The 55,368-nt window shown below is 66.5% G+C and carries 56 protein-coding genes and 1 riboswitch (1 of these 57 only partly in view); of the genes, 32 read left to right on the forward strand and 24 right to left on the reverse strand.

Annotated elements, in window-relative coordinates; translation table 11 throughout:
* Positions 1-460: SDR family NAD(P)-dependent oxidoreductase (locus tag AC1DRE_RS03365; RefSeq protein WP_476983339.1), on the reverse strand; the 460-nt coding region annotated here is incomplete at its 3' end.
* Between the two features lie 81 nt (positions 461-541).
* Here AC1DRE_RS03365 and AC1DRE_RS03370 point away from each other — a divergent pair.
* On the forward strand, positions 542-1,177 hold the full coding sequence (locus tag AC1DRE_RS03370; protein WP_476983340.1) for a TetR/AcrR family transcriptional regulator: 636 nt from the start codon (positions 542-544) through the stop codon (positions 1,175-1,177).
* Between the two features lie 58 nt (positions 1,178-1,235).
* A complete protein-coding gene (locus tag AC1DRE_RS03375) occupies positions 1,236-1,847 on the forward strand; it encodes a hypothetical protein (RefSeq protein ID WP_476983341.1) in 612 nt (203 codons plus the stop codon).
* A 40-nt stretch (positions 1,848-1,887) separates the two neighbouring features.
* Here AC1DRE_RS03375 and AC1DRE_RS03380 read toward each other — a convergent pair whose 3' ends face one another.
* Positions 1,888-2,739 carry a hypothetical protein gene (locus AC1DRE_RS03380; protein ID WP_476983342.1) on the reverse strand — a complete coding sequence of 284 codons (852 nt, stop codon included), beginning with the start codon at positions 2,737-2,739 and terminating at the stop codon, positions 1,888-1,890.
* Between the two features lie 56 nt (positions 2,740-2,795).
* On the reverse strand, positions 2,796-3,827 hold the full coding sequence (gene dapD, locus AC1DRE_RS03385) for a 2,3,4,5-tetrahydropyridine-2,6-dicarboxylate N-succinyltransferase (protein ID WP_364119451.1): 1,032 nt from the start codon (positions 3,825-3,827) through the stop codon (positions 2,796-2,798).
* A 50-nt stretch (positions 3,828-3,877) separates the two neighbouring features.
* On the opposite strand from dapD, the gene dapE reads away from it, so the two are divergent.
* The gene (gene dapE, locus AC1DRE_RS03390) at positions 3,878-5,002 is read left to right on the forward strand and encodes a succinyl-diaminopimelate desuccinylase (RefSeq protein ID WP_476983343.1); all 1,125 of its coding nucleotides are present in this window, start codon (positions 3,878-3,880) and stop codon (positions 5,000-5,002) included.
* A gap of 63 nt (positions 5,003-5,065) precedes the next feature.
* On the opposite strand, the gene AC1DRE_RS03395 is transcribed toward dapE, so the two are convergent.
* From AC1DRE_RS03395 to AC1DRE_RS03410, 4 genes are all read right to left on the reverse strand, one after another.
* A complete protein-coding gene (locus AC1DRE_RS03395) occupies positions 5,066-5,923 on the reverse strand; it encodes an amino acid ABC transporter permease (RefSeq protein WP_476983344.1) in 858 nt (285 codons plus the stop codon).
* Positions 5,920-6,570: an amino acid ABC transporter permease gene (locus tag AC1DRE_RS03400; protein WP_056343998.1), complete on the reverse strand. Its 651-nt coding sequence runs from the start codon at positions 6,568-6,570 to the stop codon at positions 5,920-5,922. The genes AC1DRE_RS03395 and AC1DRE_RS03400 overlap by 4 nt, the downstream gene beginning before the upstream one ends.
* 97 nt (positions 6,571-6,667) lie before the next feature.
* Positions 6,668-7,555: a glutamate ABC transporter substrate-binding protein gene (locus AC1DRE_RS03405; protein WP_476983345.1), complete on the reverse strand. Its 888-nt coding sequence runs from the start codon at positions 7,553-7,555 to the stop codon at positions 6,668-6,670.
* Between the two features lie 70 nt (positions 7,556-7,625).
* Positions 7,626-8,381, reverse strand: a complete 756-nt coding sequence (locus AC1DRE_RS03410; protein ID WP_043429919.1) for an amino acid ABC transporter ATP-binding protein — start codon at positions 8,379-8,381, stop codon at positions 7,626-7,628.
* Between the two features lie 164 nt (positions 8,382-8,545).
* Here AC1DRE_RS03410 and AC1DRE_RS03415 point away from each other — a divergent pair, with 164 nt between their 5' ends.
* From AC1DRE_RS03415 to AC1DRE_RS03430, 4 genes are all read left to right on the forward strand, one after another.
* Positions 8,546-9,367 (forward strand): LOG family protein, encoded by an 822-nt coding sequence (locus AC1DRE_RS03415; RefSeq protein ID WP_476983346.1) that lies wholly within the window; start codon positions 8,546-8,548, stop codon positions 9,365-9,367.
* Between the two features lie 23 nt (positions 9,368-9,390).
* Positions 9,391-9,750: a DivIVA domain-containing protein gene (locus AC1DRE_RS03420; protein ID WP_364119468.1), complete on the forward strand. Its 360-nt coding sequence runs from the start codon at positions 9,391-9,393 to the stop codon at positions 9,748-9,750.
* A 50-nt stretch (positions 9,751-9,800) separates the two neighbouring features.
* On the forward strand, positions 9,801-11,030 hold the full coding sequence (locus AC1DRE_RS03425) for a hypothetical protein (RefSeq protein ID WP_476983609.1): 1,230 nt from the start codon (positions 9,801-9,803) through the stop codon (positions 11,028-11,030).
* Positions 11,031-11,287: 257 nt separating this feature from the next.
* Positions 11,288-11,455, forward strand: a complete 168-nt coding sequence (locus tag AC1DRE_RS03430; protein ID WP_009357720.1) for a DUF3117 domain-containing protein — start codon at positions 11,288-11,290, stop codon at positions 11,453-11,455.
* A gap of 45 nt (positions 11,456-11,500) precedes the next feature.
* Here the strand turns inward: AC1DRE_RS03430 and AC1DRE_RS03435 are convergent, their stop codons facing one another.
* Complete coding sequence (locus AC1DRE_RS03435; RefSeq protein WP_476983347.1) at positions 11,501-12,133, reverse strand: O-methyltransferase; 633 nt, start codon at positions 12,131-12,133, stop codon at positions 11,501-11,503.
* A gap of 312 nt (positions 12,134-12,445) precedes the next feature.
* Here AC1DRE_RS03435 and sigE point away from each other — a divergent pair, with 312 nt between their 5' ends.
* From sigE to AC1DRE_RS03450, 3 genes are all read left to right on the forward strand, one after another.
* Positions 12,446-13,075, forward strand: coding sequence for an RNA polymerase sigma factor SigE (gene sigE / locus AC1DRE_RS03440; protein WP_309975721.1), 630 nt, complete (start codon positions 12,446-12,448; stop codon positions 13,073-13,075).
* A 161-nt stretch (positions 13,076-13,236) separates the two neighbouring features.
* A complete protein-coding gene (locus tag AC1DRE_RS03445; RefSeq protein ID WP_476983348.1) occupies positions 13,237-14,217 on the forward strand; it encodes a hypothetical protein in 981 nt (326 codons plus the stop codon).
* A gap of 81 nt (positions 14,218-14,298) precedes the next feature.
* Positions 14,299-14,700, forward strand: a complete 402-nt coding sequence (locus AC1DRE_RS03450; protein WP_104172173.1) for a twin-arginine translocase TatA/TatE family subunit — start codon at positions 14,299-14,301, stop codon at positions 14,698-14,700.
* A 37-nt stretch (positions 14,701-14,737) separates the two neighbouring features.
* Here AC1DRE_RS03450 and AC1DRE_RS03455 read toward each other — a convergent pair whose 3' ends face one another.
* From AC1DRE_RS03455 to AC1DRE_RS03465, 3 genes are read right to left on the reverse strand one after another with little or no spacing between them, the layout of a single operon-like run.
* Positions 14,738-15,865, reverse strand: coding sequence for an Mrp/NBP35 family ATP-binding protein (locus AC1DRE_RS03455; RefSeq protein WP_476983349.1), 1,128 nt, complete (start codon positions 15,863-15,865; stop codon positions 14,738-14,740).
* An 11-nt stretch (positions 15,866-15,876) separates the two neighbouring features.
* On the reverse strand, positions 15,877-16,599 hold the full coding sequence (locus AC1DRE_RS03460; protein ID WP_104172175.1) for a DUF1003 domain-containing protein: 723 nt from the start codon (positions 16,597-16,599) through the stop codon (positions 15,877-15,879).
* Positions 16,580-17,863, reverse strand: a complete 1,284-nt coding sequence (locus AC1DRE_RS03465) for a magnesium transporter MgtE N-terminal domain-containing protein (RefSeq protein WP_476983350.1) — start codon at positions 17,861-17,863, stop codon at positions 16,580-16,582. Before AC1DRE_RS03465 ends, AC1DRE_RS03460 begins: the two co-directional genes overlap by 20 nt.
* A 76-nt stretch (positions 17,864-17,939) precedes the next feature.
* Between AC1DRE_RS03465 and AC1DRE_RS03470 the strand changes: the two genes are divergently transcribed.
* Positions 17,940-18,824, forward strand: coding sequence for a YflT domain-containing protein (locus tag AC1DRE_RS03470; protein ID WP_476983351.1), 885 nt, complete (start codon positions 17,940-17,942; stop codon positions 18,822-18,824).
* A 59-nt stretch (positions 18,825-18,883) separates the two neighbouring features.
* On the opposite strand, the gene AC1DRE_RS03475 is transcribed toward AC1DRE_RS03470, so the two are convergent.
* The gene (locus AC1DRE_RS03475; protein ID WP_476983352.1) at positions 18,884-20,476 is read right to left on the reverse strand and encodes an aminopeptidase P family protein; all 1,593 of its coding nucleotides are present in this window, start codon (positions 20,474-20,476) and stop codon (positions 18,884-18,886) included.
* Between the two features lie 178 nt (positions 20,477-20,654).
* Between AC1DRE_RS03475 and AC1DRE_RS03480 the strand changes: the two genes are divergently transcribed.
* Together AC1DRE_RS03480 and AC1DRE_RS03485 are read left to right on the forward strand one after the other, a co-directional pair.
* Positions 20,655-21,080, forward strand: a complete 426-nt coding sequence (locus AC1DRE_RS03480; RefSeq protein ID WP_476983353.1) for an ester cyclase — start codon at positions 20,655-20,657, stop codon at positions 21,078-21,080.
* A gap of 28 nt (positions 21,081-21,108) precedes the next feature.
* Positions 21,109-21,957 (forward strand): PHP domain-containing protein, encoded by an 849-nt coding sequence (locus tag AC1DRE_RS03485; RefSeq protein ID WP_476983354.1) that lies wholly within the window; start codon positions 21,109-21,111, stop codon positions 21,955-21,957.
* 74 nt (positions 21,958-22,031) lie between these two features.
* Here the strand turns inward: AC1DRE_RS03485 and AC1DRE_RS03490 are convergent, their stop codons facing one another.
* The 3 genes from AC1DRE_RS03490 to AC1DRE_RS03500 form a co-directional block, all read right to left on the reverse strand.
* On the reverse strand, positions 22,032-22,904 hold the full coding sequence (locus AC1DRE_RS03490) for a DNA-methyltransferase (protein ID WP_476983355.1): 873 nt from the start codon (positions 22,902-22,904) through the stop codon (positions 22,032-22,034).
* Between the two features lie 8 nt (positions 22,905-22,912).
* Positions 22,913-24,643: a DEAD/DEAH box helicase gene (locus AC1DRE_RS03495; protein WP_476983356.1), complete on the reverse strand. Its 1,731-nt coding sequence runs from the start codon at positions 24,641-24,643 to the stop codon at positions 22,913-22,915.
* Between the two features lie 290 nt (positions 24,644-24,933).
* A complete protein-coding gene (locus AC1DRE_RS03500; RefSeq protein WP_476983357.1) occupies positions 24,934-26,406 on the reverse strand; it encodes an RNB domain-containing ribonuclease in 1,473 nt (490 codons plus the stop codon).
* A 41-nt stretch (positions 26,407-26,447) separates the two neighbouring features.
* Here AC1DRE_RS03500 and AC1DRE_RS03505 point away from each other — a divergent pair, with 41 nt between their 5' ends.
* On the forward strand, positions 26,448-27,122 hold the full coding sequence (locus AC1DRE_RS03505) for a ferritin-like domain-containing protein (RefSeq protein ID WP_476983358.1): 675 nt from the start codon (positions 26,448-26,450) through the stop codon (positions 27,120-27,122).
* Here AC1DRE_RS03505 and thiE read toward each other — a convergent pair.
* On the reverse strand, positions 27,119-27,838 hold the full coding sequence (gene thiE / locus AC1DRE_RS03510) for a thiamine phosphate synthase (protein ID WP_476983359.1): 720 nt from the start codon (positions 27,836-27,838) through the stop codon (positions 27,119-27,121). The genes AC1DRE_RS03505 and thiE overlap by 4 nt on opposite strands.
* A 26-nt stretch (positions 27,839-27,864) precedes the next feature.
* A riboswitch (TPP riboswitch) is annotated at positions 27,865-27,984 on the forward strand.
* On the opposite strand from thiE, the gene thiO reads away from it, so the two are divergent.
* From thiO to AC1DRE_RS03530, 4 genes are all read left to right on the forward strand, one after another.
* Complete coding sequence (gene thiO / locus AC1DRE_RS03515) at positions 27,971-29,278, forward strand: glycine oxidase ThiO (RefSeq protein ID WP_476983360.1); 1,308 nt, start codon at positions 27,971-27,973, stop codon at positions 29,276-29,278. Its footprint overlaps the riboswitch before it by 14 nt.
* On the forward strand, positions 29,275-29,511 hold the full coding sequence (thiS, locus tag AC1DRE_RS03520; RefSeq protein WP_104172186.1) for a sulfur carrier protein ThiS: 237 nt from the start codon (positions 29,275-29,277) through the stop codon (positions 29,509-29,511). Before thiO ends, thiS begins: the two co-directional genes overlap by 4 nt.
* 5 nt (positions 29,512-29,516) lie before the next feature.
* Positions 29,517-30,332 carry a thiazole synthase gene (locus AC1DRE_RS03525; RefSeq protein WP_476983361.1) on the forward strand — a complete coding sequence of 272 codons (816 nt, stop codon included), beginning with the start codon at positions 29,517-29,519 and terminating at the stop codon, positions 30,330-30,332.
* Between the two features lie 30 nt (positions 30,333-30,362).
* Positions 30,363-31,028 carry a 4a-hydroxytetrahydrobiopterin dehydratase gene (locus tag AC1DRE_RS03530; RefSeq protein ID WP_104172188.1) on the forward strand — a complete coding sequence of 222 codons (666 nt, stop codon included), beginning with the start codon at positions 30,363-30,365 and terminating at the stop codon, positions 31,026-31,028.
* 31 nt (positions 31,029-31,059) lie between these two features.
* Here AC1DRE_RS03530 and AC1DRE_RS03535 read toward each other — a convergent pair whose 3' ends face one another.
* Genes AC1DRE_RS03535 through AC1DRE_RS03545 form a run of 3 tightly spaced genes read right to left on the reverse strand, consistent with a single transcriptional unit; the run spans position 31,060 to position 32,373 of the window.
* Positions 31,060-31,362 carry a hypothetical protein gene (locus AC1DRE_RS03535; protein WP_104172189.1) on the reverse strand — a complete coding sequence of 101 codons (303 nt, stop codon included), beginning with the start codon at positions 31,360-31,362 and terminating at the stop codon, positions 31,060-31,062.
* 48 nt (positions 31,363-31,410) lie between these two features.
* Positions 31,411-31,635 (reverse strand): DUF3107 domain-containing protein, encoded by a 225-nt coding sequence (locus AC1DRE_RS03540; RefSeq protein WP_476983362.1) that lies wholly within the window; start codon positions 31,633-31,635, stop codon positions 31,411-31,413.
* Between the two features lie 51 nt (positions 31,636-31,686).
* Positions 31,687-32,373, reverse strand: a complete 687-nt coding sequence (locus AC1DRE_RS03545) for a TetR/AcrR family transcriptional regulator (protein WP_476983363.1) — start codon at positions 32,371-32,373, stop codon at positions 31,687-31,689.
* Positions 32,374-32,439: 66 nt separating this feature from the next.
* Between AC1DRE_RS03545 and moeB the strand changes: the two genes are divergently transcribed.
* The gene (gene moeB, locus AC1DRE_RS03550; RefSeq protein ID WP_476983364.1) at positions 32,440-33,639 is read left to right on the forward strand and encodes a molybdopterin-synthase adenylyltransferase MoeB; all 1,200 of its coding nucleotides are present in this window, start codon (positions 32,440-32,442) and stop codon (positions 33,637-33,639) included.
* Between the two features lie 129 nt (positions 33,640-33,768).
* Here the strand turns inward: moeB and AC1DRE_RS03555 are convergent, their stop codons facing one another.
* Positions 33,769-35,109, reverse strand: a complete 1,341-nt coding sequence (locus AC1DRE_RS03555; protein ID WP_476983365.1) for a glutamyl-tRNA reductase — start codon at positions 35,107-35,109, stop codon at positions 33,769-33,771.
* Positions 35,110-35,267: 158 nt separating this feature from the next.
* Between AC1DRE_RS03555 and hemE the strand changes: the two genes are divergently transcribed.
* From hemE to hemL, 10 genes are all read left to right on the forward strand, one after another.
* A complete protein-coding gene (gene hemE, locus AC1DRE_RS03560) occupies positions 35,268-36,389 on the forward strand; it encodes a uroporphyrinogen decarboxylase (protein ID WP_476983366.1) in 1,122 nt (373 codons plus the stop codon).
* Between the two features lie 4 nt (positions 36,390-36,393).
* Entirely contained in the window at positions 36,394-37,923 is a 1,530-nt protein-coding gene (gene hemG, locus AC1DRE_RS03565; protein WP_476983367.1) for a protoporphyrinogen oxidase, read from the forward strand.
* A gap of 54 nt (positions 37,924-37,977) precedes the next feature.
* Positions 37,978-38,880: a hypothetical protein gene (locus tag AC1DRE_RS03570; RefSeq protein WP_476983368.1), complete on the forward strand. Its 903-nt coding sequence runs from the start codon at positions 37,978-37,980 to the stop codon at positions 38,878-38,880.
* A 128-nt stretch (positions 38,881-39,008) separates the two neighbouring features.
* A complete protein-coding gene (gene hemQ, locus AC1DRE_RS03575) occupies positions 39,009-39,710 on the forward strand; it encodes a hydrogen peroxide-dependent heme synthase (RefSeq protein ID WP_104172197.1) in 702 nt (233 codons plus the stop codon).
* Positions 39,707-40,978 (forward strand): ferrochelatase, encoded by a 1,272-nt coding sequence (locus tag AC1DRE_RS03580; protein WP_476983369.1) that lies wholly within the window; start codon positions 39,707-39,709, stop codon positions 40,976-40,978. Before hemQ ends, AC1DRE_RS03580 begins: the two co-directional genes overlap by 4 nt.
* Positions 40,975-41,973: a hydroxymethylbilane synthase gene (hemC, locus tag AC1DRE_RS03585; RefSeq protein WP_364119540.1), complete on the forward strand. Its 999-nt coding sequence runs from the start codon at positions 40,975-40,977 to the stop codon at positions 41,971-41,973. Before AC1DRE_RS03580 ends, hemC begins: the two co-directional genes overlap by 4 nt.
* An 18-nt stretch (positions 41,974-41,991) precedes the next feature.
* On the forward strand, positions 41,992-42,921 hold the full coding sequence (locus AC1DRE_RS03590; RefSeq protein WP_476983370.1) for a uroporphyrinogen-III synthase: 930 nt from the start codon (positions 41,992-41,994) through the stop codon (positions 42,919-42,921).
* Complete coding sequence (hemB, locus tag AC1DRE_RS03595) at positions 42,918-43,898, forward strand: porphobilinogen synthase (RefSeq protein ID WP_476983371.1); 981 nt, start codon at positions 42,918-42,920, stop codon at positions 43,896-43,898. The genes AC1DRE_RS03590 and hemB overlap by 4 nt, the downstream gene beginning before the upstream one ends.
* On the forward strand, positions 43,898-45,055 hold the full coding sequence (locus AC1DRE_RS03600; RefSeq protein ID WP_476983372.1) for an LLM class flavin-dependent oxidoreductase: 1,158 nt from the start codon (positions 43,898-43,900) through the stop codon (positions 45,053-45,055). The genes hemB and AC1DRE_RS03600 overlap by 1 nt, the downstream gene beginning before the upstream one ends.
* 13 nt (positions 45,056-45,068) lie before the next feature.
* Positions 45,069-46,412: a glutamate-1-semialdehyde 2,1-aminomutase gene (hemL, locus tag AC1DRE_RS03605; RefSeq protein ID WP_476983373.1), complete on the forward strand. Its 1,344-nt coding sequence runs from the start codon at positions 45,069-45,071 to the stop codon at positions 46,410-46,412.
* A 105-nt stretch (positions 46,413-46,517) separates the two neighbouring features.
* Here hemL and AC1DRE_RS03610 read toward each other — a convergent pair whose 3' ends face one another.
* From AC1DRE_RS03610 to AC1DRE_RS03625, 4 genes are all read right to left on the reverse strand, one after another.
* Positions 46,518-47,360, reverse strand: a complete 843-nt coding sequence (locus AC1DRE_RS03610) for a MetQ/NlpA family ABC transporter substrate-binding protein (protein WP_476983374.1) — start codon at positions 47,358-47,360, stop codon at positions 46,518-46,520.
* A gap of 144 nt (positions 47,361-47,504) precedes the next feature.
* Positions 47,505-48,176: a methionine ABC transporter permease gene (locus AC1DRE_RS03615; protein WP_104172205.1), complete on the reverse strand. Its 672-nt coding sequence runs from the start codon at positions 48,174-48,176 to the stop codon at positions 47,505-47,507.
* Positions 48,173-49,222: a methionine ABC transporter ATP-binding protein gene (locus AC1DRE_RS03620; RefSeq protein WP_476983375.1), complete on the reverse strand. Its 1,050-nt coding sequence runs from the start codon at positions 49,220-49,222 to the stop codon at positions 48,173-48,175. The genes AC1DRE_RS03615 and AC1DRE_RS03620 overlap by 4 nt, the downstream gene beginning before the upstream one ends.
* 297 nt (positions 49,223-49,519) lie before the next feature.
* Complete coding sequence (locus tag AC1DRE_RS03625) at positions 49,520-50,281, reverse strand: exonuclease domain-containing protein (protein ID WP_476983376.1); 762 nt, start codon at positions 50,279-50,281, stop codon at positions 49,520-49,522.
* A gap of 143 nt (positions 50,282-50,424) precedes the next feature.
* On the opposite strand from AC1DRE_RS03625, the gene AC1DRE_RS03630 reads away from it, so the two are divergent.
* The 3 genes from AC1DRE_RS03630 to AC1DRE_RS03640 all read left to right on the forward strand — a co-directional run.
* On the forward strand, positions 50,425-50,841 hold the full coding sequence (locus AC1DRE_RS03630; protein WP_476983377.1) for an MGMT family protein: 417 nt from the start codon (positions 50,425-50,427) through the stop codon (positions 50,839-50,841).
* A 74-nt stretch (positions 50,842-50,915) separates the two neighbouring features.
* Positions 50,916-54,266 (forward strand): ATP-dependent helicase, encoded by a 3,351-nt coding sequence (locus AC1DRE_RS03635; RefSeq protein ID WP_476983610.1) that lies wholly within the window; start codon positions 50,916-50,918, stop codon positions 54,264-54,266.
* Positions 54,263-55,368 carry the 5' end (the start) of an ATP-dependent helicase gene (locus tag AC1DRE_RS03640; RefSeq protein WP_476983378.1) on the forward strand. It continues 2,566 nt past the right edge of the window, so only the first 1,106 of its 3,672 coding nucleotides appear in the window; it begins with the start codon at positions 54,263-54,265; its stop codon lies off the right edge, out of view. Before AC1DRE_RS03635 ends, AC1DRE_RS03640 begins: the two co-directional genes overlap by 4 nt.

A 55,368-nucleotide genomic window follows, 5' to 3' on the forward strand; every position in this document is an offset into this window, starting at 1 on the left:
GTTCCTTGGTCCGGCCGTAGGGGTTGTTGGCGCCGATCTCCATCTTTTCCACATAGGGGATGGGGTTGTGCTCGCCGTACACGGTAGCCGAGGAGCTGAACACGAGGGAGCGGACGTCATGCTTGTCCATGACGCGGATCAGGTTCAGCGTGCCGACGAGGTTGTTGTAGTAGTACTTCAGCGGCTCCCGGACCGATTCACCCACAGCCTTCAGGCCTGCGAAGTGGATCACTGCGTCGATCCGGTCCTGCGCGAAAACGGCGTCGACGGCCGGCTCGTCCACGAGGTCAACGTTGTGGAACACCGCTTCCTTGCCGCTGAGCTCGGCCACGCGGCGCAACGACTCCTCGCTCGAGTTGACCAGGTTGTCGATGACTACCACGTCATGGCCGGCTTCCTGCAGGGACAGTACTGTGTGCGACCCGATATACCCGGTGCCGCCCGTGACCAGAATTCTCATGGGCCCAACGCTATCCCAATTGGCCAGCCTGCTGCCCGTGTTGCCCACGCCTTGGCGGCACAACTGTGCTAAATAATAGGGGTGCCTAAAATCGTTGATGCCGCAGTCCGGCGACAGGAAGTTGTTGAAGCAGTCTTCAGGATCATCGCCGCGGACGGGCTGGAACGGGCCTCCCTGCGTGAGGTCGCTGATGAGGCCGGACTTGCGGTGGGTTCCGTCCGCCACTATTTCGCCAGCAGCGACGAACTCCTTGCCCACTCCTTCGGTGTTGTGGTGGACCGGATCACCGCCCGGCTCGACGCAGCCCGGGAGGACCTCATGCACCTGGCCCCGGGGACGGCGGGCCACACTGAAGGAGTGTTAACACTGCTGGGCCAGTTCCTGCCGCTCGACGAGGAACGTGCCGTGGACGCGTGTGTCTGGATGGCGTTCAAAAACGCAGCCAGGATCAGGCCCTTCCTAGCCGCCGAGGCTGACCGCAGCCACCGGGCCGTAGCCGCCGTTGTGGGGTGGCTCATCATGGAACTTCGGGCGCCCGGGGAACTGGACGACGACGGTCACCAGTTCCTGGTCACGGAAGCGGAGCGGCTGCTCGCCACCCTGGACGGCCTGACGATGCACGCCCTGCTGCAGCCGGAATGGATGACCGCGGAAATGTGCCGGGACGTGCTGGCATCCCACTTGCAGAGCCTTGTCGAGTCTCCAGCCGCCCATTAACGTCGGTAGTCATCAGGAATACACTGAGACAGTAAACAAGCCAAGGGAGGCCATTCGGATGCACCACACAGGCGGTCCTGGCTGGCGAATCACTATGGACACCTCGGGTCCCATGCTCATTGCACTGTACGTTCGCGACGCCGCCGGACTGGACAGTGCCGGGCGCCCCGCGCTTTGCCACATGGCGCCAAAGATCCGTCCGGTGGACCACGCCAACCTCACGTCCGAAGTAGGCGGGATCAGCGCCCTGAAGACAGAGTGGGAGGCCTGGTGGGAGCAGCTACTCAAGGCGCATCCCCAAATGGCCCCCGAAGTGGCCCCTCCCGGGTTTGACGCCTTTGGCAACTCGCCGGCCCTGCGGCGTGTACTGCAGGCGCATTTCGGTTCTGCCCTGACCTGGGCAAGGGAGCGCCGCGCCGAATATGCGGCCATGGAAGCTGAACGCGAGGCCAGCGGCGCCGCGCAGCTTCTCGGCGACATGGTGGAGGACAGACTGCTTGAAGTGGGCCGGGCATCGCGGGATTTCACGCTCACGATTATCGAACTCCCGCTGACGGAACCGCGGGCATGGTACCTGGAGCCGGACAAGATCATCATGAGCAATGAACTCCTGACCCAGCCGGAGGTGTTCCGGAGCTACGTCCAGCCTGTGGTGGAACTGCTCGTCTGAGCACCGGCTGCAGCAGGGATACCCCCGTCAGCCAGCCCGTTCAGGGAGTCCCGGCTGCGACCGTCACCGTGACCTGGCCCGGCTGCCCGTCGGAAGCCTGCCAGCCGTTCCGTGACTTCCGGTCCCAGCTGAGTTCTCCTACGTCGACCTCCGTCACGGACAGGGATTTCGCGTTCGCCACCGCCCACTGCCCAACGGCCCAGGCCTGGCTGCCGCTCACGTCCAGCACGATCGTGCTGCCGTCCGCGGTCGCCGGGACATTCCCGAAAGCTGCTGTCAGTTCGCCAACGACAGACTGGGCGTCGCCGGGCCCTTCCGGTGACTTGAGCGTGCAATCCAACGCTTCCGTGGACTGCCCGGTCAGGGCGGAGGCAAACGCCCGGCCCATGTCCTCGTGCTGTGCATAGGCCTGCGGGTAGGCCGAGCGCTGGACCTGCTGCGCGGCGGCCGTGATTTCCAGGGACTCGTACCCGGGGATCTTCACCAGGGCGTCGTAGAACGCGCCGGTCGCAAAATAGGGGTCCATCACCTGTTCCTCGGTGCCCCAGCCCTGTGATGGCCGCTGCTGGAACAGTCCCCGGGAATCCGGCCCGGCGTGGTCGCCGTGTTCGATGTTGCGCAACTTCGACTCCTGCATGGCGGTGGCCAGGGCGATGCTCGCCGCGCGCGGCGGCAGTCCCCGGCGCACCGCGACGGCGGTGATCAGGGCGGCGTTTGCCGCCTGGTCGGTTGCCAGTTCGGCCTTAGCGGAACCTACAGCGGCAGTGCACATTTCGGCAACGAGCGTTTCCGATCGCTGGATAAAAGCCACTGCCGTGTAGATCCCGCCGGCAATCAGGGCCAGGGCCAACCCCAGCACTAGCAGGCGGCGCAGGCCACGTTTCCGTGACACGAGGCTACTCCCTCAGGCCCTCGACGGGCCGGTTGAACATCGACGGGCAGACGTAATCAGTTGGCGTGGAGTGCCTCATTGAGTTCAACGGTCTGGCCCTTGCGGGGGAGCACCTCGACGGCTCCGCTCGTGGAATTGCGGCGGAACAGGAGGTTGGGAACTCCGGAGAGCTCCACGGCCTTGACCACCTTGGTGGTGTCCTCGCCGTCGGCATCCTTCGGGCCGACCAAGCGGACACGGGTTCCGGCCGTGACGTACAGTCCGGCCTCCACCACCGAGTCATCACCGATGCTGATTCCGACGCCGGAGTTGGCGCCCAGCAGCACGCGCTCGCCCAGGGAGACCTTTTCCTTGCCGCCGCCGGACAGCGTGCCCATGATCGACGCGCCGCCGCCGACGTCCGTGCCGTCGCCGGCCACAACCCCGGCCGAGATGCGGCCTTCGACCATGGATGTACCCAGGGTTCCGGCGTTGAAGTTGACGAAGCCCTCGTGCATCACCGTGGTGCCTTCGGCCAGGTGCGCGCCGAGCCGGACGCGGTCGGCGTCGGCGATGCGGACGCCCGCGGGCACCACGTAGTCCACCATGCGCGGGAACTTGTCCACGCCGTAGACAGTCACGGCACCGCGCCGGCGCAGCTTGGCCCGGGTCAGTTCGAAGCCCTCAACGGCGGCCGGACCGAAGTTCGTCCAGACGACGTTGGGGAGCTTTCCGAAGATGCCGTCCAGGTTGATGGTGTTGGGCTGGACCAGGCGGTGCGAGAGCAGGTGCAGGCGGAGGTAGGCATCGGCGGTGTCGGCAGGAGCCTCGTCCAGGTGCACCTGGACGAAAACGACCTGCTGTTCGGTGCCGCGGTCCGCATCGGTGCCGGCTGCGGCGATCTCGGCCAGCACCGGATCAGCGTTCCCGACGTCCCGGAGGCTGTCCGCCGCGGTTCCAAGCGACGGCGCGGGGAACCAGACATCCAGCACCGTGGCCTCGCCATTGCGGGTGGATATGGTGGCCACACCGTAGCCATAGGCGGAGCGGGCGTCGGCGGATGCGGAATTGTCAGCGGGCACGGCGGAAGCAGCAGCGGTTTCAGTCATGGCTCCAGTCTATCGAGAGGCGGGAGCAGGACTCGAACTAGACTGTGATCGTGACTGCTCAAACCGCCTCCGCCCACCTGGACCTCCGCCAGGACGTTGCCCTCCTCACCGCTGCGCTCATCGACATCAACAGTGTCTCGGGCAATGAGAAGGAGCTGGCCGACGCCGTCGAACATGCGCTGCGGAGGATTCCGCAGCTTGACGTCGTCCGCGACGGCGATTCAATCATTGCCCGTACCGCCCTGGGCCGGCAGGAGCGGGTCATCCTGGCCGGACACCTGGACACGGTGCCCCTGCCGACCACCGGAGGGTCCCTCGGCACCGTCCCCTCCTTCTGGCCGTCCGGCGCACCGGGGGAAGGGCTGCTGTATGGCCGCGGCACAACGGACATGAAAGGCGGCGTCGCGGTGCAGCTGGCGCTGGCGGCGTCGATGTTCGACGGCGGCACGGAACCCAGCAAGGACGTCACCTTTGTGTTCTACGACCACGAGGAAGTGGAAGCGGTCAAGAGCGGGCTTGGACGGCTGGTGCGAAACCACGGCGGATTGCTCCACGGCGACTTCGCCATTCTGCTGGAGCCGACCCATGGCACCGTCGAGGGGGGCTGCAACGGCACCAGCCGTTTTGAGGCCACCACGGTGGGCGAGGCCGCGCATTCCGCGCGTGCGTGGATGGGCAGCAACGCCATCCACGCGGCGGCACCCATCCTGGCCCGGCTGGCATCCTACGAACCGCAGACCATCAACGTGGACGGCCTGGACTACCGCGAAAGCCTCAACGCTGTGAAGATCAACGGCGGCACGGCGGGTAACGTCATTCCGGACCGGTGCGTGGTGGAGATCAACTACCGCTTCGCCCCGGACAAGACGCCCGACCAGGCGGAAGCACACGTCCGCGCACTCCTGGAAGGCTTCGACGTCGTCCGCACGGACGCCGCCGCCGGCGCGCGGCCGGGACTTAATCACCCTGCCGCCGCGTCCTTCGTGGCCGCGGTCGGAGCTGAGCCCAAGCCCAAATACGGCTGGACCGACGTCGCGCGTTTCAGTGAACTGGGAATTCCCGCCGTGAACTTCGGCCCCGGTGACCCGCTGCTGGCGCACAAGGACAACGAACATGTGGACGCGGAAGCCGTCCGCGAATGCCTCCGGGCGCTGCGGACCTGGCTTTCGGCCTAGCCCCAAGCAAGAGGGTCCGCAGCCTGCAGGCTGCGGACCCTCTTGCTTGTCTGGCGGATGCTGCTACTTGGGTTCCCGTACTTCCGGGAGTTCCGGTGCCACGACGGCGGTTGGCGCCTTGGCCACGCCACCTGCGGTCTTGTTGGAGCCGCGCCGTTCGATCCAGATTGCGAGCCGGGAAACGCAGATGTTGATCACAATGTAGATGGCGGCCGCCACAAAGAAGATGGGGAACAGGAACGCGTTACCCAGGAAGTCCGCCATCACCTGGACCGCGCGCAGAAGCTCGCCGTACGCCACGATGTAGCCCAGCGAGGTGTCCTTCAGGAGCACCACCAGTTGGGCCACCAGCGACGGCATCATGCGGCGGACAGCCTGCGGCAGTTCCACGAGCATCCGGGACTGGAAACTGGTCAGGCCGATGGTCAGGCCGGCCTCCCGCTGTCCCTTCGGCAGTGATTGGATGCCGGCCCGGATGATCTCCGCGAAGATAGCGGTGTTGTAGAGGACAAGCCCCGCCACCACCGCGATGAAGGAACTCGTTCCGAATACCAGCAGAACGAAAAGCATCATCAGGACAACCGGCATGCCGCGGAGGAATTCCAGGACCACGCGGGCCGGAACCCGGATCCAGGCGATCAGCGAGATGCGCAGCAGGCAGAACATCAGACCAAGGGGGAACGCGATCACTGCGGCGAGGGCGGCGGCGGTTAGCGTGGCACCGAGGCCGTTTCCGAGCAGCATCCAGACGTCGCCCCGGGTGAAGATGGCCCAGCGGCGGCCTTCAAAAATGCCCTGTTGGGCGAGAGTCATAACGATCCATGCCAGGAGGCCCAGGATCAGCACGGTTCCAACCACGGAACCGATCAGTGAGACCCGGCGCGCTTTGGGGCCGGGAACGTCGTAGAGGACTGAAGTCATCGGGCAATCGCCACCTTTCGTTCCACCGTGCTGGCGAGGATGCCCAGCGGAATGGTGAGGAGCAGATAGAAGAACGCAACGCCCAGCAGTACTGCCATGACCTGGTCACCGTTGGCGTTGGCCATTTGGCGGCCGTAGCCGAACAGTTCCAGGACAAAGAACGCGCCGGCGACGGAGGAGTTCTTGACGAGCGCGATCAGGATGTTGATGAGTGGCGGGATAACGGTCCGCAGCGCCTGCGGAAGGATGATGAGGTTCAGGACCTGGCCGAAATTCATGCCGATACTGCGGGCGGCCTCCGCTTGGCCAAGAGGGACGCTGTTTACGCCTGAGCGGACTGCTTCGGCGATGAAGGCCGCTGTGTAGGCGCTGAGGGCGATGATCGCTGCTACCTCGAACTGCTGGAATGTCACGCCGAGACGGGGCAGGACGATAGCCGCAAAAAAGAAGGCAATGGTCAGTGGCGTGTTCCGGAGGATTTCCACGTAGACGGTGCTGAATCCCCGAAGGGCCGCAACGGGGGAGACACGGGCTGCTGCCAGCAGTGTTCCGAGGATGAGGGCGATGATCCCGGAGACGACGGACAGGAAAAGGGTGCGGAGAAGGCCTTCCCAATAAAGAGGGAGGTTTTCAATGATGACTTCCATGGGATCCTTCGGCTCTAGGCATAGGGGGTCAAAAAGCAGGGTGGCGGCTTCCGGGGGAATGCGTGCAACGAATTCCCCCGGAAGCCGCCGTTGCTACCTAGTAACGGTTGATGGCCGGAAGTTCCGGGGCAGTCTTGATGACGGAGCCGGCGGTTGCTTCCCAGGCCTTCTTGTAGGACCCGTCCTTGCCGAACTCTTCCAGCTGGTCGTTGATCCAGTTGCGGAACACGGTGTCGTCCTTCTTCAGTCCGATGCCGTAGGGCTCCTTGGTGAAGGTTTCGTCCGAGGCCAGCTTGAAGGCCTCAGGTTCCTTGTCCACGAAACCGGCGAGGATCACGTTGTCCGTGGTCACGGCTTCGACCTGCTTGTTGCGCAGCGGCTCGAGGCAGGCCGAGTACGTGGCGGCGGGAACGAGTTCTGCTCCGTACTTTTCCACGATGGTGGCTGCGGGAGTGGAGCCGGTCACGGAGCAGACCTTCTTGCCCTTGACGTCTTCGGGCTTCTTGATGGAGTCGTTGTCCTTGTTGACCATCAGCGCCTGGCCGGCCTCGTAGTACGGCCCGGCGAAGCTGACGACCTGCTTGCGCTTGTCGTTAATGGTGTACGTGGCGATGACCAGATCCACCTTGCCCTGTTCGATGAACGGCTCGCGGTTGGCCGAGACGGTCTCCGACCATTCGATCTTGTCCGCTGCGATGCCCAGCTTGGCGGCAATCAGCTTGCCCATTTCGACGTCAAAGCCGATGGGCTTGCCGTCCAGGCCAACCTGGCCAAACAGCGGCTGGTCGTACTTCGTGCCGATTTTGATGGATCCGGCGGAGGCGAGCTTTTCCATGGTGCTGCCCGCTGCGAAGGTGGGCTTCTCGGCGACGGTGGGGTTGCTGGTTGTGCCGCCGCCGCTGCCGCCGCAGGCGCTAAGTGTCAGGGCGAGGGCTGCTGAGGCTGCAACCACAAAGGACTTCCGTCGTGTCAAAAATGCCTTCATGACATTACCTTTCATTGGGCGGCCGCTGTAGTGGCCTGGGTGCGAACTGAGTACGTGCGATCCCGGGGAATCAGTGAGTGAGGAGCTTGGAGAGGAAGTCCTTGGCACGGTTGCTCTGCGGGTTCGTGAAGAATTCCTCAGGCGTCGCGTCCTCGACGATCTGGCCGTCGGCCATGAACACCACGCGGTCGGCGGCTTTGCGGGCGAAGCCCATCTCATGGGTGACCACGATCATGGTCATCCCTTCCTTGGCCAGCTGGATCATGACGTCAAGGACTTCGTTGATCATTTCCGGGTCAAGGGCCGAGGTGGGCTCGTCAAAGAGCATGACCTTCGGCTTCATGGCCAGCGCCCGGGCGATAGCCACACGCTGCTGCTGGCCGCCGGAGAGCTGCGCCGGAAGCTTGGGGGCCTGGTGTCCGACGCCGACGCGTTCCAGGAGAGCCATGGCATCCTTGTCGGCCTGCGCCTTGGGCACACCCTTGACCTTGATCGGGCCCAGGGTGACGTTCTCCAGGATGGTCTTGTGCGCGAAGAGGTTGAAGGACTGGAAGACCATTCCGACGTCGGCGCGCAGCTTGGCGAGTTCCTTGCCTTCTTCCGGGAGTTCCTTCCCATCGATGGCGATCTTGCCGTCATCGATGGTTTCCAGGCGGTTGATGGCCCGGCAGAGTGTGGACTTACCGGAACCTGACGGTCCGATGACCACAACAACTTCGCCCTTGCGGACGTTCAGGTTGATGTCCTTGAGTACGTGCAGCTGGCCGTAGTGCTTATTCACGGCTTTCAGGGAGACGAGAGCATCGCCGGGCACTTGAGTAGTCATAAGAGAGAATCTAGCGAACATTAGCGAGATATGACGGCAATCACTCCAAGTTCCTACAGATCGTAATTCAAGAGATACCTGCTGGTCAGCGGCTTGACGGCTGGCTGCCATGGGTTCGGACCTGCCGGACAGACGGGCTTGGAGAAGCGCGCTAGCCTTGGTGGATGAGTACCGATCCGCAGTCTTCTCCCACTCCAGTACCTCCCATTGCCACCCGTCACAAGGGTCCGCTGGAGCTTCGCCGTAAACAGGCGGCCGTGGAGATGTCGGACCAGCACCTGCTGGACACCAAGGGGCCCGGTCAGTTCGTCCACACTGATCCGTGGCGGGTGCTCAGGATCCAGAGCGAGTTCGTGGAAGGTTTTGGCGCCCTCGCCGACCTCGGACCGGCCGTCAGTGTTTTCGGCTCCGCCCGCACCAAGCCCGGCTCCGCCTACTACGAGCTGGGCGTCGAAGTGGGCCGCAAACTCGCCGAGGCCGGAGTTGCCGTTATTACCGGCGGCGGGCCGGGCTCCATGGAGGCCGCAAACAAGGGTGCCGTCCAAGGCAACGGAGTGTCTGTGGGGCTCGGCATCGAGCTGCCGTTCGAGCAGGGCCTCAACCAGTGGGTGGACCTTGGCATCAACTTCCGCTACTTCTTCGCGCGCAAGACCATGTTCGTGAAATACGCGCAGGGGTTCATTGTGCTGCCGGGCGGGCTGGGAACCCTGGACGAACTCTTCGAGGCCATGGTGCTGGTGCAGACCCGAAAGGTCACCTCTTTCCCCATCGTGCTGCTGGGTACCGCCTTCTGGGGACCGATGCTCGAGTGGATCAGGGGCACGCTGGTGGAAGACGGCATGATCTCCGAGAAGGACCTTGGGCTCATTCAGGTCGTTGACGAGCCTGGGCATGCGGTGGACCTCGTCATCCATGGCGCAATCCGTCCGGCACCGGGCACTAGCAGCAGTAACGGCGGGCCGAACGGCAACCAGCGCCCTGAATAGCGGCTGCGCCGACGTCTGGCACGATGGATCCTGTGAGTTTCTTCCTGATTTTCCTCGCCATCGCGCTGATCGGTGCCGCACTTTTCTTCGGAGCCGATTTCGCGTCGGGTCTTTTTCGGCGCCGGCGGCGCGGCAGCTCCGCGCTTTTGGACGGATTCGACGAACCTGTCGCCTCGCTGCCTCCGGTGCTTCTTCCCGCTGAAGCCCTGCCCGCCGACGTCGACCGGGTCCGTTTTGCCCTGGGGCTGCGGGGTTACCGCATGGACCAGGTTGACCAGGTGCTGGACGAACTCCGTGATCAGATTGCTGCCAAGGACCGCGAAATTGAACGGCTGCGCGCGGAACTCCATGCACCGGCGCAGCCCGGGGAGAGCGGGCCTTGAGCCGACCGGACACTTCCGCCGGGCAGGAGGCGCCGGGGGACTACCGGGGGCTGAACGGCCTTGTGCGGAGAATTGTGGCGTCCGTTGCCGCCCGTTCCGGTACGTGGCCCTGGTGGGCGCAAGCGGCCTGCGTCTACGCCGCTGCGCGAATTGTCAGCGCCTGCATATTCATGGCGGCTGCCCTTCACCAGGGCGTCAATCCCTGGTTTCCCGCCAAGCCGGACTACTGGAACTTCATCAACATCTGGGATGCCCGCTGGTACGGCGAAGTACTCCGGAACGGGTACCCCCGCCAACTGCCGGTGGACGAAAGCGGCAACGTCCAAGAGAACGCCTGGGCGTTCTACGCGCTGTTCCCGATGCTGGGGAGGGCGCTGTCGACCATGACGGGTTTGGATCCCGCACTGGCCCTCACCTTCATCGCGATGGCAGCCGGGCTGGGCGCTGCCCTGGTGGTGTACTGCCTCTTCCGGCAAAAGGCCGGCCACCGCACGGCAATGTGGGCGGCGGCCTTCTTTTCCGCCTTCCCCGTGGCCGCGGTGCTCCAGGTGCCTTATGCCGAATCCCTCAACCTCCTGCTGCTGGCGTCGGCCCTGCTGCTGGTGATGCAGCGGCGGTATCTGTGGGCAATGCCTGTCGTTGTGCTGATGTGTCTCTCCAGGCCAACGGGGGTGCCGTTCGCCGCCATGGCCGGAGGGCTGCTCGCCTACCGCGTGTGGCAGCGGACCCGATCCGGGCCGGACAACACGGGCCAGTTGCCCCACAACGGACGTGAGCTCCTCTCCCTGGGAGCATTGGCGGCCGTCAGCGCACTCAGCGCCCTGATGTGGCCTGCCATCGCATGGGCGGTGACCGGGGACCCCGCAGCCTACACCAAGACCGAAACCGTATGGCGCGGCCACGACCTGGTGCCCTTCAAGCCGTGGTTCGATACCGGGATCCAGCTTTTTGGCCCGGTGCTGGGAATCCTTGCGCCATTTGTGTTTGTGGCCCTCTTCGGGCTTCTGATGACGTCCCCGCCGGTGGTGGCGCTCGGGGCAGAACTGCGGCTCTGGTGCGTCTGCTACATGGGATACCTGCTGGTGTTCCTGCACCCCCAGACCAGCACGTTCCGGATGCTGTTGCCGCTGTTTCCGCTGGCGCTGAGTGCGGCCCTGCTATCGCGTTCGCGGGCCTACCGCGGGGCGGTGGTCACCATGTTCGTGCTGCTCCAGATCGTCTGGATCGTGTGGCTGTGGGCCTGGGCGCAGCTGCCCGGCGGGGGAGACTATCCGCCGTGAGCCGGAACGGCCGCTATGACGGCGGCCACGATTTTCCAAGCGATGAAGAAAATCCATCAATTAGCTACAGGCGGGTAATTACAGGATAATAGGGGTTAAGCATGAACAAATTGCAGAGCCCGTTGGACTCAAAAATTGCATTCAGAACTGTTCAGCCATGGTGGCCGCTGCTAGGCCGCCAAGGCGGCTTGTTTGACGACGCGGCCACAGCCCGCCCGGGCTGGTAGGTCCTGGGACTATTGGAGGGGATTTTCCTCATGGCGGCTATGAAACCACGCACCGGCGACGGCCCTATGGAAGTAACCAAAGAGGGCCGCAGCTTGATCATGCGTGTGCCGCTCGAAGGCGGGGGACGGCTTGTGGTCGAACTTAACGCAGCAGAGGCGGCAAACCTCAAGGAATGCCTCGTCGGCGTTACCGAATAGTTTTGGTGGGGAAGGGCCCGCGGCCGGAAGGCTGCGGGCCCTTCCTTATTTCTTGACCGCTACCAGGAGTCCGTCGCCGGTGGGGAGCATGGCCGAGGCCAGGCGATCGTCGTCGCGGATTGACTTGCCCACCTGGCGAAGAACCGCGGTGGTGGAATCCCGGGCGGCCGGGTTGGCCACCCGGTCCTTGTCCAGTGCGTCGTTGATGATCAGGAGGCCGCCGGACTTCAGCAGCCGGATAGCCTGCTCCACGTATCCGGGAATGTTCGGCTTGTCCGCGTCGATGAACACCAGGTCGTAGGCGCTGTCCGTCAGGCGCGGCAGGACGTCTCCGGCCCGGCCGGAAATGGTGCGGGTGCGGTTGGCGGGGCTTCCCGCTTCCTGGAAGGCCTCCCGTGCAGCCCGGAGATGTTCCACGTCGACGTCGATGGTGGTTAGCACCGCCTGGGGTCCGAGCCCGCGAAGCAGGCAGACGCCGGACACACCCGCCCCAGTGCCGATTTCCACGGCCGTCTGCGCCTTGGAGGCCGCCGCCAGTACCGTCAGGACCGCTCCAACCCCCGGCCCCACCGGTGCCACACCGAGCTCGAAGGAGCGTTCCCGAGCATGCAACAGGACTTCATCCTCGGCAGGCAGATCTTCTGCATAGGACCAGCTCGTGGACTTATCGGCGCTCATGAGGATTCGCTTTCTGGGCGGCAGGGGGATTGTTTCTAACAGCGTACTGTGTCCGGCGGTGCCCGCACCGGAGGTGACGGCGCGGCAGGCTGTGGCCAGTCGCGGATGTGATCGGGGCCACCGGTTCACATCCCTGGGCGCGTTTGTTTCCGCCCAAGGCTGAAGCCCGGCGAAAGTCAGGAAATTCCCAGCCAACTTTGAAATGATGGTTATCCGCTCATCCAGGAGGTGATCGGCGCCGAAGCACTGGTGTCAGTCCGACTGGTGCCAGAACCGCCCAGGCGTTTGTACCATCCACGAGGGGAGTGGACGATGTCAGCATCAGTTGTGGCACCTGTCCCGGCAATTGAAGATCCAGTCGCACAGCCGGAAGCCGAGTGGGTCAGGCCAACATGGGAAGAAGTGGTTACAAACCACTCCGCCAAGGTCTACCGGCTTGCCTACCGCCTGACCGGCAACAAGTACGACGCCGAGGACCTCACCCAGGAGGTGTTCGTCCGCGTCTTCCGGTCACTGGAGAACTTCAAGCCCGGCACGCTGGACGGCTGGCTCCACAGGATCACCACCAACCTGTTCCTGGACCAGGCCCGGCGCAAGAGCCGCATCCGTTTTGATGCCCTCGCTGACGACGCCGAATCCCGGTTGCCCGGCCGCGAACCCGGCCCGGAACAGAGCTTTGAATTCAACAACCTGGACCTTGATGTGCAGGCCGCCCTGGAGGAACTGCCGCCGGACTTCCGCGCCGCCGTCGTCCTCTGTGACCTGGAAGGCCTGTCCTACGACGAGGTCGCCGAGGCCCTGGGGGTCAAACTCGGAACCGTGAGGTCCCGCATCCACCGCGGCCGCACCATGCTCCGGGAGAAGCTGGCCCACCGTGATCCCCGGACCAGGCAGTCCCTCAAGCCGCGGCTCAAGATGCCGCGCATCGCCGGCATCCTCTGATCGGCTCCATGGGTCAGCTGAGAAACCTGCTGCGTGGCCTTGGAGGCAACTGTTCGCGCGGATTCCTGCCTCGGGGCAAGCGCGGACGCAGCGCGAAACACATGGAATCGTGCCCCGAATGCGCGTCCCTTCTGTGGCGGGAACGCCAATACCTTGAGCGCATGCGGCGTGCGGCAATCCCTGCCGCCAGCGACGACCTGACGGCCAGGCTGCTGGCCCGGACGCAGCACCTCGCCATGGCGCCTGCTTCCTCAGCTGCCCGGCCGCCCGTTCTTGCCTCGCCGGCCGTAAAGGTGCTGGGTCTGGCCGCCGGCGGAGCCGTGGCGGCGGCCGGCGTGGTCGCCGGGGCCGCCTACTTCCTGGCCGGTGACCCCAGGCCCGTGGCAGCGGGTGTTTCCGCAGAGTCGTTCCAGCAGCAGGCGGCCACTTTCGGGCTTCAGTCGTCGGATGGCGTCCTCCCGCCCGGCGGCGCCGCTTCTCCCGGCTCTGGTTCCCCGGACGAGGTTTCTCCCGACACCGGCTCAGGTAGCGCCAGCTCGGGAAGTGCCGGCGCCGCGCCGCTGGGGACAGCAGGCATGCTGACGTCCGCGGAACTCCAAAGCCTCCGAGCGCGGGGATGGTCCTGCCCGGAGCTCCAGGCAATGGGATTCCACGTGCTCTGGGCGCGGCGTGAAGCCGTCTCAGGGCAGGGCGTCCTGGAGCTGAGGCTAACCGACGGCAACCACTTCGCCACTGTCCTGGAACAGCACCCGCAGGTCCGCCCGGCGGGTGGTTTGCCGTCTGCAGCTGCGGCTTCCTCGCCGACGAATATCCTGACGGGCCGTCCTGCCGCCGAAGACGGGTTCGTGCCTGCGCCGGAAAGCGGCGTGCCTGCGGGCGGGCTGCTGTGGATCAACACATCCGCCCCGTGGAAGGCCATCTACCAGACCTCCGATGTGACGTTCACCTATATTTCGGACCTCCCCGCGGAGACGGCCGACGACGGCGTGGCGGAGCTGATCGGCTCGGTCTCCGCGACGGCGGCGCCGAGCGCGGACGGCGGACCGGCAGGTCCCGGAACGGACAAGGCTGCCGGGCCCGAGGCACTGCCTGCGCGGCTGCAGCGCGGACTGGGCCGCATCATGGAGCTTTTCTCGCCGTGAGCCGTCCGTCCTTTGCAGCGTGGGCCCTGCGGTCCGCGTCAGAATCGTCACCAGCGTGCCGGAGAGGGTAATCTTCCTAAAGTGTTTGGAATCAACGGCCCGGAGTTTCTCCTTCTGCTGATCATCGGCGTCCTGGTGATCGGCCCCAGCCGGCTGCCCGAATACACCCAGAAACTGGCGAACCTGGTGAAGGAAGTCCGCCGGATGGCGTCCGGCGCGCGGGAACAGATCAAGGACGAAGTCGGCATCGACATCGACGATGTTGACTGGAAGAAATACGACCCGCGCCAGTACGATCCCCGCCGGATCATCAAAGAAGCGCTGCTCGACGACGACACCAAGCCCGTCAGCGCCGGTGCCCCCGCAGCGGTTGCTGCAGTAGCCGCAGCCTCCGCCGCGTCCTACGCCGAAGAACGTCCGGCACGCGTCATCGAGCGACTGGCCGACGGCGAGCGGGCTCCCTTCGACTCCGAGGCCACCTAAGCCGGGATTTGGACTGCCCCAGTCACGCGCGCAACAATCACCGCGGCTGGAGGCCCAGTTTCATCCCCGTCAAACCGCGGGGCCTTGCCGCTAGCTTCCCCGCAATCCCGGTCAGCGCCATCGCCGCGGGAGTCTCCGGCCGGCCGAGCACGATCGGTTCGCCGGCGTCGCCGCCCTCGCGGAGCAGGATGTCCAGGGGAATCTGGCCCAGCAGCGGGACCTCCGCACCCACGGTCGCGCTCAGCCGCTCGGCGAGGACAGCGCCGCCGCCGCTGCCGAACAGTTCCATCCTGCCGCCGTCGGGCATTTCAAGGTAAGACATGTTCTCCACGATGCCGGCAACGGACTGACCCGTCTGGGTGGCAATGGCGCCGGCACGTTCGGCGACGTCAGCGGCCGCCGTCTGCGGGGTGGTCACCACCAGGATCTCGGCCTTGGGGAGCAGCTGCGCCACGGAGATGGCGATGTCCCCTGTTCCCGGAGGCAGGTCCAGGAACAGGGCGTCCAGGTCGCCGAAGTAGACGTCGGTGAGGAACTGCTCCAGCGCACGGTGCAGCATGGGTCCGCGCCAGGCCACCGGCTGATTGCCCTTGACGAACATTCCGATGGAAATGACCTTCACCCCGTAAGCGACCGGCGGCAGGATCATGTCGTCCACGCGGGTGGGGGACTGGTCGATGCCCATCAGTGCCGGCACCGAGAATCCGTACACGTCAGCGTCGATAATGCCGACGCGCAGGCCCTGGGCGGCCATGGCGCAGGCGAGGTTCACCGTGACCGAGGACTTGCCCACCCCGCCTTTGCCGCTGGCCACCGCGAACACCTTCGTGAGGGATCCGGGCTGGTTGAACGGGATGCCCCGCTGTCCTCCGGGTCCGCGAAGCTGCTCCTTCAGCGCATCGCGCTGCTCCTGCGTCATGACTTTCAGCTCGACGTCGACGCCCGTGACGCCCGGCACGGCCGACAGCGCCGCCTCGGAGTCCGCGGTGATGGTGCCGCGCAGCGGACAGCCGGCGATGGTAAGCAGCACCACGAGCCGGACCAGGCCGTCGTCGGCGATGTCCACGGACTCCACCATGCCCAGTTCGGTGATGGGGCGCCGCAGTTCGGGGTCGATGACAGTGGCCAGTGCAGCGTCCACTGCCTGGGCCAGGGGGGTGCTCATGCAGTCAGTGCTCAGCTTTCGGGGGAATTGAGGTGCGCGGGATAACCGGGCTTGTCCGGCTTGACCTTGGGGATCTGCTGGGTGCGCGGGTTGCGCTGCTTGTCGCGGCGTTCCTTCAGCTTCTCTTTGACTTTGTCCTTGGGCGACTCGTGGCTGCCAGCACCGGACGGATCATGGGTGCGGAGTTCCTCCTGTGCCTCCAGCATGTCCTCGAGGAGGCTGCGGAGCTCGGCGCGGACGTAGTCGCGGGTGGCGACCTCGCGGAGCGCGATGCGCAGGGAGGCCAGTTCCCTGGTGAGGTACTCGGTGTCGGAGAGGTTGCGTTCGGCGCGCTGCCGGTCCTGCTGCAGGGACACGCGGTCGCGGTCGTCCTGGCGGTTCTGGGCGAGCAGCAGCAGCGGGGCCGCATAGGAGGCCTGGAGCGACAGCATCAGGGTCAGCAGCGTGTAGCCCAGGGCCTGCGAGTCGAACTGCCATTCCTCGGGCGCGAAGGTATTCCAGACCAGCCAGAAGACGCAGAAGATCGTCATGTAGACCAGGAAGGTCGGCGTGCCCATAAAACGGGCAAAGCCTTCCGTGGCGTGGCCGAACGCATCGGGATTGGGCGAGAACTTGGGAAGAATGCGCTGGCGTCCGCTCAGGGGCGTATCGAGGCTGCCTTTGCCCGCGGCCTTGCTGCCCGGCCTGGTGTTGGAGCTTCGTGCGGAGGTGTTCTCAGCCAATGCGGCCTCCAAGCTTCCTTATCGGGGCGTCGTCCTCGTGGGCGCGCCAGTCATCGGGCAACAGGTGATCCAGCACGTCATCTACCGTCACCGCCCCCACAAGTCGTCCGTCGGCGTTGACCACGGGAAGTGAGTTCAGGTTGTACGTGGCCAAGGTCCGGGCCACCTCGCTGATGTGTGCCTGGTCGGAGACTGGTTCGAGGGTCTTATCCACGAGGTTGCCCAGTGGTTCGGGCGGGGGATAGCGCAGCAGCTGCTGGATGTGGACCACACCCAGGAACCGTCCGGTGGGCGTCTCCAGCGGGGGCCGGGCAATGAAGATGGACGACGCCAGGGCCGGCGAAAGTTCCTCGCGGCGGACGTGGGCCAGGGCTTCGGCCACGGTGGCCTCGGGCGGGAGGATGACCGGAACAGGCGTCATGAGGCCGCCGGCGGTGTCCTCGTCGTACTCGAGGAGGCGCCGGACGTCCTCGGCACCTTCGGGCTCCATCAGCTGCAGCAGTTCCTCCGCCTGGGCCGACGGAAGTTCGGCAAGGAGGTCGGCGGCGTCGTCGGGGTCCATTTCCTCCAGCACGTCCGCGGCGCGTTCGACGTCGAGTGCCGAGAGGATCTCCACCTGGTCGCCTTCGGGCATCTCCTGAAGAACGTCGGCGAGCCGTTCGTCCTGGAGCTCGCTGGCTACCTCGAAGCGGCGCTTGTCGCTCATCTCCTGGAGGGCTTCGGCGAAATCGGCCGGTTTCAGGCCCTCGTGCGTCGCGACGAACTGGGTGGCGGCCTGCGGTTCCGTCCTGGCACCCTGCTGCGCGTCAGCCCAGTCGATGATCATGGTCTCGTTGCGGCGGAGCCGGCTCAGCGGCGAGAGGGAGTGTCCGCGGCGCACGAACAGCTTGCTGACGAACCAGTCGCCGGAACGGTGCCGGTCCATGGCGATGTCCTCGATGGTGGCGTCGCCGCTGCCGTCCGCCAGGGTCACGCGGCGGTCGAACATCTCAGCCACCACGAGGGTTTCCGCGCCGCGCTGTTCGAAGCGGCGCAGATTGACCAGGCCCGTGCAGATGATCTGGGTCTGGTCGATCGAGGTGATCCGGGTCATCGGCACGAAGACGCGCTTCTTACCGGGTACTTCCACTACGATGCCCACCACGTGCGGGGCGCCACGGGTGCCGCGTGAGAGCACGACGACGTCGCGCAACCTGCCGAGACGGTCGCCCAGGGGGTCGAAGACATCCAGTCCGAGGAGGCGCGCAACAAACACCCGCGAAATATTTGTGCTCACCACTACAGGCTACCGAGTCTGCTCTCTTTTAGCTGAATTTCAGCCTGCACACAGCCGGATGGGCAAGAATGGGTGTATGTCAAACATTTTTGGTGCCCCCAAGGCCGGTGTCCCGAACGGACCGGACGAGTTCCGCACGGTTCCGGCCGGGGACACCGTCGGTTCGTATACCTCCTACCTGGACGCCCAAAAGGCGGTGGACTACCTCGCAGACCAGCAGTTCCCCGTCCAGCTGGTGTCCATCGTGGGCAACGACCTGAAGATGGTGGAGCGCGTCACCGGCCGGCTGAGCTACCCGCGGGTGGCGTTGTCGGGCGCACTGAGCGGTATGTGGTTTGGCTTGTTCGTGGGCGTCATGCTGTCCTTCTTCTCGCCCACCGGCGGCTACTTCTCGATTGTGACCTCCGTGCTCATGGGTGCGGCGTTCTTTATGCTCTTTGGCATCGTGACCTACGCAATGCAGCGCGGGAAGCGCGACTTCACCTCCACCAGCCAGGTGGTGGCCACCAACTACGACGTCGTGGTGGCCTTTGAGGCTTCCCATGAGGCACGGCGCATGCTGCAGCAGCTGCCCATGACCACGTCGGATGCGTCCGCCGGGGCCGCAGCGTACGGCCAGCGGGACTACCAGAACCAGCCGTTCCAGCAGCCCGGACAACAGCATGGGCCGCAGCAGGGAACAGGACCCCAGCGGCCCGCCGGCTGGAACGACCCTTACGGCCAGAGGACGCCGGAAGCCGGGAACCAGCCGTCCGCCGGTGCCCACGCGGCCGGAGCCCCGGGTGCCGGACCGCAGGCTGCTGCCGAGGAACACCCCCAGCACCGCGCGGCTCCCACGCCCCCCGTCCGCTACCCGGACCTGCCCGATGGCAGACCGCAGTACGGTGTCCGCGTCACCGATGTGCCCAAACAGGAGGAAAGCCCCAAGCAGGGGCCGTCCGAAGGCGACAAGCAGCCGTAGCCCGGGGACACATAAGGCCTCCGTCCGGACAAGATCCGGGCGGAGGCTTTTTGCGTAGCTTAGGGCTGCTGCTGCTCGATTTCCTGGTAAATGCCCGCCATCCAGGACTCGATGTCGTCGGCCTTGCGGGGGAGGGCCGCACTGAGGTTGACCGGACCGTCTGCAGTCATCAGGATGTCGTCCTCGATCCGGACGCCGATGCCGCGGTACTCCGCGGGAATCGCGAGGTCTTCGTTCTTGAAGTACAGACCGGGCTCGATCGTGAACACCATGCCGGGGGTGAGGACACCGTCCAGGTAGAGCTCGCGCTTGGCCTGGGCGCAGTCGTGCACGTCGAGGCCGAGGTGGTGGCTGGTGCCGTGGGGCATCCAGCGTCGGTGCTGCTGGCCCTCGGGGCTGATGGCCTCCTCGACGGACACCGGCAGCAGGCCCCACTCGGCCAGGCGCTCAGCCAGGACGGTGGTGGCAGCCGTGTGGATGTCCCGGAACTTGGTGCCCGGCAGGGCCGCGGCGAAGCCGGCGTCCGCAGCGTCCAGGACAGCTTCGTAGACCTTCCGCTGGACGTCGGTGAAGGTCCCGTTGGCCGGCAGCGTACGGGTGACGTCGGCGGTGTAGAGGGAATCAGCTTCAACGCCCGCGTCCAGCAGCAGCAGTTCACCGGCGTTGACCGTGCCCGTGTTCCGGGTCCAGTGCAGAACCGTGGCGTTGTTGCCCGAGGCCGCGATGGTGTCATACCCCAGCTCGTTGCCTTCTTCCCTGGCACGGGCGAAGAAGGCGCCTTCGACCACGCGTTCGCCGCGCTGGTGCGTCAGTGCGCGCGGAAGGGCCTTGACCACTTCGGTGAACCCTTCCACCGTGGCAGCCACGGCGATCTGCATCTGCTCGACCTCCCACTGGTCCTTGAGCAGGCGGAGCTCGGAGAGGGCTTCCGTGAGCTTCTCGTCGAGGGCGTCGAGTACGCCGAGGTCCAGGTTGTCCGGGTCCTTGGCCGTGTTGTACCGGGCAGTGTCCACGAGGGCGTCGATGTTCTCGTCCACCTTGCGCACCAGCCGGATGGAGATGCCGCCGATTTCGGGGGCGCCCACATTCTTGGTGATGGCGAGTTCAAGTTCGTCGATGTGCGCCGTGGCGAGGCCCAGCCTCCGTTCGAATTCCGCGAGCGTGGGCCGCGGACCGATCCAGAATTCGCCGGAACGGGAGTCGGCGTAGAACTGTTCCGTGTCGCGGCCGGCCAGGGGACGGAAGTAAAGCGTAGCGCGGTGGTTCCCGCCGTCGTCGCCCTTTCCTTCTTCAACCGGTTCCAGGATGAGTACAGCGTCCGGCTCGTGGTCCAGGCCCAGGCCGGTCAGGTGCGCGAAGCCGGAGTGGGGGCGGAAGCGGTAGTCGCAGTCGTTGGAGCGGACCTTCAGCGGCCCCGCGGGGACCACCAGGCGTTCGCCTTTGAACAGGTCTGAAATGGTGCGGCGTCGTTTGGCGGCGTGGTCGGCGACGGCGTCCCGATCGGGGAGCTCTTGTGCCGACGGCGCCCAATTGCTGGCCATAAAGGCCTTGAAGGCGTCGGAACTGGGCCGCTGCGAGCGGTTGTTGACGCGCTCTTCGAGGGGCTGGTTTGAGGTAGTTTCGCCGTTGTAGGCGTTATCTGCATCGTTCACCGTCCCATAGTCTCACCAGCGGAGCGGCTTAGGCCAACGGTGGGAACGGTCACTCCAGCCCGTGGGTACGGGCCTTAAAGGGTGGGCTCCCGCGTGGCCGCGTTTGGGTCTACGATGTGCACCCACGGGGAATGTCCGTCAACGGGACGGGCGTCCGTGAACAACCGGAAAGACAGCCATGGAAACGGACGACAACAAGGCTCTTATCAGACGGTTCTACGAAGAAATCGACGCCGGAAACATCGACGCGATGGATGAGTTGGTTGCGGAGGATTATCTTGACCACAACCCTCCGTTTCCAGGCATGCCGGGCGGACGGGAGGGCCTGAAGGCGGCCTTCCGGATTTTCTGGACGGCGACTCCCGGGCGGCACGAGATCGAGGACCAGATCGCCGAGGGCGACAAGGTGGTAACCCGGCTGACTGCGTCCGGAACCCACGTGGCCGAGCTTCCGGGTCCCCTCCCCGCGACAGGTGCGGAGTTGCGGGAGACCGCTGTGGCAGTGCACCGGATCGAGCGGGGGCGGATCGTCGAGCACTGGTCCAACAGGGATGACCTGGCCCTCATGCAGCAGCTCGGCGTAATCCATCTGCCCGGGGCATGACTGCGGCACCATCTACTAGGCTGGGCAAGTGAGGATTGATCTGCATGCCCACTCGAATGTTTCCGACGGCACGGAGGCGCCCGCAACGGTGATGGAAGCCGCGGCAGCGGCGGGCCTTGACGTGGTGGCACTGACCGACCATGACTCCACCGACGGCTGGGCCGAGGCCTCCCTGGCGGCCCGCGCGGAAGGCGTCGCCCTCGTGCCGGGCATGGAGATTTCCTGCCGGACCGATGAGGGCATCAGCGTCCACCTCCTCAGCTACCTCCATGACCCCGCACATCCGGGCCTGCTGGAGGAGATCACCAAGGCCAAGGACGCGCGGCTCACCCGGGCTGAACGCATGGTCACCCTCCTGGCCGAGGACTACCCGCTGAGCTGGGACGACGTCATCCACCACGTGGCACCGGGCGCAACGCTGGGCCGGCCGCATATTGCCGACGCCCTGGTGGCGGCAGGAGTGGTTGCGGACCGGACCGAGGCCTTCGCGTCCATCCTGACGTCCCACTCCCGGTACTTCGTTCAGCACTACGCTCCGGATCCGGCTGTGGCCGTGGCACTTGTCCGGGCGGCGGGCGGCGTGCCGGTGTTCGCCCACCCGGTGGCGTCCGCGCGCGGCCGTGTGGTGGGCAGACGGACCTACCTGGAAATGATCGACGCCGGCCTGGCCGGCCTGGAGGTCGAACACCGCGACAACCCTGAAGACGGACGGGCCTACCTGCGTGCGCTCGCCGCGGAGCACGGCCTGCTGGTGACGGGATCCTCGGACTACCACGGGACGGGCAAGCCGAACCTGCTGGGCGAGAACCTGACCTCCCCGGAGGTCCTGGCGAGGATCGAAGAGCAGGCGACCGGCACCGCCGTCGTGCGTCCGTGAACTCTGCCGTTTCCTACCCCAACTAGGTAGCAGCAGGTGTCGTTTTGGGCGGCCAAAACGACACCTGCTGCTACCTAGTTGGGCGGGAACGACGTGAATGTCGCGTGCGCTGCGAGGCGGCCCGCCATGACGTCGATGGCCGGCTGGTTCTGGTCCACGCAGACGAATTTCCGGCCAAGCTTGGCGGCCACGGCTCCGAGCGTGCCGGATCCGGCGAAGAAGTCCAGGCACCAGTCACCCGGACGGCTTGAGGCGGCCACCACGCGGCGGATCAGGCCCTCGGGCTTCTGCGTCGGGTAGCCGGTCTTCTCCTTGCCGGTGGGGGAGACGATGGTGTGCCACCAGACGTCCGTTGGCAGCTTGCCCAGTTCCCTCTTTTCGGGAGTCACCAGGCCGGGTGCCATATACGGTTCGCGGTCCACTTCGGCGCTGTCGAAGTGGTACTTGGCCGGGTTCTTGACGTACACGAGGATGTTGTCGTGCTTGGTGGGCCAGCGGAACTTGGCGCGGGCGCCGTAGTCGTAGGCCCAGATGATTTCGTTCAGGAAGCACTCGCGGCCAAAGATGGCATCCAGCATCACTTTGGCGTAGTGCACTTCCCGGTAGTCCAGGTGGAGGTACAGGGTGCCGTCGTCGGCAAGCAGCCGCCAGGCTTCCACGAGCCTTGGTTCCAGGAAGGACCAGTAGTCGCTGAACGCGTCGTCGTAGCTGTGCAGGGCGCCCTTGATCGTGTCGTAGGAGCGGCCCTTGAAGCCTACGCGGTCGCCGTCGCCGTCCGCGTTGCGCACCATGGTTGTCTGCTGGCGGCGCTGGGAGCGGCCCGTGTTAAAGGGCGGGTCGACGTAAATGAGTGTGAAGGCGCCGTCCGGCAGCGTTGGCAGGTACTCCGCGTTGTCCGCGTGTACCACCAGGTTGCTGCCGTCCGGCGCCCAGACGGTGTCAGTCATTGAGGGGGTTAGGCCTCGGTGTTGCCACGTTGCGCGCCGTCCTGCGCTGCGTTTCCGCCGGCCACCACTTCGCCGTTGCGGCGGCGCGTGCGCGTGCGGCGGCGGGCGCGGGTGGCGCGGTCCACCTCGGCCGGCGCGGAAGCCGACGCGACCACGGGTGCCGCCTCGGCTGCCGGAGCGGCTGCGGTGCTGCTGTCGGAAGTACGACGACGGCGGTCCCCGGAGCGTCCGGCGGCCTCGCTGCCGCTGCGGCGGGTATCGCGCCCGCCTGTGCGTCCGCTGTCCCGTCCGGCTCCGCGGGCACCGTCCTTTGCGTTGTCGCGGCCGCTGTCCCTTGCGCCGCCGCGCCCGGGCTTTTTGCCGGTCTCGCCCAGATCCTCCAGGACCTCGGCATCGACACCGGCCAGCACCCGCTTGTCGCGGGGCAGCCGGCCCTTGGTGCCTTCGGGGATGTCCAGCTCTTCGAACAGGTGCGGCGAGGAGGAGTAGGTTTCCACCGGCTCGGGCACGCTCAGGCCAAGGGCCTTGTTGATCAGGCCCCAGCGCGGCATGTCGTCCCAGTCAACGAACGTGACGGCTGTGCCCTTGTTGCCGGCGCGTCCGGTGCGCCCTACGCGGTGCAGGTAGATCTTCTCGTCTTCGACGCACTGGTAGTTGATCACGTGCGTCACGTCGTCCACGTCGATGCCGCGAGCAGCGACGTCCGTGGCCACCAGGACATCAACCTTGTTGTTGCGGAAGGCCCGGAGGGCCTGCTCGCGGGCACCCTGGCCGAGGTCGCCGTGGATGGCGGCCGCAGCGAAGCCGCGATCCACCAGTTCCTCGGACACCTTGGCGGCGGTGCGCTTGGTCTTGGTGAAGATGATGGTGCGTCCGCGGCCGCGGGCCTGCAGGATGCGCGATACGACCTCGATCTTGTCCATGCTGTGCGCGCGGTAGATGAGCTGGCGGATGTCCCGCTTCGTGAGGCCCTCGTCGTCCGGGTCGGCTGCACGGATGTGGGTGGGCTGGGTCATGTAGCGTCGGGCCATTGCGATGACCGGGCCGGGCATCGTTGCGGAGAACAGCAGGGTCTGACGGACGGCCGGGGTTCCGGCGATCAGCGTCTCGACATCGGGCAGGAAGCCGAGGTCCAGCATTTCGTCGGCCTCGTCGAGGATGACGATCTTGACGTTCTTCAGGCTCAGGTGCTTCTGCTTGTACAGGTCGATCAGGCGGCCGGGCGTACCGACAACAACCTCGACGCCCTTCTGCAGGGCATCCACCTGGGGCTCATAGGCGCGGCCGCCGTAAATCGTGGCGATGCGGGCGTTGCGCTTCTTGGCGGCGTTCTCCAGGTCCTTGGCCACCTGGACGGCCAGTTCACGGGTCGGCACAATCACGAGTGCCTGCGGGGCGCCCGGGACTGCCAGCTTGTCGAAGCCGGGGTCGTCGCGGCCCACGACGCGCTGCAGCGCGGGGATGCCGAAGCCCAGGGTCTTGCCGGTGCCGGTCTTGGCCTGGCCGATGATGTCGTGGCCGGCAAGTGCCACCGGCAGGGTCATCGCCTGGATCGGGAAGGGGTGGGTGATCCCGGCATCGGCCAGGGATTCCACGATGTCGGCGCGGACGTTGAAGTCGGCGAAGGACTTCTCCTCGATCTCATGAGGTTTTTCGTCCGAGATGATGGTCTCTTCCGGCTCGATCGATTCCGTTCCGGAGTCGTCGGTCAGAAGCTGGTGCGTGTGCAATTCACTCACAGGGGAGTTTCCTTATTCATTTGGGCATTGGCGCCGCCTGCTCAACGGGGCCGGCCGCAAGGCCGTTCCGGAGCACGCTCGAGCGCGCAAGCAAATCCAGTGGAAGCCGATCGCGGGCTATCTAAATGCTGGCACTGGGGACCAGCTGGTGTGTCTCAAGATCGCGTAGGGGCGGGCTTGTTGAATTCGTAAATCAAGGAAATCAACGACCGGGCATCCATTACTACTCACTCAGTCTAGCCGTTGAGCGCAACCATCCCCGACTGACGCCCCCGGGCACGCCGCGCAAGTCAGTCCACCAGTTCCAGCTTGATCTCCCGCGTGGCGATGTCCGAAGAGAGCAGCCTGACCCGCACGGTGGTGCCGGATTCGAGCTCGCCGGGGCACCTGGCCGTCACCGCGGGGTCGGCGATCTGGATGATGCCGGACGGTCCGTTGCCGTTCCCGTTGCCGCCGTTGCCGTTCGGCTTGCCCGGTTTCGACCCCGAGATGACCACCGCGTCGAACTCCTGCCCGACGTGGTTGATGAGCAGGGCCGCCTCCACCGTGTCGAGGGCAAGGCGTTCCATCCGCGCTGCCAGCTGGTCCGAGGCGGCCATGATCTCCGGCAGGGAGGGGAGTGCCTCCCGGGCCCAGCCGGGAACAGCCGTGCGGTTGCTCAGCGCTTCACAGATCACCAGGACAAAACGGTCGATCAGCCGGCGCAGCGGGGCAGTGGTGTGCGCATATGCCGCCCCGATGGCCGACTGGATGGCGTCATCCGGAACGGTGCCGTCAAAGGGCGTGTAGCCGGCGCCCCGGAACAGCATCCCGGCGGAGTGCATGATGGCCAGCTGCTGCGGGTCGGTGGGATCAAGGGACCGGAGGTACTCGCCGTAGCTGGCCTGGCCGTCCCAGGGCTTTCCCAGGGCGTGCGTCTGCCGCTTGAAATGCAGGAGGGAGCGTTCGTCCGGCGCCGGCATGGTGCGCAGGATGCCCACCTTGCCCTCGAGCATCAGGTCCGCGGCCGCCATGCCCGTCATCAGGGAGATCTGCGCGTTCCAGTCCTCCACCGGGAGGGAAGGCGCGGCGACGATGCGGTAGCCGCCGTCGGGCAGTTGCTCGATTTCCTGGTCCGGCATGTTCAGGCTGGCGCCCCCGCGCAGCCTCTCCAGTTCCACGCGTTTGAGCCCCACCTCCTTGAGGAGCTGCAGGACCGGGCCGGCCGCGCCCGAATCGAGGTCCTCCTGGACGCTCCTGTAGCTGAGTTTCGCCCGGCTCTGGATCCTGGCCCGGCGCACCAGCACGGACTGCACATGCGCCGCCTGATCCAGCTCGAACTCCCAGACGAACGCGGCGCACAGTTGGCCCGCCAGCAGGCTGCCGGCACTCTCGCTGATGATTTCCGGATGGAGCGGGATCCGCCCGTCGGGGGCGTAGAAGGTCTGCCCGCGGCGGCGGGTTTCGGCGTCGAGTGCCCCGCCTGGCTGCACGAAGGATGGCACATCGGCGATGGCATAGAGGACCTTGTAGCCACCGCCGGACCGTTCAATGAACAGGGCCTGGTCCAGGTCTGTCGAGGAAGGGGGATCGATGGTCAGGAATTCCACGTCCGTGAGGTCGAAGTCAGGCATCTTGTGCTCCGCAATGGCCGCCAGCGCATCCTGAAGGGCATCATCAGGGAAGGGGCCGGGAAGCTCTAATTCCGTCCGGAGCGCGTGCAGCGCCTCGGCCAGACGGTTGGTCTGCTCGTGGACACTTGGAGACAGGCGATGATGTGACACGAAAGTCAGATTAGCTCGAATTGCGCCATTAGTCTTGGCTGATGAGCTCATCCCCGGCTGACACCGCTCGTTACAACCGCTTCGTCGCAGACCTGTTCGGAATGATGGCCTACGGGGAGCTGTCGGCCTTCGAGAGGTTCTCCGCGGACGCGCGGTATTCGCCCACCCTCCACGACCGCGCCGTACTTGGCAGGATTGCCGTGGTTGAGTTCCGGCACTACGAGCTGGTGAGCTCCCGGCTGGCCAGTATGAACATCGATGCCGAGGACGCCATGCTGCCGTTCCAGGCTGCCGTGGACTACTTCCACTCGCGGACACGCCCGGCGGACTGGTTCGAATCCCTGATGAAGGCCTACGTCATCGACACGGTCTCAGCCGACTTTTACCGGGCCATCTCGCAGTATGTGGATTCCGCCACGCGCGAACTCATAGAACAGATCCAGGACTCCGAAGAGACCACCGAGGTCCTTCGCGAACGGCTCAAAAGCGCCCTGGCCGATGACCCCAGGCTCGCGTCGAGACTTGCGCTCTGGGGCAGGCGGCTGCTGGGCGAAGCATTGACCCAGGCACAGCGCGTCAGCTACGAGCACGCCTTCCTGGCAAGCCTGATCGGCGGCGAGGACAACGCCACAGCGAAAGAGCTGGTCAGCGGGCTGATCTCCGGCCTGGCGCGGAACCATTCACGGCGTATGACGCAGCTCGGCCTGACCGGCTAGACGTCCTGCTGGCCGGCGTCGAGCGCCTCCAACAGCGACTTGGCCGCTGCGGCCGGGTCGTCTGCCTCGGTAATGGCGCGGACCACCACGATGCGCTGCGCTCCGGCAGCCACGACTTGTTCAACGCTGCCCAGGTCGATGCCGCCGATGGCGAACCACGGCAGCGGCGAACCGCCAGCGGTCGCTCCATCCGCGCGGTCAGCTGTTTTGCCTGTTGTTTTGCCGATGGCACTGGCCGCGTAGCGGACCAGGTCGAGGCCGACGGCGGCCCGGCCCGGCTTGGTGGGAGTGGCCCACACCGGCCCCACGCAGAAGTAGTCCAGTCCGCCGGGACCGGCAGAGTCGGCGATGGCGGCGTCGATCTGCTCCGGGCTGTGGGTTGACAGGCCGATCACGGCGTCATCGCCGAGGAATTTCCGGGCCGAAGCCAGGGGAAGGTCCTTCTGCCCGATGTGGAGAACCGGGGCGCCGGCGAGCGAGGCGATGTCGGCGCGGTCGTTGACCGACCACAGCCGGCCGTGGCGGCGTGCCGCAGCCTCCAGCACTTCAAGCAGCTCGAGCTCTTCGGCGGCCTCCAGGTTCTTGTCCCGGAGCTGGATGATGTCAACGCCGCCGGCATAGGCGGCATCGACGAAGTCCCCGAAATCGCCCCGGTCGGTGCGGGCATCGGTGCAGAGGTACAGGCGGGCGCTGGTGAGGACGGCGTGCTCGGTCATGTCACCAGCCTAGTTCCTCTAAACTGGGGTGGTACCGCGGGAGCCCGCCGCAGCTGTCACAAAGCTGCAGGGCTGAGAGGGCGTCAGAGCCGACCGCTTGACCTGATCCGGTTAGTACCGGCGTAGGGAAGGATGACAATGAACCCGCAACCCGCAGCAGGCCTTCCCGCCGCACGCGCCCGGGAAATCAACGCCGACGTCGCCGTCATCGGCGGAGGGGTCATCGGCCACGGCATCGCCTGGGAAGCCCGGCAGTCCGGCAGGTCCGTGGTGCTCATCGACGACGCACCGGGTACTGGCGCCAGTTGGGCCGCCGCCGGCATGCTGGCGCCCGTGAGCGAACTCCATTACCAGGAGGAACAGCTCCTGGAACTCATGCTCCACTCCTCGGGGCTGTGGCCCGCCTTCGCCGCAGGCCTCGAGGCGCAGGATACCGGCGCCGGAGCCGCCGGCACCGGCTACCTCACGACGTCGACCCTCGCCGTCGGGGCCGACGCCGCCGACCGCCGGGCGCTTGCCGACCTGCGGGGAGTCCAGCAGGCAAGCGGCCTCACAGTGGAACCGCTGACCGTCAGGGAAGCACGGGCCCGCGAGCCGCTGCTGAGCCCCGGGATCTCCTGCGCCTTCGACATTCCGGCCGACCACCAGGTGGATCCCCGCCGGCTCCTCGCCCTGATCGCAGAGTCCCTGGCAGGTACCGCCGTGCATGAGCGGGCCGCCGGCCTGCTCTGGGAGGACGGGCGGGTCAGCGGGGTCGGCCTGGCCGGGGGAGGCACCGTGAACGCCGGGGAGACCATCGTTGCCAACGGGCTGGGGTCTGCGGCACTGGGCGGGCTGCCACCAGGCCTGAGGCTGCCGCTCCGCCCGGTGTACGGTGACATCCTGCGCCTGCGTGTTCCCGCTTACCTGCAGCCGCTGGTGACATCAACTGTCCGCGGCATGGTCCACGGAATCCCCGTCTACATCGTTCCCCGGCAGGACGGAACGGTGGTGATCGGGGCGACGCAGCGCGAAGACGCCCTCGCCGCTGCGGACGTTGAAGGCACCGGCACTGAACCGGCGGCACCTGCCGAAACCGCCGTTTCAGCCGGCGGCGTCTACCAGCTGCTCCGCGACGCGCAGGTGCTGGTGCCGGCCGTCGCTGAACTGGAGCTCCTGGAAGCCACCGCCAGGGCCCGTCCGGGAACGCCGGACAACGCGCCGCTGCTGGGGCGGGTCGCGGACGCCCGCACCGGCCGGGACATTGAAGGGCTGATCATTGCCACCGGATTCTTCCGTCACGGCGTCCTGCTGACGCCTGCGGCCGCTGCCATCTGCAGGCAGCTGATGGACGGCAACGCCGACCCGCGCTGGGCGCCGTTCCGGCCTGACCGGTTCTCCCGTTTTCCGGCACCGTCCGCAACCACAGTCACAATTGACCCGAACAAGGAAACAGCATGAACATCAAACTGAACGGCACGGTCCACGCGGTCGACGACGGCGCGTCCGTCACCACCCTCATCAGCCAGGTCACCGGCAGGAACCTCGCCCCCAACGGGCAGGCTGCCGACGGCCAAAAACTGGGAGTGGCGGTTGCGAGAAACTCCGAGGTAGTGCCGCGCAGCCAGTGGTACGTCACGGCGCTCGCCGAGGGCGACGACGTCGAACTCGTTACAGCGGTACAGGGAGGTTGAGCATCATGGCAGGAAGTACTGTTGCCGGCACGGCACAGGCACAGCAGGCGGCGGACCCCTTCATTGTGGACGGTGTTCCGCTGGGGTCCCGGCTGATCATGGGCACCGGCGGTGCGCCCAGCCTGGACGGGCTGGGCGCGGCACTAATCGCTTCCGGCACGGAGCTGACCACCGTGGCCATGCGCCGCTACTCGCCGGCCGAAACAGGCTCGCTGTTCCAGCTCCTGGTGGACCACAACATTCGGGTCCTGCCCAACACCGCCGGGTGTTTCACGGCCAGGGACGCAGTCATGACGGCGGAACTGGCGCGGGAGGCGCTGGAAACGGACTGGGTCAAACTTGAAGTGATTGCCGACGAACACACGCTCCTGCCGGACGCCGTGGAGCTGGTGGACGCCACCGAGCAACTCGTCAACCGCGGGTTCAAGGTGTTCGCCTACACCAACGACGACCCCGTGCTGGCGCTGCGGCTGGAGAACCTCGGAGCCACCGCCGTGATGCCGCTCGGCTCACCCATCGGTACCGGCCTGGGCATCCTGAACCCGCACAACATCGAACTCATTGTTTCCCGCGCATCCGTTCCCGTGGTGCTGGACGCCGGCATCGGCACCGCGTCCGATGCGGCGCTCGCCATGGAACTGGGCTGCGACGCCGTCCTGCTGGCCACAGCGGTCACCCGGGCGCAGAACCCGGCGATGATGGGGGAGGCCTTCAAACACGCGGTCATCGCCGGTAGGCTGGCGAAAGCGGCCGGCCGGATTCCGCGTCGCGAGCATGCTCTGGCGTCGTCGGCCATGGAAGGCCGGGCGGAGTTCCTCTAGGCAGTCCGAGACCATCCAAGGGAGCCAACGGTGACCGGCAAGGAAGACGTTCTTACCCGACCACGGATTGACGCCGCGCTGGCGGACCTTCCCGACTGGAGGTACCGGCTGGGCGGCCTCGTGACCGTCTACAAGACGCCCACGGCGGCCGGTGCGCTGGAGCTGATTGCCGCCGTCGGGCGCCTGGCCGAGGAACAGAACCACCACCCGGACCTGGACTGGCGCTACAACAGGGTCTTCATCCGCTTCACGTCCCATGACGCCGGCACCGAGGTAACGCAGCGTGACGTGGCCGCCGCGGCGGCGGTCAGCCAGGCGGCCGCTGCTGCCGGGGCCGCCGCGGAACCGGGGCTATACCGGACAGTGGAGATCGTCATCGACACTGCCAATCCGGGCGAGATTTCGGAAGTCTGGCGGACGGCCCTTGGTTACCGGAAAGGCAGGTACGGGGACCTCGCTGACCCGTACGGCCGCGGGCCAGGGCTCTGGTTCCAGGAAACCGCCGCGCCAAACGAGAACCGCTTCCATCTGGACATCCACCGGAGCAAGGCGGAATCCGGCCCGGCATTGGAGAAAACCGCGGCAACCGGAGCATTAATGAACCGTGACCACGCACCCAACTGGGTGGTGGTCACGGATGCGCAGGGAAACCGGCTGTGCCTGTGCACCGAGGAAGGCCACGAACCGGACCTGTAGCCTGCGCCGCGTCCGGACCGGGACCCCGGCCCTAGAGCCTCAGCGCTGCCGTCAGCTGCTTCGTGTCGTGCAGGGCGCGCTTCCGGCCCAGGTACACCGCGGCGGCGAGTGCCGCCCCGGTGCCCAGGACCATGGGCAGCACCCACGGAATCCACGTCAGGCCGGGCTGGTAGCCAAGCCCTGCGGCAATGAAGATGATCCAGCTCAGCATCCCCACGGCGGTAGCCACTCCCGCCGGCAGGGCGATGCCGTACTTCGCGTGCCGCCGGTCGTTGGCCCAGACAACAAAGCCTGCGGCCACGGTGACCAGGGCCACGATTACCAGGGAAAGCATTCGGTGAACTCCTTGCTGCAGAGCGGGTGGGACAAGTGAAGCGGCAGCCTAGAGCTGGCCGAAACCGACGCGGCGGGCTTCCTCTGCCCCGATTTCAACGTAGCCCAGGACGTTGGCGGGAATGATGACCACACGGCCCTTGTCGTCAGTCAGGCGAAGTTCGGCGCCCTTGGCGATGGATGCCTCGACGAGCTTTGCCACAGCGTCAGCATCCTGAGCCGATTCCAGCACAATTTCGCGGCCGATGTTCTGAATGCCGATCTTTACTTCCACAGCGAGGCCTCCCAGCCAATCAAAGTTCTAAAGGTGTTCTCTATTTGTAGTCTAGGTTTCCTTGGGGAAGCGCGAGATTCCGCGCCAAGCTAAACGATAGATCAGGTCACTGGCTACATCGAGGTCCAGGTCTCCGTCCGTTTCGAGCCAGTACCGTGCACTGACCTGCGCCATGCCGGCGAGTCCGCGCCCCAGCAGCTGGGCCTCCAGAGGAGGCAGTTTGGTGTCTTCGGCGATTACGCGGGCCACGGCGTCGGCAAATGTCTTGTTGAACGTTTCCAGGCGCGAACTCACGTCGGGATCGTTGATGAGGTCCGACTCGAACACCAGACGGTGGGCCTGGTCGTCGCTGGCAATAAAGCGGTAGTAGGCCCGCATGACGGCCTGGACGCGCTCGTCATTGTCCGTGGTCGAGCTCAGGGCACCCAGCATCAGGTCAGTCAGTGAGCTCAGGTGGCTGTCCAGGAGGGCGAGGTAGAGCTCGCGCTTGGAAGGGAAATGCTGGTACAGCACCGGCTTGCTGACGTGGGCGGTCTCCGCGATCTCGTCCATGGCGGCTCCGTGGTAGCCGTTGGCGACGAACACTTCCTGGGCAGCCGCCAGCAGCTGGGCGCGACGTTCGTCACGCGGGAGCCTCGCCGAACGCGCACCGCCGGCCCGCGTCAGTCCCGCGGCTGCCTTCCCGGCCGGTGTCCGATCAACCGGTGCCTGATGAACCACTGTTGGCCTTCTTTCCATTGCAGTTACCTACACTTTACGCGCGGGTAATATGACCTGGCGGCATCTTCGGGCATACATTGAAGTATGGCTTCCATGTTCACCGCAACTGCTGTCCCTGCAACCCTGGATCCGCTCGTGGAACCGGCCGACGCACTGACTGCGGAAGAGGTCGAGCGGTATTCCCGCCACCTCATCATTCCCGAAATCGGCACGCTGGGCCAACGCCGGCTCAAGAACGCCAAGGTCCTGGTTATCGGGGCCGGCGGCCTGGGCTCGCCCGCCCTCCTCTACCTTGCCGCCGCGGGGGTGGGAACCTTGGGAATCATCGATGACGACGCCGTCGACCTGAGCAATCTGCAGCGCCAGGTGATCCACGGGGTTGCGGACGTGGGCCGGTCCAAGATCGAGTCAGCCCGGGACTCCATTGCTGCGCTGAACCCCCTGGTGGACGTGCAGCTCCACAACGTCCGGCTCGACGCCTCCAACGCACTGGAGCTGTTCGCCGGCTACGACATCATCCTCGACGGCGCGGACAACTTTGCCACCCGTTACCTGGTGAACGACGCCGCGGCCATCCTCGGAAAGCCCTACGTGTGGGGCTCCATTTTCCGGTTCGACGGCCAGGTCAGCGTTTTCTGGGAAAAGCACGGCCCTACCTACCGCGACCTCTACCCGGAGGCTCCGCCGGCCGGGTCGGTGCCGTCCTGCGGCGAAGGCGGCGTGTTCGGGATGCTGTGCGCCGCCGTGGGCTCGCTCATGGTGACCGAGGCAGTCAAGCTGATCACCGGCGTCGGGCGTTCCCTGTTGGGCCGTGTGGCGCTCTTTGACGCCCTCGGGGGCAGCTGGCGTGAGATCAAGGTGGCGCGGGACCCGGAGGCTGAGCGCGTCACTGAACTCACCGACTACGAGGCATTTTGCGGGATCGTTCCGGAGGCTGCCACAGCCAAGGAAAACACCGTCACGGCGACGCAACTGGCCACTATGCTGGCGTCGCGCAAAGCCGGCCTGAAGGACTTCGACCTCGTGGACGTCCGGGAGCCCGGCGAGCACGACATCGTCAGCATCGACGGCTCGGTCCTCATTCCGCAGGGCAGGATCCTCGCGGGGGAGGCCTGGGCCGAGCTGCCGCAGGACAGGGACATCGTGTTCCACTGCAAGGCCGGTACGCGTTCTGCAGCCGTCCTGGCCGCAGCGCGCAAGGCGGGATACCAGCGGGTCAGCCATCTCGACGGCGGCATCCTGGCCTGGGTACGGGAAGTGGAACCAGCGAAGCCGGTGTACTAGACGGTTGCCCTGTCACGACGCTCTCTCACTTTTCGCCCGCAATTCAACGACGCTCTCTCACTCTCTTGAAAGAAGTGAGAGAGCGTCGTGTAGAAACCTGCAAGAAGTGAGAGAGCGTCGCTCCGAGGGTCAGGCGGTTTCCCGCCGGGCATCGGCGGACGCCGGACCTGCCTGGCCGTGGTCCACCGGGCATTCTGCCGCCGGTGCGGCGGCGGGCTGCTCAACGGTAATGCCGTACAGCGCTTCCAGCGCGGCAATGTAGTGTTCCTGCTGGCCGTTGGAGGCGAGTTCACGGGCCCGGACCGTCGGGACATGCAGGAGCTGCTTGACCATCCTGCGCAGTGCGAACTCGACTTCCTCGGCGGCCGCCGTGCAGCCGTGGCGCGCCCGGACCTTCTCCATCTCCGCGTCCAGGACGTTCATGGTGTGGCGGCGCAGCGCAACGATGGCCGAGTCCACGGACCGCGCTTCGCGCTCCTGCTCGAAGGCTGTGGCGGCGCCGGAGACGATGCCGCTGGCCTGGGCCAGTGATTCCGCCTGCTCCTGGGGAGCGGCGAGCCGCACGGATTCGAGGGTGAGGAGCTCAACGCCGTCGAGCTCGCCGACAGCCGGATCGAAATCGTGGGTGAGCGCCAGGTCGATGGCGATCAGCGTCTGCGGTGAGTCCGCCCGCACCCGGGCGAGTTCGTCCGCTTCGACGCGGGTATCGGAGCCGCTGCACCCGATCATGACATCCGCTGCGGCCACGGCGGCGGGCAGCGAATCGGCGTCGAGCGCATTGCCGCCACGGGTGGCCACAAAGCCTTCGGCGCGTCCGGAGGAGGAAAAGACGGAGATGTCCTTGCAGCCGCGTTCGCGGAGCAGCGACATTGTGGCGCCGGCGTAGGCACCGGTGCCAAACACCACGGCCTTCTTGGTTGACCAGTCAGCGTTTTCGGACAGGTCCGTGGCGAGGTCCAGGGCCACCGAGACAATCGACAGTCCGCGTGAGCCGAGGGCTGTCTGAGCCCCGACGTCCTTCGCGGTCTTGGATGCGGCCTGGAACAGCCGGATGAGGCCGGAGCTGGCAGTACCTTCGTGCTGGGCGGTGATAAGGGCGCGTCGCACCTGGCCGGCGATTTCGCGTTCGCCCACCACGGCCGAATCCAGGCCCGAGCTCACGGCGAAGAGGTGCTGGCTGACTTCACCACCGGTGCGGGTGTTGAAGGACCGGGAGACGAGCTGTTCGTTGAGCCCGCTGCGTTCGCTGATCTGGGCGACGAGGGCGGCCCGTGCCGCTTCCACGTCGTCCGCATGGGACGCTTCGCCGTAAATTTCGAAGCGGTTGCAGGTGGCAAGCACCACCGCACCCGTCACTGCCGGCGACCCGGAGAGTGCGGATGTAGCCAGCTCGGAAGCGCCGGTGCTCAGTTGAGCAACGGTCTCGAGGTCGATGTCGGCGTGTGTAGCCACCAATGAGAAAAGAACCACAGCATCACAATCATAGCTTTTTCGTTGAGGTGTAGAACAACTATGCGCCGTGGGAAAGACCACGGCGCCCTGTGATTCCCGCCACGGGCGGCCGTAACGGTCTCCGGGTGACAGGCTGTCGTTATCTTTTGCAGGCGAATTTAGGGACAATCGGAGTCATGACTTCAAGCGCTGCAACCTCTGACGGCACGGTGTCCGCCGTTCCGTTCTCCGCCGGCACCCTGGATGCAGGGCACCCGCTGATGGACGGCCGTACTGCTGATTCGCCGCTCATCACGGCCTACCGCGGCGGCAAGCCGTCCCGCCGCCCCGTCTGGTTCATGCGCCAGGCCGGCCGTTCCCTGCCGGAGTACCTGAAGGTGCGCGAAGGCGTTGCCATGCTGGACTCGTGCCTGCGCCCGGAGCTTGCCTCGGAGATCACGCTGCAGCCCGTCCGCCGGCATGACGTTGACGCCGCCATCTTCTTCTCGGACATCGTCATTCCGCTGAAGCTCGCCGGTGTGGGCGTTGACATCGTTCCGGGCGTGGGTCCGGTCCTGGACAAGCCCGTCCGCACCGCCGAGGATGTCGCCGCGCTGCCGGAGCTGACCTGGGAAGCGCTGGAGCCCATCCGCGAAGCCGTCCGGCTCACCGTGGCCCAGCTTGGCAAGACGCCCCTGATCGGGTTCGCCGGAGCGCCGTTCACCCTGGCTGCGTACATGGTGGAAGGCAAGCCCTCCCGCGACCATCTCGGCCCGCGGACCCTGATGCACGCCGATCCCGAAACCTGGAACGCCCTGGCCAACTGGGCCGCAGACGCCTCGGGCATGTTCCTGCGCGCCCAGCTGGAAGCCGGTGCCTCCGCCGGCCAGCTGTTCGATTCCTGGGCAGGCTCACTGGGGCTGGCCGACTACGAACGCTTCGTGGCCCCCGCCTCCGCCCGCGCCCTGGACCACGTCCGGCACCTGGGTGCGCCGCTGATCCACTTTGGTACCGGCACGTCAGAGCTCCTGGTGGCAATGCGCGACGTCGGCGTCGACGTGGTTGGTGTTGACTACCGGCTTCCCCTCGACGAAGCCAACCGCCGGCTGGGCGGCACCGTCCCGCTGCAGGGCAACATCGATCCCGCGCTGCTGTCCGCCCCCTGGGCGGTCCTCGAAGCCCACGTCCGGGAGGTCATCAGGGCAGGGTCCGCTGCGCCCGGCCACGTCCTGAACCTGGGCCACGGCGTGCCGCCGGAAACCGACCCCGCCGTGCTGACGCGCGTCGTCGAGCTTATTCACTCGATTTCCCCGGAGTAATACGGTGAGCGCAGCCACGCCGGAACCGTCCGTACAAGCGGCCGTAGTGGTGGGCGGCGGCATCTCCGGCCTGCTCGCGGCGCTGGAGCTTGCCAAGGCCGGCCGGGACGTCACGGTCCTGGAGGCCGGCGACGCCTGGGGCGGCTGCGTGGGCAGCCATGTGGTGGGCGGCCTGACACTGGACAGCGGGGCGGAATCCTTCGCGACGCGCTCCAGTGCCGTCGCAGACCTCGCGGCCGAACTCGGCATCGCCGGCAACATCGTGGCGCCCCACCCGGGCGGCGCATGGGTCCAACTCCCCGAAGGCGCCCGGGAACTCCCTAAGACCGGTGTCCTGGGCATACCCGCCAACCCGTGGGACCCCGAAGTGCGCCGGACCCTCGGGCTGGCAGGATCGCTCCGTGCTTCCCTGGACAGGTTCCTGCCCGCCGCCACGGGAACCCGTGCAGCGGTCACCAGCGTCTCGGACCTGGTCCGCGCCCGGATGGGCCGCCGCGTCCTGGAACGCCTCGTCGCGCCGGTGGTGGGAGGCGTGCATTCGGCCGATCCCGCGTTGCTCGACGTGGACATGGTGGCGCCCGGGCTCCGCGCCGGAATCCGGACCCACGGCTCCCTCGCAGCGGCTGTCGCCGCCCAGCGGCGGGGCGGCACGGCTCGGCAGGATCCCGCGGTCGGTGGCAGCAGGCCCGCAGCGCAACCCGCCAAAGCAGGATCCGCCGTCGCAGGTCTTCAGGGCGGCATGCACACCCTGGTCACCGCCCTCGTGGCCGAATTGCGTCAGCGTGGCGTGAGGCTGCTGGACAGTACCCGCGCCGACGCAGTGGCTAGGACGGCCGGAGGCTGGCGGGTCTCCGCGGGGGAGCGGACGTATGAAGCCGCCCTGCTGGTGGTGGCTCTTGACGGCCCGTCCGCCGTCGGGCTGATGCAGGAGTCAGTACCGGCCTTGGCCGCGTACCGGCCGGGCGCCGGTCCGGATGTAAAGCTTGTGACACTTGTTGTTGACCTTCCCGAACTGGACCGCAGGCCCCGGGGAACGGGCATCCTGGTGGCTCCGCAGACTCCCGGCGTGCAGGCCAAGGCGCTGACCCATGCCACCGCCAAATGGGACTGGCTGGCGGCTACGGCCGGGCCCGGCACGCATGTTGTCCGGTTGTCGTACGGCCGGGGTGAGGTCATACGGGCCGGTAAACCCCACGCCCGCCGGGCGGATGCCGGACTGTCACTTGACGCCGGAGCAGGTGCCGGTGACCAGCAGCTCCTTGACGCCGCCTTACGGGATGCGTCGGCGCTCCTGACCGTACCTGTCACGGCCGATGACCTGCTCGACTGGGACGTCGTCAGCTGGGGCGGGGCGCTTCCCTTCGCCGCCGTGGGGCACCGCCAGCGGGTGGCCGATGTCCGCCGCGTCTGCGCCGGCGAAGGAACCCTGGTGATGGTGGGCGGCTGGCTGGCGGGCAACGGCCTGGCCGCCGTCGTGGCCGACACGAAAAGGCAGCTGGCGGACCTCCTTCATTACCCCGCGAGTACCGCGTGAAAGGCGTCTTCGCAAGTTTCTAATGCCGCGTAATTCTGGCTAGTGTCGATGACTATGGTCAATCAGAAGTCCGAAGAAACTCGAACGCTGACTGGTTTCCATGGGGGTCTTCGGCGCGGCACGGCAGCAGCGGCGCTCGGAGCGGTACTAGTCCTTTCCGCAGGTGTTCCTGCATCCAATGCTGTGTCCCTCGTTCCGGCTCCGGACACCACAACCGACGGCGCAGCCGCCACCACCTCCGTGGGGGCGGGTGTTCCCTTGTTGGACGCCGTAGCGTCCGTGGTCCTGCGGCCAAAGCCTGAGCCCTCCGACTCGCCCGACCCCGGCACCGGCAGGCCGACGCGGCCCGGATACCGGACCCAGCCCGCCCCGTCACCGACTCCGACGACCGAGCCGGCCTCGCCCTCACCGACCACCCCGACATCGCCTGCCCCGTCGCCGTCCGAGGGGACCGTGTCGCCGTCGGGAACTCCTTCACCGTCCCCCACGGGCGGCGCGGCAGCTCCGTCCACCGATCCCACCCAAACGCCCGGTTCGCCCGCGCCCGCCTCCGGAGCGGTTCCCGCCGCACCGTCTTCAGCGCTTCCCGGCACGGCGGCCCCGGCCGCCCCCGGAACAGGAGCAACTGCTCCCGGCACGGCCGCTGGCGCCCAGGGACCGGCCGGCGCATCGCAGTTGCCGGCCGGCGGCAAGGCCACCGGCCCCGCTTCGGCGGCTCCGGCGTCCGCCTGGAGCACCACCAACAGGTTCGGTCCGACCAACATGGCCACCCTGACGTCGGCGGGCGTCATACCGCTGTCCGGCCCCGGCTACGGGGTGTCCAGCGCGCCTGTCATGCGCTCTGCCGTGAGCGTTTCGCCCATGGGCGACGTCTCGCCGCAGGTGTGGTGGGGCGCCGGGCTCGTGGCACTGGCATGCGCCGCGGGGGTTGCCTACGTCCGGATGCGCCGGGTCTGAGGTTGCTGCCTGCCGATCACCGGGCGGGCGCAGCGCAGTTTCGGTCGTAATGTGAAATTAAGCACTTCTACACGTTGTAGAAGTACTCGGTTTCGACTTAGCTGCATGGAAGGGGCAGACTGGTAGCTATGAGCCACACTTCTGCCGAATCTGTCACTAAAACCGAAGAATCAGCCGAGCAGTTCTTCACCCTCTGGACCGTGTTCAAGCGCTCCGCCGACGTCCTGCGCAGCGCCGACGCTGCCGAGGACTTTGACGCGCTGATCGCCCGCCTGGCAGAGGCCGGTGTGGTCCTCCGGGGAAGCTACGACGTCTCGGCCATGCGTGCGGATGCGGACATCATGGTGTGGCTCCACGGTCCCAAGCCCGAGGCCCTGCAGCAGGCGGTCCGCGACATCCGCCGCAGCAAGCTCTTTGCCGGCACGGAAATCGTCTGGTCCGCCATGGGCGTGCACCGTGAAGCGGAATTCGCGAAAAACCACACCCCGGCTTTCTCCCGAGGCGTGGAACCCGCCGAATGGCTCTGCGTTTACCCGTTCGTGCGCTCGTACGAGTGGTACCTGCTGCCGGACGCCGAGCGCGGCGCCATGCTTCGCGACCACGGCATGCTGGGCCGCGAATTCCCGCAGGTCATCTCGAACACGGTGTCCTCATTCGCCCTGGGCGACTGGGAGTGGATCCTCGGCCTGGAGGCCCCCGAACTGGTGGACCTCGTAGACCTGATGCGCCACCTGCGCGCCACCGAGGCCCGCCACCACGTCCGTGAAGAAATCCCGTTCTACACCGGCCGGCGGGTCACCGCCGCCGAGATCGCCGAGGTCCTTGCATGAGTGCGCTTGAGTCCCCGGCTTCGGTGACTGCCGTCAACCCCGTCACCGAAGCCGGCCGGATGGCTCCGAAAGAGTACGACGCCGTCCTCCTTGCCTCCTTCGGCGGCCCCGAAGGCCAGGACGACGTCATCCCGTTCCTCCGCAACGTCACCCGCGGACGCGGAATTCCGGACGAACGGCTCGAAGAGGTCTCGCACCACTACCGCGCCAACGGCGGCATCAGCCCCATCAACCAGCAGAACCGCGACCTCAAGGCGGGAATCGAAGCGGAGCTCTCAGCCCGCGGCATCGAGTTGCCCGTGTTTTGGGGCAACCGCAACTGGGATCCGTATATCCCGCAGACCCTGCAGGACGTGTACGACGCCGGCCACCGCAAGGTGCTGATGGTCACCACGAGCGCATACTCCTGCTACTCCAGCTGCCGCCAGTACCGCGAAGACATCGGCATGGCACTGACCGAGACCGGCCTGGACGGGAAACTGGAAGTGGACAAGGTCCGCCAGTACTTCGACCACCCGGGCTTCGTGGAGCCCTTCGTAGACGGCACCGCAGCCGGGCTTGCCGACGTCCGCGCCCAGCTGGGCGCAGCCGGCACGCCTGACGCGCCGGTCCACATCCTGTTCGCGACACACTCCATTCCGACGCGCGACGCCGAAGCCGCCGGACGTTCCGAGGGTGAGCCACGCCAGTTCGCTGAAGATTCGGCCTACGTTGCCCAGCATCTGGCAACCGGCGCCGAGGTCATCCGACGGGTCGAGGAAGAATCCGGGCTGACCGCACCGTGGTCGCTTGTGTACCAGTCGCGCTCCGGGGCGCCGCACGTTCCGTGGCTCGAACCGGACATCAACGACGCCATCGAGGAACTCGCTGACCAGGGCGTCAAGGGAATCGTTATCGTCCCCCTGGGCTTCGTGAGCGACCACATGGAAGTTGTCTGGGACCTGGACACCGAAGCGATGGAGACCTGCCGGAACTTCGGCATCGCCGCCACCCGGGTCCCCACACCCGGCACGCACCGCAAATTCGTGGGCGGCATTGTGGACCTGATCTGTGAGCGCACTGCCGCGAACAACATCGCGGACCGGCCGCACGTGACCGCGCTGGGCCCCTGGTACGACGTTTGCCGTCCGGGCTGCTGCTCCAACTTCCGGGGCGAGAAGCCCACCATCGCGGGGGCCGACACCACCGTGGGCACCGGCCATGACGATTACGCCTCGGACTCGCCGGCCGGCCCGGCTGCACCGGCGGCGGGACAGGAAGCCCTGTGACCGTCCGTATCGGGACGCGCGCCAGCAAGCTGGCGCTCACCCAGACCCAGCAGACAGCGGACCAACTGGCCGCAATCGGCGGTTTCCCGGTGGAACTGGTCCACATCAGGACCGACGGCGACGTCCTGACAGGCTCGCTGTCGCAGATGGGCGGCACAGGCGTGTTCGTAGCGGCGCTGCGCGATGCCCTCCTGCGTGACCAGTGCGACGTCGCCGTGCACTCGCTGAAGGACCTGCCCACCGGAGCCGCGCCGGGACTGACCCTGGCTGCGACGCCGAAGCGCGTTGACGTCCGGGACGTGCTCTGCGCGCGCGACGGCTTCAAGCTGGCCGACCTCCCGCAAGGCGCCCGGGTGGGAACCGGCTCCCCGCGCCGTGCAGCGCAGCTTCGGGCTGCCCGCCCGGACCTGGACATCGTGGACATCCGCGGCAACGTGGACACCCGCCTCGGCCGCGTTCCCGGCCTGCCGGGCAATGCCACCGATGCAGTGGTGGCAGGAAAATCCTGCGACCTCGACGCCGTCGTTCTGGCGGCCGCCGGCCTGGAACGCATCAGCCGGCTGGACGCTGTCAGCGAATACCTCGAAACGGACGTGATGCTTCCGGCCGCCGGCCAGGGGTCGCTCGCCATCGAGTGCCGCACCGCTGACGCACCGCGGAAGCCCGGATCCACCGAGGGCTCCCAAGGGCCGCTGGCCCAGGCCCTCGCGGCCCTGGACGACACGGACACCCGGCTTGCGGTCACAGCCGAGCGCGCGCTGTTGGCACGGCTCGAGGCCGGCTGCGCCGCCCCCGTGGGAGCCTACGCCTTCCGCAAGGGAAGCATGCTCTACCTGGAGGCCGTGGTCTGCGCCGTTGACGGCAAGGCCTCGGTCCGCGACAAACGGGCCACGGACGGCCTCACTGAGGTGGGCGCCACGCTGCTGGGCATCGAGCTGGCCGAGGTGCTGCTGGCGGCCGGAGCCGCCGACATCGCGGACCTTGCCGCGTCCTGACCCGGCGGACCCCGGCACATGATGGGACGGCGCAGCGCCCGCCGCACGGAGGGCCAACCCGGCCTCCGGGTGCTTGAGGGCGCCCGCGTCCTGGTCACGCGGAGCCCGGACCGGGCCGTGTCCCTGGTCGCCGCGCTGCGCGAAACCGGGGCCGAACCGCTGCTGCTTCCGCTCATCGACTTCGAACGGGCCCGCGACCAGCATTCCCTGGAGGTCGCCTTTGACGCCCTGGGCGCGGGCGCCTACAGCTGGCTGGTCATCAGCAGCGTAACGACCGTCCAGGCGCTCGAAGAACTTGCCCGGGATCGGGGCGTCACGCTGAGCCAGTGGCTGCCCGGCACGGTCCGGGTCGCTACGATCGGCCCGGCCACGCGCCGTGAACTGGAAGGACGGGGAATCCCCGTCGACCTGGCCCCGGCCAGGCTCCAATCCGGAGCAGGCCTCCTCGACATCTGGCCGCCGGGCCACGGCAGCGTGTTCCTGCCGCAGGCGGACATCGCGGACGGCAGGCTGGCCGAAGGGCTGCAGTCGCTGGGTGCCAGTGTTCAGGCCGTCACCGCGTACCACACCGTGGACTATCCGGCGGATCCGGCCCGCAGCTTCAGCCCCGACGGCAGCGCTGCCGCTGTGCCGCCGCGGGCTGCGGTGCTTACCCCGGCCGAAGCGAAAGCCGAGCTTGCCGCCGGACGGCTCCACGCCGTCGTCGCCGCTTCACCCAGTGCCGCACAGCGCATCCACGCCGGCTTCCCGCCGCTGGGCGACTGCCGGTTCGTGGCGATCGGGCGTTCAACGGCCGCGGAGGCGGAACGGCTGGGACTGCCGGTTGCCGCCGTCGCCGAACAACCCACAACGTCGGGCCTGGTCTCCGCCGTCATCGAGGCGCTGGCTCCAGGACATTCCACATCACCATCGCCCGCCCCCGAGAACTACGTGAAGGACAGACCATGAGCTTCCCGACCCACCGCCCCCGCCGGCTCCGCACCACCCCGGCCATGCGCCGGATGACTGCTGAACACCGGCTGGCTGCTCCGGAGCTGATCCTTCCCGCCTTCATCCGCGAGGGGCTCACGGAACCCAATCCGATCGCCTCCATGCCCGGCGTGGTGCAGCACACCACAGATTCCCTCAAGCGGGCGGCGGCCGAGGCCGTGGAGCTGGGCGTCGGCGGCATCATGCTCTTCGGCATTCCGGCCGCACGCGATGCACGCGGCACCGCGTCCCTGGACCCCGACGGCGTGCTCAACAAGGCCATCCGGGACGTCCGCGCCGAAGTGGGCGACGAACTCGTGGTCATGAGCGACGTCTGCCTGGACGAATTCACCGACCACGGGCACTGCGGCGTGCTCGACGCCGACGGCTACGTGGACAACGACGCAACGCTGGAAATCTACGCCGCGATGGCCGTGGCACAGGCGGACGCGGGCGCGCACATGCTTGGACCGTCCGGCATGATGGACGGCCAGATCGGCGTGATCCGGCAGGCGCTGGAAGACGCGGGGCACACCAACACGGCCGTGGTGGCCTACGCCGCCAAATACGCGTCAGCCTTCTATGGCCCGTTCCGGGAAGCGGTCGATTCGCAGCTCAAGGGAGACCGCCGCACCTACCAGATGGACGCCGCCAACCGGCGCGAAGCCATCCTCGAGGTGGAGCTGGACCTGGCCGAAGGCGCGGACCTGGTGATGGTCAAACCCGCCATGAGCTACCTCGACATCCTCGCCGACGTCGCGGCCATGAGCACCGTTCCGGTCGCCGCCTACCAGATCTCGGGGGAGTACTCCATGATCGAGGCGGCTGCCGCCAATGGCTGGATCGACCGCCGGGCGGCCATCACCGAGTCCGTGCTGGGCATCAAGCGCGCCGGCGCCAACATGGTGCTGACCTACTGGGCGTCCGAGCTTGCCGGCTGGTTAAAGGAGTCATGATGAGCGAGGCGTCCCTCCCGGGAACCGGGAGTTCCGCAGCCCCCGCGGCTGCAGCCGACACCGCCGCCGTGGCCACCCCCGGCGCCGGCCCCACAGCGCCCGTCGGGCCGGGGAAGGTCCTGCTCGGCCTGAACACCTTCGGCGACGTCGGCGTGTACCCGGACGGGCACCCGGTGCCGCATGCGCAGGTGCTACGGCAGCTGCTGGAGCAGGCGGAGCTGGCGGACGACGTCGGACTCCACGCCTTTGGCGTGGGGGAGCACCACCGCAGGGACTTCGCCGTCTCGGCCCCCGAGGTGTTTCTGGCCGCCGCCGCGGCCAGAACCAAGCACATCAGGCTCGGATCCGCCGTGACCGTGCTCAGCTCCGATGACCCTGTCCGCGTCTTCCAGCGCTTTTCCACCGTTGATGCCATTTCTGAAGGCCGCGCCGAAGTCATGCTGGGGCGCGGCTCCTTCATTGAATCCTTCCCGCTGTTCGGCCTGGACCTGGCGGACTACGAGGTCCTGTTCGAGGAAAAACTGGAACTCTTCGACAAGGTCCGCACCCAGAAGCCGGTCCATTGGGAAGGACGGACCCGCCCGCCCCTCAGCGGGCTGAGCGTCTATCCACCGCTGGAGCACCACCTGCTGCCGGCCTGGATCGGAGTTGGCGGCACCCCCGAATCCGTGCTCCGGTGCGCCGAGTACGGCTACCCGATCATCTTCGCCATCATCGGCGGCCAGCCCCGATCCTTCACCCCGCTCGTCAACCTGTACCGCGAGGCGATGGCGAAATACGGCCATCCGATGCAGCAGATCGCCACCCATTCGCCGGGCCACATCGCCGACACGGACGAGGCCGCCCGCGAGGAGCTCTTCCCGCACTGGCTGGCGCAGCGCAACCGGATCGGAGCCGAGCGCGGCTGGGGTCCGGCCAGCAGGGCGGAGTTCGATGCCATGTGCGGACCGGAAGGTGCCCTCTATGTGGGGTCGCCCGAGACAGTGGCGCAGAAGATCGTCCTGCTGAAACGCAACCTGGGGGTTGACCGCTTCGACCTCAAATACGGCAATGGCACGCTTCCGCATACCGCCATGATGCGCTGCATCGAACTGTTTGGCACCGTGGTGGCACCCCGGGTGGCGGAGCTCCTGTCCGGGCACCATCCCGCAAACTGAAAGAATAGGAACCATGACTTCCAGCTCTCCTCGCAATGAGGAACTCTTCGACCGTGCACGCCAGCTCATGCCGGGCGGCGTCAACTCACCCGTCCGGGCCTTCGGCTCCGTGGGCGGGACCCCGCGGTTCATGGTGTCTGCCAAGGGCCCGTACCTGACGGATGCAGACGGCGCCGAGTATGTGGACCTCGTGTGCTCGTGGGGTCCCGCGCTGCTGGGCCACGCCCACCCGGCTGTCCTCCAGGCAGTCCACGCCGCCGTGGACCGCGGACTCTCCTTCGGCGCATCGACGCCGGATGAAGCCAACCTGGCCGCGATCGTCAAGGAACGCGTGCCTGCCGCTGAACGCGTCCGGATGGTGTCCACGGGCACCGAAGCCACCATGACCGCCATCCGCCTGGCCCGCGGCTTCACCGGACGCGACCTGGTCATCAAGTTTGCCGGCTGCTACCACGGCCACCTCGACGGACTCCTGGCCGCGGCCGGGTCAGGCGTGGCCACGCTGGCCCTGCCCGGTTCGGCCGGAGTCACCGCGGCCACTGCCGCCGAGACCCTGGTGCTGCCCTACAACGACCTCGCCGCGGTCGAAGCCGCGTTCGCCGCGCACGGCAGCAACATCGCCGCCGTCATTACGGAGGCGGCTCCGGCCAACATGGGTGTGGTCACGCCCGGCGAAGGCTTCAATGCCGGCCTTTCGCGGATCACCCGCGAACACGGCGCCCTGCTCATCGTGGACGAAGTCCTTACGGGCTTCCGCACCGGCTACTCGGGCTACTGGGGCCTCACCGGCGGCGCGGCAGACGCTGCCGAGCCGTGGACGCCGGACCTGCTGACGTTCGGCAAAGTGATCGGCGGCGGCATGCCGACGGCGGCCCTCGGCGGCCGGACCGACATCATGGAATACCTGGCGCCGCTGGGCCCTGTTTACCAGGCGGGGACGCTGTCCGGAAACCCGGTGGCCATGGCTGCCGGCGTCGCCACCCTGACCCATGCCACCCCCGAGGTGTACTCGTTCATCGACGCCCGCTCGCTGGAGCTGTCCGCTGCACTGTCCTCGGCTCTGGACGCAGCCGGTGTTGACCACTCCATCCAGCGGGCTGGCAACCTGTTCTCGGTGGCCTTCGGCACCTCGGCCCGCGGCGTCCACAACTATGAGGATGCCCAGGGCCAGGAAGTGTTCCGTTACGCGCCGTTCTTCCACTCCATGCTGGACTCCGGCGTCTACCTGCCGCCGTCGGTCTTTGAAGCCTGGTTCCTCTCGGCAGCACACGACGACGCCGCCATGAACCGGATCTTCGACGCGCTCCCGGCTGCCGCCAAGGCCGCCGCTGCGGCAGCCGTACCCGCCGGGCTGTAACGGCTCAAAACAGAAATCCCCGCCTCCCGGACGAATCCCCGCTAAAAGCGAGGGGGAAACGTCCGGGAGGCGGGGATTTTTTGCTACAGCTGTGTAGCGGAAGGCTTAGAAGGCCACCGTCACGTCACCGTTCGGCCATTCCTTTTCGATGAAGGCCTTGACCTCGGGGGAGTGCAGGAGTTCGTCGAGCTTCTTGATCCGGACGTCATCCTTGGAATCCTCGCGCCAGGCCAGGAAGTTCGCGTACGGGTTGTTTTCCACGGACTCCACAGCGAGGGCGTCCTTGGTGCTCAGGCCCGCCTTGAGGATGAAGTTGCCGTTGATCAGCGCAAGGTCCACCGAGGGGTCCTTGAGGTCGTTGATCAGCAGTTCGGGCTGGTTTTCGGAGAACTTGAGCTTCTTGGGGTTCTGCTCGTCGGTGAGGGTCAGCACGGACGTATCGTCCTTGATGTCCTTCACGAGCCCGGCCACCTGGAGGACCTTGAGCGCCCGGACCTGGTTGGACGGGTCGTTCGTGATGGCAACCTTGGCGCCGTCCTGAACGTCCTTGATGTCCTTGACCTTCTCGGAGAACGCGGCGTACGGCTCGATGTGGACGCCTTCGCCGTGGCCGAACTTGTAGCCCTTGGTCTTCACCTGGTCTTCGTACCAGGGAAGGTGCTGGTAGTAGTTCGTGTCCAGCGAGCCGTCGCTCAGTGCGGTGTTCGGCGTCTGGTAGTCCTCGATCTCCTTGATGTCCAGCTTCAGGCCGGCCTTCGGGGCGAGGTCCTGGTTGATGAACTCCAGGATCTTTGCCTGCGGCACCGGGCTGGCACCGACGGACAGGGTCACGGGATTGGCGGGGTCAAGCGTCTTGACGTCGGCGCTGGGGCTGGACGAACCGCCGCAGGCCGTCAGCGCCAGTGCGGCGGCAATACCGGTGGCCAGAAGGGAGAGTGATTTACGCATCTGATGCGTTCCTTTCGAATTGCTGGGAGTTCGACGGCGGGCTTGCGCCCGGCGCCGTCTCCGGCATAGATGCAGCCGGCGGCTACCTGCTGCGGTGAAGATTGCCGTGGGCCGTTGAATAACGGCTTAGCGGTGGCGGTTGGCTTAGCGGTGGTCCAGGCTGCGGGAGATCCATTCGCCGACCAGTTGGATGACCTGTACCAGGACGATGATCAAAACAATGGTGACGATCATGACCGTGACATCGAATCGCTGGAAGCCGTAGTTGTACGCCAGCTTCCCGAGTCCTCCGCCGCCCACCAGGCCTGCCATGGCCGAGTATCCGACCAGCGTGACCACGGTCGTGGTGGTGGCCGCCACGAGGGCGGGAAGCGATTCGCGGAGCATCACTTTGTTGATGACCTGCATTTTGGTGGAACCCATGACCTGGGCGGCGTCGATCTTCCCGTGATGGACGTCCCGGAGACATGTTTCCACCAGGCGGGCGAAGAATGGGATGGTGCCGATGGACAGCGAGACCGACGCCGCGATAGGGCCGAGGCTGGTGCCGGTGAGCAGGCGGGCCAGCGGAATCAGCGCCACCATCAGGATTGCGAACGGGATGGACCGGGTGATGTTGACGATGACGTCGCTCATGATCCGGTTGGTGACGGGCATTGGACGGAGACCGCCCGGAGCCGTTACGTGCAGGAAGACGCCGAGGGGCAGGCCCACCAGCACCGTAAAGAAGGCCGAGATTCCGACCATCTGCAGGGTTTCAATGATTGCTTCGGGGAGGGCTTTGGCCAGGACGGGGTTGCTGAAGATGTCGTTCATGAGGTCCTTCCCGTCACGTCGTTCAGTTCAGCAGCATCGCCGGGCGCTGTTTTGGTCTCGGCCAGCTTCGCGCCTATTCCTCGCTGGTGGAGGTAGGCGAGGACGGCGTCGTAGTCTGCATTTTCGGCGAGCTGTACACGCAGGTGCCCGAACTGCTGGCCGCCCAGTGTCTCGACGCTGCCTGCCAGGACGTTGAGGTCGATGTCGAAGTGCCGCGCAAGGCCGGTAAGGACAGGTTCCTTGGCGTTGTCTCCGGCGAACAGGATTTCCAGGACGGGACCGCCCTGGAGTGCGCCATGCAGGGGCTCTGATGCCGGCAGCGGCAGGAGCGCCTTGGCCAGTTTGCTCTCGAGGTCGCCCGCCACGTCCTGCAGCGCCCCGTGCTCGATGATGCGGCCCTTGGACAGCAGGGACACCGAGTCGCAGACGCGCTTAACGACGTTCATCTCGTGCGTGATGATGAGCACGGTGAGCTGCAGGCGCCTGGTGAGGTCCTGGATGAGGTCGAGGATTTCGTCCGTGGTCGCCGGGTCCAGGGCAGAAGTGGGTTCGTCGCACAGCAGGACGTCGGGGTCGGCGGCCAGGGCGCGGGCAATGCCCACGCGCTGGCGCTGGCCACCGGAAAGCTGGGAAGGGTAGGCGTTTTCGAACCCTTCGAGGCCCACGAGGGACAGCAGTTCCGCAACCTTGGACCGGATCTTGTCCTTCGGCGTCTTGACGAGCTCCAGGGGGTGCGCCACATTGCCCGCGGCAGTGCGGGAGTCCATGAGGTTGGCATGCTGGAAAACCATACCGATGCGGCGTCGTGCCGCACGTATTTCGGAGTCCCTGACAGAGCTGAGCTCGGTGCCGTCAATGCTGACTGACCCGGCTGTCGGACGATCGAGCAGCGTGAGGCACCGTACCAGGGTCGATTTTCCGGCGCCGGAATGGCCAATGATTCCGTGAATGGAACCTTTGGGAACGGAAAGGGTGACGCCGTCGAGGGCCACCACTTCCTTTTTCCCCTGGCGGTAGACCTTTCGAAGGTCAGTAACTGTGATCATTTATCCTCAGGAGGTTGGCCTCGGGCAGGGCATAGCACAAGCACGCTTTTGAACTTAATTATGTCAGCGAAGCCACTGGCGAGTCACTTCCGCATAATGTTCGGCGTCAGGCCTGAATGGCTGCACTATATTGCCGCCGGGCTCATCCGGGTTGTTGCTAGTGCGGTCTCACAGCGACATGGGAAATTGCGCTGGCCAGCCTTGGTATCCTGCGAGCCCCCTGAAGCGTGTGATCCTCATCCCAGAGTGCCGAGCACTGGGAGCCTTTCCCGCTGGGGTCCTGCCGCGGGTTGGGGGCTAGAAGTCGCCCCTGCTGGCGTCTTCAGGCGGGAGCACCGGCCAGTCACCTTCGATCACGGCGGCGGGCTTGGTCTTGCGGAGGTAGGTCTGGAAGTCCGCCGCCTGCGTCGCTGCCCAGCCGACCTGCAGCTGGTGCAGCTGGCCCGCAGGCATCCGGAGCTTGGGAAACTTTCCGGCCATAGCGTCCAGCATCCGGAGCGTGGCGAGGGCGTCCGCAGCGGACGTGTGGGCGTTATCGAGGTTGATCTTGTACTCCTCGCAAAGGGCGGTCAGCGTTCTTTTGCCCTTGCGGTACCGGTCCACCTGCTTGTTCATGATGTAGGGATCCAGAACCGGGAAGCGGTTCAGCTGCGGAATGCCGTACCGGGCCGACTCGGCGGCCAGCACCGTGAAGTCATAGCTGGCATTGAAAGCGATCACGGGAACACCGTCGTCGAACAGGCCCTGCAGCACCGCGGCCAGCTCGCGCGTGACCTCCGCGGCCGGACGGCCGTCCTGCCTTGCCTTTTCGGTGGTCACGCCATGGACTTCAATGGCTTCCGCGGGGATCTCGACTCCGGGATCCGCGAGCCATTCGTGCTCCTTGACGACACTGCCCTCGGCATCCACCACAGTGACAGATGCGGTGACGATCCGGGCGGCACGCGAGTTGCGGCCGGTGGTTTCCAGATCGAAGGCTGCCCGGGGCCGTTGGTCCCAGGTGGCCGTGATGTTAGAGATGCTGGTGTTCGAGATGGTGCTGGTGATCGAGGAGCTCATGTTTCAAAGCTACCTGCTGCCACAGACAGTTTTGTGCCAGGCCGCTGGCGTGCCGCCCGCCTCCCACAGGGGCTGCGGTCCAGCGTGGGATCGGGTCCCTGTTCCGGAGGCGGGCCCCTGGGGGAAACCGTTAAGCTGGATTCATGCGCACGGAGTATGTCGAGGCGGTGCTCGCCCTGGTTGAGCTCGTCCCTCCGGGAGCCGCGGTTGCCTACGGGGATGTCGCCGAGCTCCTCGGCTCCGGCGGTGCACGGCAGGTCGGTTCCGTGATGAGCCACCATGGCAGCGGCGTTCCGTGGTGGCGCGTATTGAGGGCGAACGGCGAGGCGCCCCAGGGGCTCGAAGCCGAGGCCCTGCAGTTCTACGTCCGCGAAGGGACCCCGCTCCTTGGCCGCTACCAGGACTTCCTCCGGACCGGCGAAGGACGCTGGCGCGTGGACCTTATGGCAGCCCGCTGGGCCCCAGAAGACGGTGACTTTGACCTCATCGACGCAATCGCCGAGAGGCTGGAGCTGCGGCTCCATAAAATGTCGGCCCCGGATGATGAAATGACTGTGTGACAGTTACCTTCGACTCTTCCGGAATCCGTGCAGGCCAGCAGCCAGCCAAACATCCCCTCCAGCAAACAGCTCAGCTGACGGCGGCACGGCACGGGGGATCAGCCGCCGGCCTCAGGCTCCTGCCTCCCCGGCAGGTGCACAGCGTGGTCCCGGTACTGTCACTGGACCAGCAAGCGGCCGTCGATGTGCCGCACGGATCCGGCCCTGTCCTGGTTCCCGGAGCCCCGGGGACAGGGAAGTCCACCGTGCTCATTGAAGCAGCCGTACGCAGGGCCGAGCGCGACGGCGTGGATCCGGAACGGATGCTGGTCCTGGCGCCAAGCCGGCTTGCCGCCGATTCCCTCCGGGACCGCTTCACCGCCCGGCTCAACAGGAGCCTCAGCACCACCCCTGCCCGCACCTGGGCCTCCTACGCCTTCGATCTGATCCGGCGAGCCAAAGCCGAAGGCATCCTGCCGCTGCCACGGCCGCCGCGGCTTCTCTCGGGACCCGAGCAGGATCTCATTATCAAGGAACTTCTCGAAGGCCACGCCCTGCCTGGCCTGGAGCTGCCGTGGCCAGATGATCTGGGGGCCGCGCTGGAAACACGCGGTTTTCGCCAAGAGGTACGCCAGCTCTTTGACCGGATCATCGAATCCGGCCGGACACCCGATGACCTTGTGGCTTTGGCACAGCAGTGCAGCCGCCCGGACTGGATTGCGGCCGCCGCGCTGTACGCCGAGTACCGGGACGTGCTGGACCTGCGGATGCCGGAGGCTTTCGACCCCGCCGGGATCATCACGGCGGCCCGCCAGATTTTCCAGGACGCCCCGGAATTCCTGGCCGCCGAGCGGGACCGCCTGCAGCTGATCCTCGTTGACGACATTCAGGAAGCCAATCCGGCTGTGTTCGAGCTGCTGGCGGACATCGCGGCGGGCAAGGACGTGTACGTGACGTCGTCGCCTGACACAGTGGTCCAGGGGTTCCGCGGAGCCAGGCCCGATCTCACGGCTGAGTTGCCGCACCTCCTTGCTCCTGCTGGCATCGCCGACGCCGGCCCGGGGGACGGGGACGGCAAGGACGCCGTCCTGGAGCGGCCGCTCTGGGTGACCCACCGCCATCGTCCCGCCGTTGCCGAAGCCTGGCTGTCCGTTGCAGGACGAATCTCGCAGCGGGCAGGCGGCCAGTCAGCCCGCCGGCTGGAAAGTGCAGGCTCAGCGGAAGGGCTGCCGGCCCGGTCCCATGCCGCCGAAGACGGCATTGTTGAGGGCCACATCCTTCCATCCCCGGTCCACGAACTGCGGTATGTGGCGCAGCGCATTCTGGATGCGCACCTGAACCATGGCCGGGAGCTTGGCGACATCGCCGTGATCGTTCGGAACGGCGGGCAGCTGAATCAGCTGCAGCGGCACCTGGCCGGCCACGGCATCCCCGTGCGCGTTCCGGTGGCCGAATCGGCCGTCCGCGACGAAGTGGCGGTCCGGCCCTTGCTGGACGCCTATGCCGTGGCATTGGACCCTGCGGTCCTGACGCCGGAATCCGCAGTCTCGCTGCTGACCTCCCGAATCGGCGGAGCGACGTCCATCGAGTTGCGCAGGCTGCGGCAGTCGCTGCGCCGCGAGGAGATCCTCGGCGGCGGAGGCCGCACCAGCGATGCCCTGCTCGTCGAATCGCTGCTCGAGCCGGGCGCCCTGGCCACCATGGGGATCGAGGGCCACTCCGCCCGCCGTGTCGCCCGGATGATCCAGGCCGGGCAGGCGGCTGCGCGCGAACCGGGCGGAAATGCGGAAACCGTGCTGTGGGCGCTCTGGAACTCCACCGGGCTTGCCGGGCGGTGGACTGAAGCGGCATTCGCAGGTGGAGCGTCGGGGGCCAGGGCAGACCGCGACCTGGACGCTATGATGGCCCTGTTCCACACGGCCGAACGCTATGTGGACCAGTTGCCGGGTTCAGGGCCGGACCAGTTCCTTGAGTATTTGCTCAGCCAGGAGCTGCCCATGGACACCCTGGCGGCCCGGGCACAGCTGGAGGACGCCGTGGAACTCATGACGCCCGCCAGTGCAGCAGGACGCGAATGGCCCGTTGTCATTGTTGCGGGGCTGCAGGAAGGAGTCTGGCCCAACACCAGGCTCCGGGGGGAGCTCCTCGGCAGCACGCTGTTCGCCGACGCCGTGGAGCACGGTGTGGACCACGCCCTGCAGCTCGGACCCATCAGCAGGTTGCGGGAGATCCGCTATGACGAACTCCGCAGCTTTTCCACGGCCGTCTCCCGTGCCCGTGAAGTGCTGATCTGCACCGCCGTCTCATCAGAGGACGAGCAGCCCTCCTCTTTCCTCGACTACGTTGCACCGCTGCATCCAGGGCAGGACCGTCGGAGTTTCACCCCCGTGGAACGGCCGCTGACCCTCCGTGCCCTCGTGGCCGAACTCCGCCAGTACGCCCAGCTGGACGGCAGGTACGCTGCCGAATCGATCGAAGCCGCCAGGGTACTTGCCGGCCTTGCCGCAGTTGAACCGTCCGTACCCGGTGCCCATCCCGATTCGTGGTGGGGGCTTGCGCCGCTCTCTTCCGCGGAGCGGATTGTGCCGCCCGGAGGGACCGTGTTCGTCTCACCGTCCAAGGTGGAAACCGTCCAAAAGTCGCCCCTTGACTGGTTCATCCAGGCTGCCGGCGGGGAAGCCGCCACCGACTTCGCGAGGAGCCTGGGGACCCTGGTCCACGCCATTGCCCAGGACCTGCCGGATGCTTCCGGGGCGGAATACGTGGCAGAACTCGTCAGGCGGTGGCCGACGCTCGGCATGAAGGACAACTGGGAAGGCAAGCTGGATTTCCAGCGGGCCGAAGCCATGGTCCGGAAGCTGGCCCAGTACATCCTCGTCATGCGCAGTGAGGGCAGGGCCCTTGTCGGCGTCGAACGGGACTTCGAAGTGAAGCTGCCGGACATCGTCGATGACCCGCAGCCCGGCACGGAAGCGCCGGCAGGAGCAGACGCTGAACCCGCGGTGAGGTTTTCGGTGCTCCGCGGACAGGTGGACCGGCTGGAGATCGATTCCGAAGGACGCCTGGTGATCGTGGACCTCAAAACGGGCAAGCGCCAGCCGTCCAAGGCCGAGCTGTCCCGTCATCCCCAGCTGGGCGCATATCAGGCCGCAGTGCTGGCCGGCGGGTTCACTGAGCCGGGCACACCGGCCGGCGGTATTCAGCCGGGAGGGGCTGTATTGGCCCAGCTTGGCACCAGCAACAAGAGCCCCGGCATCCAGGTCCAGGAGCCGTTGGACGGCCCCGGCAACTGGGCGCTCGATATGGTGGACGAGGCCGCGCAGCTTATGTCCGGCAGCCATTTCGAGGCGCGCCATGATCCGGCAAAGTCAGGCCACGGCGGCCATGGCTGCCGGCTGCCCGAAGTCTGTCCCCTTTGTCCGCGCGGAAAGCAGGTAACCGAATGACGACGCCCCACGACGTCCCGGCCCCCCGTTTTTCCCCGGAAGAGCTGACTGCCATGCTGGGCGAACGCAACAGTCCCACCGCTGAGCAGTCCGCCATTATTTCCTCGCCGCTTACTCCGCGGCTGGTGATTGCCGGGGCAGGATCCGGCAAGACCGCCACGATGGCAGACCGCGTTGTATGGCTCGTTGCCAACGGTTGGGTCCGGCCGGAAGAAGTCCTCGGTGTCACCTTCACGCGAAAGGCTGCCGGTGAGCTGGCCAGCCGGATCCGGGCCAAACTGGCGGCCCTCCAACGCATTGCCGCGGAGGACACGCACCACACGATTTTTCCGCCAGGCCTGCTCAGCGAGGATGCCTTGGAACCCAAGGTTTCCACGTATCACTCCTACGCCAGCGGCATCGTGTCCGACTACGGGCTCCGCCTCGGCGTCGAACGTGATGTTGTGCTCCTGGGCGGAGCGCAGGCGTGGCAGCTGGCCAGCGAAGTCGTGGAGGCTTTCGACGGCGAATACGAGCACTTCCGCGCTGCCAAATCCACCCTCGTGAAAGCAGTCATCCAGCTCGCCGGAGAGTGCGCTGAACACCTGCGGGATCCCCGCGAGGTGCAGGCCTGGCTGATGGACCGCGTCGCCGAATTTGAATCCCTGCCCTACATGGCCGGAGCCAAAAAGAACCCGACGCAGGCCGCCGGGGAACTTGCCGCGCTGCTGCGCACGCGGGCCAGCGTCGCCGAAATGGTGGGCCGGTACTCGGAAGCCAAACGGGTCCGCGGCGCGCTGGACTTCGGCGACCTCGTGGCCCTCGCCGCGCGGGTCGCCAGCGAGATCCCGTTGGCCGCCGAAGTGGAACGCCAGCGGTTTAAGGTGGTGCTTCTGGACGAATTCCAGGACACCTCGCATGCCCAGCTCGTCCTGTTCTCCAGGCTCTTCGGCGGCGGCCACGCCGTGACGGCAGTGGGCGATCCCAACCAGTCGATCTACGGGTTCCGGGGTGCCTCTGCCGGCCAGCTCTTCCACTTTGTCCGGGAATTCCCGGTCCTGGTGGGCGAGACAGGGAACGGGGCCGACGCCGCGGACGCCGGTCCGGCGGAAACCGGGCACGG

Source organism: Arthrobacter sp. P4_H3 (assembly GCF_056400885.1).

Excerpts from the sequence above, each read along its gene's own strand:
- AC1DRE_RS03375 (WP_476983341.1), top strand. The coding sequence starts at position 1,236 with ATGCACCACACAGGCGGTCCTGGCTGGCGAATCACTATGGACACCTCG.
- dapD (WP_364119451.1), bottom strand. The coding sequence starts at position 3,827 with ATGACTGAAACCGCTGCTGCTTCCGCCGTGCCCGCTGACAATTCCGCA.
- AC1DRE_RS03395 (WP_476983344.1), bottom strand. The coding sequence starts at position 5,923 with ATGACTTCAGTCCTCTACGACGTTCCCGGCCCCAAAGCGCGCCGGGTC.
- AC1DRE_RS03400 (WP_056343998.1), bottom strand. The coding sequence starts at position 6,570 with ATGGAAGTCATCATTGAAAACCTCCCTCTTTATTGGGAAGGCCTTCTC.
- AC1DRE_RS03405 (WP_476983345.1), bottom strand. The coding sequence starts at position 7,555 with ATGAAGGCATTTTTGACACGACGGAAGTCCTTTGTGGTTGCAGCCTCA.
- AC1DRE_RS03410 (WP_043429919.1), bottom strand. The coding sequence starts at position 8,381 with ATGACTACTCAAGTGCCCGGCGATGCTCTCGTCTCCCTGAAAGCCGTG.
- AC1DRE_RS03415 (WP_476983346.1), top strand. The coding sequence starts at position 8,546 with ATGAGTACCGATCCGCAGTCTTCTCCCACTCCAGTACCTCCCATTGCC.
- AC1DRE_RS03420 (WP_364119468.1), top strand. The coding sequence starts at position 9,391 with ATGGATCCTGTGAGTTTCTTCCTGATTTTCCTCGCCATCGCGCTGATC.
- AC1DRE_RS03430 (WP_009357720.1), top strand. The coding sequence starts at position 11,288 with ATGGCGGCTATGAAACCACGCACCGGCGACGGCCCTATGGAAGTAACC.
- AC1DRE_RS03435 (WP_476983347.1), bottom strand. The coding sequence starts at position 12,133 with ATGAGCGCCGATAAGTCCACGAGCTGGTCCTATGCAGAAGATCTGCCT.
- sigE (WP_309975721.1), top strand. The coding sequence starts at position 12,446 with ATGTCAGCATCAGTTGTGGCACCTGTCCCGGCAATTGAAGATCCAGTC.
- AC1DRE_RS03445 (WP_476983348.1), top strand. The coding sequence starts at position 13,237 with ATGCGGCGTGCGGCAATCCCTGCCGCCAGCGACGACCTGACGGCCAGG.
- AC1DRE_RS03455 (WP_476983349.1), bottom strand. The coding sequence starts at position 15,865 with ATGAGCACCCCCCTGGCCCAGGCAGTGGACGCTGCACTGGCCACTGTC.
- AC1DRE_RS03470 (WP_476983351.1), top strand. The coding sequence starts at position 17,940 with ATGTCAAACATTTTTGGTGCCCCCAAGGCCGGTGTCCCGAACGGACCG.
- AC1DRE_RS03480 (WP_476983353.1), top strand. The coding sequence starts at position 20,655 with ATGGAAACGGACGACAACAAGGCTCTTATCAGACGGTTCTACGAAGAA.
- AC1DRE_RS03490 (WP_476983355.1), bottom strand. The coding sequence starts at position 22,904 with ATGACTGACACCGTCTGGGCGCCGGACGGCAGCAACCTGGTGGTACAC.
- AC1DRE_RS03505 (WP_476983358.1), top strand. The coding sequence starts at position 26,448 with ATGAGCTCATCCCCGGCTGACACCGCTCGTTACAACCGCTTCGTCGCA.
- thiE (WP_476983359.1), bottom strand. The coding sequence starts at position 27,838 with ATGACCGAGCACGCCGTCCTCACCAGCGCCCGCCTGTACCTCTGCACC.
- thiO (WP_476983360.1), top strand. The coding sequence starts at position 27,971 with ATGACAATGAACCCGCAACCCGCAGCAGGCCTTCCCGCCGCACGCGCC.
- thiS (WP_104172186.1), top strand. The coding sequence starts at position 29,275 with ATGAACATCAAACTGAACGGCACGGTCCACGCGGTCGACGACGGCGCG.
- AC1DRE_RS03525 (WP_476983361.1), top strand. The coding sequence starts at position 29,517 with ATGGCAGGAAGTACTGTTGCCGGCACGGCACAGGCACAGCAGGCGGCG.
- AC1DRE_RS03535 (WP_104172189.1), bottom strand. The coding sequence starts at position 31,362 with ATGCTTTCCCTGGTAATCGTGGCCCTGGTCACCGTGGCCGCAGGCTTT.
- AC1DRE_RS03545 (WP_476983363.1), bottom strand. The coding sequence starts at position 32,373 with ATGGAAAGAAGGCCAACAGTGGTTCATCAGGCACCGGTTGATCGGACA.
- moeB (WP_476983364.1), top strand. The coding sequence starts at position 32,440 with ATGGCTTCCATGTTCACCGCAACTGCTGTCCCTGCAACCCTGGATCCG.
- hemE (WP_476983366.1), top strand. The coding sequence starts at position 35,268 with ATGACTTCAAGCGCTGCAACCTCTGACGGCACGGTGTCCGCCGTTCCG.
- AC1DRE_RS03570 (WP_476983368.1), top strand. The coding sequence starts at position 37,978 with ATGGTCAATCAGAAGTCCGAAGAAACTCGAACGCTGACTGGTTTCCAT.
- hemQ (WP_104172197.1), top strand. The coding sequence starts at position 39,009 with ATGAGCCACACTTCTGCCGAATCTGTCACTAAAACCGAAGAATCAGCC.
- AC1DRE_RS03580 (WP_476983369.1), top strand. The coding sequence starts at position 39,707 with ATGAGTGCGCTTGAGTCCCCGGCTTCGGTGACTGCCGTCAACCCCGTC.
- AC1DRE_RS03590 (WP_476983370.1), top strand. The coding sequence starts at position 41,992 with ATGATGGGACGGCGCAGCGCCCGCCGCACGGAGGGCCAACCCGGCCTC.
- hemB (WP_476983371.1), top strand. The coding sequence starts at position 42,918 with ATGAGCTTCCCGACCCACCGCCCCCGCCGGCTCCGCACCACCCCGGCC.
- AC1DRE_RS03600 (WP_476983372.1), top strand. The coding sequence starts at position 43,898 with ATGAGCGAGGCGTCCCTCCCGGGAACCGGGAGTTCCGCAGCCCCCGCG.
- hemL (WP_476983373.1), top strand. The coding sequence starts at position 45,069 with ATGACTTCCAGCTCTCCTCGCAATGAGGAACTCTTCGACCGTGCACGC.
- AC1DRE_RS03610 (WP_476983374.1), bottom strand. The coding sequence starts at position 47,360 with ATGCGTAAATCACTCTCCCTTCTGGCCACCGGTATTGCCGCCGCACTG.
- AC1DRE_RS03615 (WP_104172205.1), bottom strand. The coding sequence starts at position 48,176 with ATGAACGACATCTTCAGCAACCCCGTCCTGGCCAAAGCCCTCCCCGAA.
- AC1DRE_RS03620 (WP_476983375.1), bottom strand. The coding sequence starts at position 49,222 with ATGATCACAGTTACTGACCTTCGAAAGGTCTACCGCCAGGGGAAAAAG.
- AC1DRE_RS03625 (WP_476983376.1), bottom strand. The coding sequence starts at position 50,281 with ATGAGCTCCTCGATCACCAGCACCATCTCGAACACCAGCATCTCTAAC.
- AC1DRE_RS03630 (WP_476983377.1), top strand. The coding sequence starts at position 50,425 with ATGCGCACGGAGTATGTCGAGGCGGTGCTCGCCCTGGTTGAGCTCGTC.